This window comes from Kastovskya adunca, from assembly GCF_059505785.1.
Map to the genome: position 1 here is coordinate 113,584 of NZ_JCACLG010000046.1, position 57,671 is coordinate 171,254.

A 57,671-nucleotide genomic window follows, 5' to 3' on the forward strand; every position below is an offset into this window, starting at 1 on the left:
GCTATTGCTTTGATGACATAGCGCCCTTATTGAGCCGGATTAATTCGCAGCAGTGGTTGTCCGTACTCCACGGGTTCGCCGTTCTCTACTAAAACTTCCATCACCTGCCCTGAAATTTCCGCTTCGATTTCGTTCATCAACTTCATTGCTTCAATGATGCAAACCGTTTGACCGTTGCGGATGCGATCGCCTACTTCTACAAACGGCGGCTCATCAGGGGCAGGGGAGCGATAAAAGGTTCCTACCATGGGAGATTTGACTTCCTCCCATTTAGAATCTACGGGAGGCGAGGTCGAGGTGCCTCGAACGGCAGGTTCAGGAATTAGGGAACCCACCGCTGGTATTGCCGCTACAGAGGAAGGCGTCGCCGTGATTTCAGCGGCGGCATTCCCGGCACTCACTGGTGTTGAGCTAGGGGGACTTGGCAGAACGCCCTTGCGGACTGTCAATTCAAAATCAGCACTTTTTAAGGTCAATTCCGCGATGTCAGTTTGAGCGATCGCAGCGAGTAATTCACGCAGTTGGTTAAAGTCTAATGGCACGGGCTTATCAGGGGCTAGGAGCTAGGAGGATTTTGAGTTTTGAGTTATGAGTTTTGAGTTCAGACTAACTATGACTCAAGATCTCACACCCAATACCCCCTACCCAATACGTCTTGTTTAGTCACAAAAGTTTACTCACGACCCAGGTAAGAGTCGCTGCGGGTATCAATTTTAATGCGTTCGCCGATAGAGATAAATAGCGGCACCATCACTTGGGCACCTGTGGAGAGGGTAGCAGGTTTTGTCCCACCTGTAGCCGTATCGCCTTTAACGCCAGGGTCAGTTTCCGTGACTTCTAGCACCACGGTGTTCGGAAGTTCAACTTCCATCACCTGGTCTCCCCAGGTAACAACGTTAACTTCCATCCCTTCTGTGATGTACTTGACGCGATCGCCAATCTGGTCTGTACTGAGGCTCGATTCCTCAAAGGTTTCCATATCCATAAAGATCAACCGATCCAGCTCTTTATAGGTATGCTGCATCGTGCGCTTTTCTAAATTGGCTTGGGGCACCGTTTCCCCAGCTCGGAAGGTTCGTTCGACAACACTTCCCGTCTGCACGTTTTTGAGCTTGGTACGCACAAAGGCTGATCCTTTTCCTGGCTTAACGTGAAGGAATTCCACCACGCGCCATACGTTTCCATCTAACTCAATCGTGACACCGGTGCGAAAGTCGTTACTAGAAATCATGAAATGTCTTTCAAAGGGCAGAACAATCGGCAACTTATTTTACCGCTGTTACGGTTCGTCATTCGTCATTAACGCGCTGAATCTTCGCAATTAATATTTCAGACACCCAACCAACGGTAGGCAAAGTGACGGACAGCTATATGGGAAGATAAATATTGAAGTTTTCAGGCAGTTGAGAGGACTCAACCACCATTGGTGCGAAGCCTTCCAAAGATTATTTATGCGTCATTCAAAAGTTTTTTTGCTCAACGGGTACAAACGATTAATCAAGACCAGCCTTTTAGCCCTGTTGCTAGTTACGCTTTCAGTGGGCTTGAGCGGGGCGTGGTGGGACTTGGGAGGTAGCCAAGATGCCCGTGAAAGCCGATTGCCCGTAGGAAACGCCATCACCGATGGACAAGCCTTATTGCGGTATGCCTTACCGATCAAAAACCAGCCGATCCGGGATGTGCAAGAGAGTTTGGAAGATATTTCCGATAAACTGCGGGGCAAGCGATGGAATCCCATCAACGGGGATATTAGCAAAGCCGCCGTCATTTTGAGAACTCGTGCTGACAAAATTCTCGTTGATATCCCACAAGCCAAGCAACCCCAAGCCGAAGCGCTGATTGCTGAGCTATCTAATGGTCTTGACGATCTTCGCGCCGCCGTTGAAGAAGAAGATAAAGAAAAAACCTTGATTGAGCGTGGTAAACTCCTCAGCCAAGTTGGCGAACTCGAAGAGTTGATGCTCGATGAGTTTCCCTTTGAAGTGCCCTCAGAATATAGCAACTTGCCCCAACTCAAAGGTCGTGCAACGGTAGAGATGACCACCGAGAAGGGTAAAGTTACGATGGTAGTTGATGGCTACAGCGCTCCTGTCACCGCCGGAAACTTCGTCGATTTGGTACAGCGTGGATTTTACGACAACCTAGAGTTTATTCGTGCCGAAGACTTCTATGTCCTGCAAACCGGAGACCCCGCCGGAGCTGAGGAAGGATTTATTGACCCCCAAACGGGTGAATATCGGGCGATTCCCCTAGAAGTGTTAGTTAGAGGTGACTCTAAGCCAATTTATGGCATTACCTTAGAAGAGGCTGGGCGTTACCGAGATCAGCCTGTACTGCCCTTTAGTGCCTACGGTGCTCTAGCCATGGCACGTCCTGGAGATGATGTCAATGGCGGGTCATCTCAGTTCTTCTTCTTCCTGTTTGAACCCGAACTAACTCCAGCCGGACTTAACCTCTTAGATGGGCGCTATACCATCTTTGGTTACGTGGTTGATGGTAAAGAAGTTTTAGGCAAGCTTAAAGAAGGGGACGTTATTGAAGCAATGAAAGTCAAGAAAGGCGCTGAGAACTTGGTCGAGCCACAAGTTGCCTCTAAGGCGTAAATCTCGTCAGGCTGGTGCGATGAAGCAGAAGCCTAAATTATGGGGTTTGGGAATTACCTCACCGTGGACTTCGGCGTCAGCGCGGTTCCTGAGCACTTCGACCCTTCGGCAAACTCAGGGCAACGCAAGACTTCGGCGTGACCCTTCGGCAAGACTTCGGCGTGACCCTTCGGCAAGCTCAGGGCGGAGACGCTCAGTGTTCACTGAGGCTTCTCGAAGTGTCGAACGCTCAGTGTTCCACTTGCCGAAGGGCAGTCGAACACTTTAGTCCGGTGAGGATGTCAAACTATTAGATAGGGATAACTCTAGACTCAGAACTTCTCACACCTCAGGTCAGTTGATTTTCATGCCTATTATTGATGTTCTCCTGGTAATCACCCTGGCAACCCTGGCAGTCTTATGGCTGCGTCGTGGCATCCAAACCCCACAGCAACAAATTGAGAGCGCCTACACTCGGCAACAATTGGAGGAGGCATTTTACCGACTCCTTAAAGAGGAAAATAGCTGCATTTCTCTAATTCAACTGGCAGCCGCCTCCAGAATTGATGTGCAGCAGGCGCGACAGTACCTAGAGCAACAAGTCAAAATGCTGGGTGCCGTCCCGGAAGTGGATGCTGATGGCGATACATTTTACCGATTCCCAAAACTGCATCGCCGCTCTGCTTCTGACAAACTAGCTTAAAAAGTGTGAAGTGTGAAGTATGAAGTATGAAGGGAATAGGAGCTACTTGCTAATTTTCGTAGGATGTGTTAGGCGCAGCCGTAACGCGTCAAACATCCTTCATACTTCCTTACTTAGATGGTCGAACAATTAGTTAAAGAAATTGGCGAACAAGGTCTGTTGGCGCGGTTGCAGCGTTTTTGTCCGGCGGAAATTGTTGGGGATGATGCGGCGGTTATCTCCTACCAGGAACCCGGACAATCGTTAGTTGTAACAACCGATGTGCTGGTGGATGGTGTGCATTTTAGCGATCGCACTACCAGCCCTGAAGATGCCGGGTGGCGAGCCGCTGCTGCCAATTTGTCGGATTTAGCCGCCATGGGAGCCTCCCCTCTCGGCATTACCGTTGGCTTAGGCGTCACGGGTGACACTACAGTCAGTTGGGTTGAGCAAATCTACCAGGGACTCAGTGATTGCGTAAACCATTACAATACCGACATTGTTGGCGGTGATGTTTGCCGCTCTCCAGTCAATACCCTCGCCATTACCGCCTTCGGTCAAGTTTCCCCTCAGCACACCCTCCGCCGCTCTGCGGCTCAACCTGGAGAGGCAATTGTCGTCACAGGTGTTCATGGTGCCTCGCGCTCAGGCTTAGAACTGCTGCTCAATCCCGAACTTGGGCAACATCTTAGCGATACCGAGAGAAGAGAACTGATTCAAGCCCATCAGCGACCTAAACCCCGCCTAGATGTACTCCCAATTCTTTGGAAAGTAATAGAATTTCAACCCTCAATCTCCCCTGCTGGAATGGATAGTAGCGATGGCTTAGCTGATGCCGTTCTCCAAATCTGTCGCGCTAGTGGTGTTGGAGCAGAACTAGATTATAGTTCGCTACCTTTCCCCCCAGCTTTGAAGCAGCTAGTGTCCTCCCAAACAGCATTAGAGTGGGTGTTGTATGGTGGCGAAGACTTTGAACTGGTGCTTTGTCTTCCCCCATTGCTTGCAGAGGCATTAGTCGCCCAGTTAGGCGGAGCTTCTGCTATTGTCGGCACAATTACCACGGGTACAGATGTCCGGCTGCGTGATGCTTCTGGTGTCTATCCCGATGAGATACTGTCCCTGCGCCGGGGATTTCAACATTTTTAAAAGAAAAGCGCCGCATTAACTGTTGTTTACTTCCTCTTTACCTTAGTTGGGTAGACTTTTTAATCATTAATCAATAGTTGCAATATCGTGGCTGATTGATACCTTGAAGCAAATTTTTCACGCTCTTGCCACAGGCAGAGCATTTTTTTTGCCCCTACGCCACGACAGAAAACCTAGAGCATGAATGAAAGGGTATTGAAGCAAGCCCAAGCGTGGGGATTTATTTGTAAAGAGATAGCTCCAAGTGATTGGCAAATTTTACCCCCACAAAGAACGGAACGATGGAGCTTGAAGCTTTTTGATGACAAGTGGTTGTTAATTGTGGGTGAGGTTCCCCAGATTAGTTTGCATCCTTATGAAGCGCTTGAATTTTTAGAGCGACGACGTTTCAGGTAAGCAATAATTTTTAGGACTTACGCACTGTAGAGGTGAAAGCGCGATCGCTTCGTAGGGCCATGGCAGTGCCATTCCCTGAAGAGAGTGAGTCTTGCGTAAGTCCTATTGGTAAATTAGATGTGTGACAGATTTAGGCAATCAAGCATCGAGTCTTAAAGCGCCGGATTATTGCATTCAGCTACTTATCCTCGCTGAGGAGTCTTTCGTTAAACAATCTGGGGGAGATATGACATTAGATGAATTTACACAACTGATAGAAAAACAGGAAAAATGTCCTGAGTCTCTGTCAAAGGCATTGCAGGCATTATGGTACGACAAACAAGGAGATTGGCACAAAGCCCATCAAGTTGTGCAAAATGCCAACGATACTAACAGTGCCTGGGTTCACGCCTACCTGCATCGAAAAGAAGGCGACCTCAGCAATGCTCGTTACTGGTATAAGCGCACTGGACAGCCAGAGTTTGAAGCTGAACTGAACCAGGAATGGGAGCAGATTACTAGACAGTTGCTAAGCAAGAGCTAATACAAAACGTTCTGGCGATCAATTCTGAGGCTTCAGAAACCTGTAGAGACATATAGCATTCCTACAACTTTTAATTCTTGCCTCAGTCTCTAGGCTTACTTCTAAAGATAATCTGCAATTCCTTCAAGAGATAGAGCCTTTAGTTGCAGGAATTTGGCTAAATAATAAATATCAATAAAAAAGTTTGGTTAGATAAAACTATGAATATTCTTGCTTGGATTGTACTAGGACTGATTGCTGGAGCGATCGCCAAAGCGATTTATCCTGGTTCTCAAGGCGGCGGCATTCTAGGAACCATGTTGTTAGGGATTATTGGTGCATTCGTCGGGGGTACCGTGGCAACACTTCTATCAACAGGTCAATTAGCCTTCACTGCAACAACCCTGAGTATACCGGGGATTTTAGTAGCGATTCTTGGAGCGATTCTTGCCATCTTCATCTGGCAATCCTTGACTCATCGCCGTTCCATCTAAGTCATCCCGATAAAAGTCAAATAATCTGAAGAGTCGGGCACTGTGCCCGACTTTTAGACATTTCCCAGAATTTTTTTAGTAGAGAAACAAGTACTTTTTACTCCTGAATTAAAATTTTAAACAAGAAAATTAATTGTAATTAAACTAATTAAGAATGAGGTGGTGAACTTTTGTGTCAGATAGAGCTTTTAAAAATCCGAAGGTTCAGAAAGAGTTGAAACGGTTATGGGGTGGAGGAAATGTGCCACCTCTGACTCCTGAGCAAATTGAGCTATCCCTTAAGCTGTGGCAAAAGATTAAGGTACGTCGGCAGATTGAACCAAACAGGAATCAAGAATAGCTGGACAGAACTTTAGGTAATTTAACTGTTGAAGCCCTCCCTTAGCCCTCCTTTCCATAAAGGAGGGTTTTGCATAAGTCCTGATCATCCTAATATTGGTAATACCAAAAGGGGAAAAAATTGCAGCACCGAGAACTTAGATAAGCTTACTATCGCCCACCCGTAACCAGCGATAACCATAGCCCTCTAGCTCAACACTGTGGCAATTGTCTTCAATTTTCTGATAGTCCTGGTCTTCTAATAAATCAATTAGATGTTGGGCATCAACGTCACTTAGGTCTAGCTCTACCGTACAAGCTTTGCTAGACAAATTGTGTAGAGCCATGACAACGCTACCCTTCCATTCACAACGGTGAGCAAAGACATGCTCGTTGTGCGTCTCAATCACCTGCCAATTTCCCCAACCAAATTCTGGACAGTTTTTGCGGGTGCGAATTGCCCTCTCCATCCAGTTGAGAAACGATTCTGGGTTACGACGTTGCATTTCCACATTCAAATTTCTATACCCATACTCCCCTTCTTTAATTACAGGTCTTACCACTTTGTCAGGGTCTGCGGTTGAGAAACCGGCGTTCTTTTCATCTGACCACTGCATCGGCGTGCGAACGCTGTTACGTTCTGGTAAAGACAAGTCGTCACCCATACCGATTTCTTCCCCATAACGTAGAACTGGGGTACCGGGTAACGTCAACATCACGCTATAAGCTAGTCGGAGACGACGCTCATCTCCGTTGAGTAGGGGCGACATCCGGCGACGGATACCGCGATTGTAAATCCACATCTTCTCCTTATCTGGAGCAAACGCCTTAGCAATTTCATCTCGCTCTGCTTGCGAGAGCTTATCCAACGACAACTCATCATGGTTGCGAACAAAATGCCCCCACTGTCCAGTTTGAGGAATGTCAGGGGGTGCCTTCAGTGCTGCGATAATCGGCTGGGCTTGCTCCCGCGCTAACCCCAAAATTAGATTTTGGTTAGCCAAGAAGTGGAACAGCATATGTAGTTTGTTCCCATCGCCAAAATATTGAGGAACTTTATCTACCGCCACGTTAGCTTCTGCCAGAATAATCGCATCGCCCCGCCGCCAGGAAAGGAAGTTTCGCATTTCCTTGAGGTATTCGTAAGGGTCCTCACTGCTGTCAGTTCCCGTCAACTCAATCAAAAACGGCGCAGCATCAAGCCGGAATCCAGATACTCCCAGCTCCAGCCAAAAGCCCATGACTTTTTCAATTTCTTCTTGGACTGCTGGGTTGGTTATATTTAAGTCTGCTTGGTGTTCGTAGAAGCGGTGATAGTAATACTCTTCAGCTTTCTCGTCGTAAGTCCAAGTTGATTCTTGGACGCCAGGAAAGACAATGCCTTCTTCTGCATTAGCAGGCTTTTTCTTCGACCAAAGATAAAAATCTCGGTACTTGGAGTTTTTGTCCTCCCGTGCGGCTTGAAACCAACGATGCTTAATGGAGGTATGGTTCACTACGAGATCAATGATTACCCGCAGACCCCGTTCTTTAGCTTGGCGCGTAAACTCTACGAAATCTCCCAAGCTTCCCAAACGCTCATCGACGCTGTAGTAATCCATCACGTCGTAGCCATCATCGTGGTTAGGCGATGGGTAAAACGGCTGCAGCCATATACAGGTCACTCCTAGCCCTGCAATGTAATCCAATCGTTGCGTTAACCCCTCAAAGTCGCCAATGCCATCACCATTGCCGTCCATGAAGATTTCAACATCAAGGCAGTAAATGATGGCGTTTTTGTACCACAAATCAAGCATGGGTCTTATTAATTATTGTTTTCAGCAGTTGGTTTTTCGTTGTTCTTAACGAGGGTATCTGAGTTTTTGCCAATTAGCAGATAACCTGATGTTCAACAGAATTTTAGGCAATGGTGCCTGATTTGAGAGGATGGCTACGGGTTAAGAACTTGCGCTTTAGGTTAGTAGAAAAATTTGCCTCGCTAGCTTAATGAAACAGAGTAAAAGTTAAAAAACTTCTACTCTGTTGTTAAATTTCATCCCATGATAGAACTTAGCGAAGAACATTAAGCCGATTATATATTCTCCTTTTTGTTAAATTCTTACGTCCTTCTTAGGGAGGAAAGTTGTTAATTTTTTAAGAGTTCTATCAATGTTCTTTGAGGCTGCACTGATGGCGAACAACTGACCGCTGATGGAATAAACTACTGCGATGCCGGGGCATTCAACATGTTTACTGGGATCACCTGCACGTTTAAATCAATGGGTCTTTCTAGTTTTTGTTCTAAAAAGTCTCGCACTGAAGCGACTTGTTGCTCAGAAATTGAATCCCAGGGGGCTGCTACTTCCATTTCTACAGACAGCTTATCTCCGTTCGGTTGCACTCTCACAGAACGGATGTCTGTCTGGGAAAAGGTGACAGTTTGGCGTCGCACTAGCACTTCAACACTGCGACGAACATTTTCCTTTAGTAAGAGATTTCTCAAGGAAAATCCTAAAGGTAAGCCGAGCAACGACAGTACAACAATGGAGACAGTTAGTCCGCCTTTGGCGCGGGCTGGTGTACCGTAACGCTGGCACAAAAACACTAGCCCGCCACTGAATATGATGCCTGAGAGATTAGTCAGAAAGAGCAGGGTTGCCCCAATCGTGACTTGCTGAGAATTGAACGCTATGCCAATACCAATCACGCTTAGGGGAGGCGCAAGGGCAACAGCGATCGCTACTCCTGGAAGAGCATCAGCAATGCTGCGACGGGTACGGGCAAAGGAACCCGCCGCCCCGGCTGCAACCGCTACTCCCAAATCCATCAACGTTGGGTTTACCCGCGCGATTATTTCTGGACTAAAGCTTCTTAATCCCACCAGTTTCGCGATCGCTACGGCGGTAACAACTGTCACGATGCAGCCAATCAGCAGCGTTAAGCTAGAACGCCTCAGTAGCCGCCGATTTGCCACCACCATGGCGTAGGCAATACCTGTAATTGGGCCAATTAGGGGAGCGATAATCATCGCGCCAATGATCGTTGCTGCACTCCCGGTTAGAAGTCCTAATGTTGAGATCGCGCCCGAAAGCGTTAGCAAGACAAAGAAGTTTAAGGAAGGAACTGAGGCTTTCCAAAGACTGCGATTTAAGCTGGTAATCGTTATTGGTTTGTCCTGCAACCAACGCCAATTCCCACTATCACTGTTCCATACTTCAGTAATTTGCTTCTTACCCCAGACAATTTTTTTCTGGAGGGAATACCACATTGATGCCAACCTGCGAAATTTTTTGACTAATACAGATTAAACAATAGTAATAATCACTCCGAGTCTGCATGTAGATAGACTTATATGAATTAGGAGAGCGATCGCCGATTGGCAATATTGAAGTCAACCCTCTACTCTACCAACGTTAAAGCAGTAAAGTTAAAAAATAGAAAGGCTCCCTACTTACTTAGGGACATTGTTCAAAGAGAAGCATTATGGGAAGCGAAACGATTGTTCTTTTATCGAGCCGAGAAATTGAAAAAATGCGTTGTGCAGGACGTTTAGCGGCTGAACTCCTCCACCACCTTGAAAAAATGGTGCAGCCGGGAATAAGTACCCTAGAGCTAAACGATGAAGCCGAAAGCTGGACGCGATCGCATGGAGCCAAAAGCGCTCCCCTCGGCTATCATGGCTTTCCCAAGTCCATCTGCACTAGCGTTAATGAAGTCGTTTGTCACGGCATCCCCAATGCCAAGCAGGTTCTTAAAGAGGGTGACATCATCAATATTGATGTCACGCCGACTCTTGACGGCTACCACGGCGATACCTCAAAAACATTCTTTGTTGGCACCCCCTCCCCAAGCGCCAAAAAACTTGTGGAAATCACGGAAGAGTGCTTAAGAAGAGGGATTGCCCAAGTCAAGCCAGGGGCACGTATTGGCGATATTGGCGCAGAAATTCAGGAATATGCCGAATCTCAAGGCTTTTCGGTGGTGCGCGACTTTGTTGGACATGGCGTTAGCAATGTTTTCCACACCGCACCCCAAATTCCCCACTACGGAACACGGGGTAAAGGGAAGCGCTTACGTTCCGGCATGGTGTTTACAATTGAGCCGATGATCAATGAAGGCACCTGGGAAGTCGAAGTGCTTGCCGACAAGTGGACAGCGGTTACAAAAGACCGCAAACTTTCTGCCCAGTTTGAGCATACGATCGCTGTCACTGACTCTGGTGTAGAGCTGCTCACCCTCCGGGAAGAAGAAGCTCATTTACAATTTGCCTCGTAGTTAGGGGATGGGGTGCAGGGGTGCGGGGGTGCAGGGGTGCAGGGGAGCGGGGGTGCAGGGGTGCAGGGGAGCGGGGGTGCAGAGGAGATGAGGCGATGAGGCGATGAGGAAAACTGATAACCTCCTTCACCCTTCATACTTCACCCTTCATACTTCATCCTTCCTTCACCCTTTCTTCGTCTAATGTTGAGATTGATGGGTTGAATGGGAATACTAAAACAGTTATTTACATCTCAGTTTTAGGGGATGATTGAATATGTGCTCTCAAGATGCCAATTCTGGCGATCGCGTCAATTATCATCAGTGGACAGGGGCAGAGCATTTTTTTAATCTTTCCCTAGATTTGTTGTGTATAGCTGGTCTAGATAGCTACTTTAAGCGGTTGAACCCAGCCTGGGAAAAGATGCTGGGTTATACCCAGGAGGAACTGTTAGCCAAACCGTTTATTGAGTTTGTTCACCCGGAAGACCGAGACGCCACCCTCCTTGAAGTCCAAAAGCTCGCAGCAGGTCTAGACATAACGTCGTTTGAGAACCGCTACCGCTGCCAAGACGGCTCCTACAAATGGCTGCGGTGGACAGCGGCTCCCTCTCTAGGAGAAAACTTAGTGTATGCCGTAGCGCGAGAGATTACAGAGCCTCAACACAATGAGCAAGTCATTGGCACCAACGTCCTTTGCTTAGAGGAGCAATCCCAACAAGCCAAGCAACAATCGGGAGACACCATTTCAGAAGGGAAGAAATGGCGCAGAAAATTTGATAATCGCTTAAAAAATGACGAATTTTGTAGGGAAATGCCTTCTATTCCCTCAGTATTCCATACAAGCAGAGAAGTTACAAATTTTATTAAAGTTGCTGAAGATATTATTGAGCGCCAGCAAACAGAAACAGCCCTGAAACTGGCAAATGAAACCTTAGAAATACGGGTCGAAGAACGGACTGCCGAACTCAAACAGGCAATCACGCAACTAGAAGCCCAAATGGCGGTTAGCGAAGCCGACCGCAGGGAACGTCAGCGAGCCGAGGCGGCTTTATTCCAGGAACGAGAATTTTTAAAGGCGCTACTCAATAACCTGGAAGATGGCATTGTCGCTTGTGATGCCAAGGGAGATTTAACTCTTTTTAATCGGGCAACACGCGAGTTTCATGGGCTACCGGAACAACCTCTACCACCGTCAGCCTGGGCAGAACACTTTAGCTTATATCTGCCTGATGGCAAGACCCTGATGCAAAGAGAGGACATTCCTTTGTTTCGAGCGTTTGGCGGGGAAATGGTGCGGGAGCTAGAAATGATTATTGCCCCAACCCAGGGGAAGCGGCGTACTCTCTTGGCGAGTGGACAGGCAATTTTTGATGCAGAAGGAAACAAACTAGGTGCCGTGGCTGCTATGCATGATATTACAGACCGAAAACAAGCAGAGGAAGCTCTACGAGAAAGTGAGTCGCGGCTCAATAGCATTTTGAATTCTCTCAAAGATGTGGTCTGGTCTGTCGGCTTGACGGCAACTGGCGGCTTCAAAGTGCTGTATTTGAACCCAGCCACAGAAACGATTTATGGACGACCTTGCCAAGACTTTTTTGACGACGCCGACCTGTGGATTGAGGTAATCCATCCACAAGACCGCGATCGCGTCCTTAAGCATAACCAACAATATCCAGACATCAGTAGCAGTGAAATTGAGTATCGAATTATCCGCTCTGACGGTGAAGTGCGCTGGCTTCAAGACCGCAGTTGGCTGATTTATGACGAGACGGGGCAAGTTCTCCGCCTAGATGGGACTGCCACCGACATTACTGAACGCAAACAAGCCCAGCAAGCGCAGGCAAGACTCACGGCGATTTTGGAACTCACTACCGACTTTGTTGGCACCGCTGATGCCCAAGGAAACTCTCTCTACCTGAACAGAGCGGGGCGCAACATGATCGGAATTGGCGAAGCTGAAGACATCTCAGGTATACACGTTTCTGAATTTTGCGCTGAGAGTGCCAGAGAAAAAATTCTCACTGAAGGCGTGCCGATGGCGATCAAAAATGGAGTCTGGAGTGCAGAGACATCCCTAAAATACCGTAATGATCAAGAGATTCCCGTTTCGCAGGTAATTTTGGCACATACAGGAGAAAACGGAGAGCTAGAGTTTCTTTCAACGATTGTCCGCGATATTACCATTGCCAAGCAAGTAGAAGCAGCCTTGCGTCAAAGCGAAGCTCAGTATCGCCGCATCGTGGAAACGGCAACTGAGGGTATCTGGATGCTCGATGCTAACGGCAACACAACTTTCGTTAACCCGCAAATGGCTCAAATGTTGGGTTATACGGTAGAAGAGATGTTTGGCAAGTCTCTATTTGCCTTTATGGATGAAGAGGGACAAGCGATCGCTCAATACAATTTAGCTAGACGCCAGCAAGGGATTAACGAACAGCACGATTTTAAGTTCTCTCAAAAAGATGGCACAGATTTATGGGCGATCGTTTCTGCTAATCCGATCTTTGACCAAGGGGGACAATATTGTGGCACTTTGGGGATGATTACTAACATTACCGAGCGCAGACAGGCAGAAGAAGCCTTGCGTCAAAGCGAAACTCAGTATCGCCAACTCGCTCAACGCGAGGCATTGCTCAATCGTCTTGCCAGCGAGATTCGCAACTCCTTAGATGTAAACACCATCTTAGAAACAGTTGTTACTGAAGTTCGCAACTTGTTGCAGCTCGACCGCTGCTTGTTTGTTTGGTATCGCTCTATGACTGAGCCAACGACCTGGGAGGCTGTCAAAGAAGCAAAACTTCCTGACTTGCCAAGCTTTATCGGTAGCTTCTCCTCCCAAGATTTAGACCCTTTGGGACAGCGGATAGCAAATCAGTCTATCTTTCGTGCTGATGACCTCAAAATAAGCGCTGACCCGAATTTGTACCAACTCTACGAGCATTATGGCTACACGGCGATGTTAACGCTGCCGATTTGCACAGATTCAGGAGACACAGGGCTACTGATCTGCGGACAACACAGCGAACCCCGCGTTTGGAGTGACAGCGAAATAGAGCTGATAGAAGCAGTGGCTAACCAATTAGCGATCGCGCTAGTGCAAGCTGAACTCTACACCCAATCCCAAGATGCCGTCCAGCAAGCCCAGGAAAAAGCCACGCAGCTCCAGCAAACCCTACGCCAATTGCAACAAACCCAAGCCCAACTGATCCAAACCGAAAAAATGTCTGGTCTTGGTCAGCTTGTGGCGGGAGTTGCCCACGAAATCAACAATCCCGTCAACTTCATCTACGGTAACCTCTCCCACGCGACTACTTACACCGAAGACTTACTCAACCTCGCCGCCCTCTACGCTAAACACTATCCCCACCCTCACCCAGAGATTCAAGACGAAATAGAAGCAGTTGACCTCGATTTCATCAGCGAAGACCTCCCCCGGCTCTTGAAGTCAATGCAAATGGGAAGCGATCGCATTCGTCAAATTGTCCTGAGTCTGCGGAACTTCTCCCGTACAGACGAAGCTGATAAGAAAGACGTGGACATCCATGAAGGGATAGAGAATACCCTACTTATCCTGCATCACCGATTCAAAGCCAAGTCAGACTATCCCGAAATCGAGGTTGTCAAAGAATACAGCACCCTACCACTAGTCGAGTGTTATGTAGGGCAGTTAAACCAAGTGTTTATGAATATTTTGACTAATGCGATCGATGCTTTAGAGTTGTTAGATTTCAGCCGACAAACTCCCGGCAAAAAACCGAAGATTTGGCTTCGCACCAGTATTTCCGATGACCAGTCCCGCGTCCTGATCCGCCTAATAGATAATGGCCCAGGAATGAGTGAAAGCACCAGAACCCGCCTTTTTGACCCCTTCTTTACTACAAAACCCGTCGGGAAGGGAACGGGGCTAGGGTTGTCGATTAGCTATCAAATCGTGGTGGAAAAACATGGTGGAGAGCTAACGTGTGTCTCGGAACCAGGACAAGGTACAGAATTTTGCCTAGAAATCCCCATTTCGCAAGAATAAGTGCCGTAATCCTCAACAATCCCTCCCCAGCTTGAAGTTGAGCGGACGCTGATTCTGTTTGGCATCACTAACCGTGTAATTTTCGTTCCGCTCCAAGGACTTGTTAGACCGTGTATCTATAATTTATTTCTAGCCAGTTAAATTTCTACTTTGACTACTTTCTCTAAACGATTACTTTCACCTCTTGCCTCTTTGAGTAAGTCATTCCAATCGTCTGGAGGATGACCACTTTCAAGCATTTTCTTAAAAACTCGATAAGCGTCTGTGTTACTGTCATAGGCTCGCTTAGAGTTCTCATCGTTAACCCAGGCAAAAACAATTATTTTGCTTTCTTGATGATATCGAAAAAACAGTCGGTACTGCTGAAAAAATTTAGCTCTAAACCAGTGCTTGTAATCATCACCAAGCGTAGTACCTTGGCGATAATTACTACGTGTTGGATCTTGAGAAATATCATCAAATGCCAGCTTTGCTATGGCAGCTAGACGCTTTGTGGCATTTTTTTTCTTGTAGTCTTTAGGATACTTCTGACGCAAATGTTCGACCTGCGTCAGAAGTTCTTCAAACTGGTCAAGGAAGAGAGGATGAGCAAATATATTCCACTCATTAATCACTAGCGGCTGATTTACAGACAAGCTTATTCATCCTCGTCAGACAATGGTGCATCAAGATCAAAATCAACCTCAGCAACCAAGGACTGAACACGGCTTACTAAATCAGAGCTAATCGCTTGTAAGTGCTGAGGATTCTTTTCGATATCTCGTGCAATAAAATTCAGAAACTTCCCAAGTATAGGATCGCTCTCGGTCTTGTCAGCGCGAGAAATCACTACATTGCCGTCAGCCTGGATAGCGTAGCAGATTTTATCACCCTTATTTAAGCCAAGAACCTTCCGAACGGTCTCAGGGACTGTAGTCTGGTAACGAGCGGTAAGAGTAGATTCTGAGCAGGGGGTTGGTCTTACAACCATAGCGACCTCTAAACCTATCAATATAAACATTACTAAGGTAATGCAAATGCATTGTCTTATCAAGAGTGACAGGCTTGGGTTTTGAGCCTAACAAGGCGTTGGAGCCGACCGACGAAAAGTGATGGGTGAGAGCCAAAAAATGTCTGCGGCGGCTCAACTTCACCATTAGGTGACTTAAATTCTTGGTGAAGGCGATTCATCAGCTTTACCTGTTTGCATTTGGTGATCAGGCAGGTGAAAACAGCATCAAGCAAAAACCACGGTGCGATTGTCATAAATCAACACTTGATGGCGCAGATGCAGGCGCACGGCTCTTGCTAAGACGAAGCGTTCCAAGTCCTTACCTTTGCGAATCAAATCGGCGATGCTGTCGCGGTGGCTGACTCGCACCACATCCTGCTCAATAATCGGCCCGGCATCCAGTTCTGGGGTGACGTAGTGAGCCGTTGCGCCAATGATTTTGACGCCTCGTTCGTGGGCTTTGTGATAGGGCTTGGCACCCGCAAAGGCAGGGAGAAAGGAGTGGTGAATGTTGATAATTTGGGGAAACTGGGAGATAAAGTCGGTACTAAGTACTTGCATATACTTAGCGAGAATCACCAAGTCAATGTTGTACTGACGCAGTAGTTCTAGTTGTTTGGCTTCTTGTTCGGCTTTGTTTTCTTTGGTGATGGGAAGGTGGTAAAAATCCGCCCCAAATTGTTCGCCAACGGCTTTTAAATCTGTGTGGTTGCTGATAATCAACGGAATCTCTGCGGAAAATTCCTTCGCCTGCTGTCGCCAAATTAAGTCAAACAAGCAATGATCTTGCCGACTTACCCAGATCGCTATGCGGGGGATTTTGTCGGAGAAGTGGAGCCGCCACTCGGCTTGTAGGGGTTGCGCGATCGCATTAAATGCGGGCCCAATCAATTCGCGGGGCAAGTTAAACCCGCCTAACTGCCACTCGATCCGGGTGAGAAATAGCCCGCTAGCAAAGTCTGTGTGTTGGTCAGCATGGATAATATTGCCGCCATTTGAGTAGATAAAGTTGGCAAACTTTGCGACTAGTCCCCGTTGATCGGGGCAGGAAATTAACAGTGTCGCAGTGGGGACTGTCATGGCTCAACGGTAAGTTTCTGGACTCATAGCCTACCAAATAAGCAGCGCAGTTTCAGCTTGACAGATAGGCTCGCCTCATCTGTAGCCGCCTGTCAAGAGGCTTCGGCATCCACTGAACCGCTAATTTTCACAACAAAGCGACCTAGACCCCGCCACCTACAACGGTAAACCGCATCCCCGGATTGAGCAGTTGGGACTTGACTACTCTTCCCGATTCAACGCCACCATCATGGCTTGCTGACTGATAGACTGATAAACCTCATTCAGGTACTGCCTAATCGCCTGAGAATTAGAGGACGCTAACGGTATCGTCCCCAAAACATCAAGCACCGAACTGCTATCAGGTGGCGGCGCAATCACCACTAGCGAAGATTCTAGCGGCTCGTCGTACTTCCAAAACTGCTCAATATTGAGGGGTGTTGCCGATTGTGTAGGTTCAGGTGCAGACTCTTTCGAGGCTTTCCCGTTGCTTTCCGGTTGTTCTTGAGTGTCACCCGTGCTTCGCAGTTGGCGCAACTCGTCGAGAATTTGCCCCTTAGTCCGTCCCCGCAACTGGAATAATACAAACGGGTCTTCACTAAAGCGATCGCCTAACTCATAATAAACCGCCGCAATATGTTTGCAGGGGTTTTGTGGGTCAGGGCAACTACACCGCGATCGCACATCAGACAGGGTAAAGGGAAATAAACTCAACCCATTAGAAGTAAATACTTCTTCAATATTTTGGGGCATTTCTCCTGCCAACAACTGAGCTGAGTAAATCGCTTGCTCAGACATAGTTTTGACAACAAAATCCCAATCTTCATCCGTAAAAGGAGCGATCGAAATAGAAAGTTTGTAAGGTTCTGGCGCAGTTCCTTGTACTTTTGCCAAAACCTCTGCACCTTGAAACTCAATACTGAGAATATTCCCTTGTTTAGCGTAAATACGCCCCCGTTCTAAGCGCTTTTTAAATCGGTAAGAATTGAGCAAGTCAATCCACCGCTGCACCCACCATTCTTGGCTTTCAATTTCGTAGTTTGTCATTGTTTTTTAGTCCTGAGTCCTGAGTAGGGAGATGAGGGGCTGGGAATTTTAATAAACCACAGAGGCACAGAGGGCGCGGAGGAGGGAAAGAAGAGAAGGAGAGGGAGATGAGGAACCCCTGGAAAAGCGATAATCCCTAACCTTTTACCTTTAACCCCTCATACTTCATCCTTCATCCTTCATACTTCATCCTTTCTTCCTAATCTTCTTCATCAATCACTGCACTGCGGTCGAGTAAGAGTAAGTTTCGCAACTGATTGGTATCCATTTGCGTCAGCCACTGTTCGCCTGCATCTACGGTTTGTTCGGCTAGTTGTTTCTTGCTTTCGATAATGTCGTTGATGCGTTCTTCTAGAGTGCCTGTACAGACAAATTTGTGTACCTGCACATTGCGGGTTTGACCAATCCGAAAGGCACGATCTGTTGCTTGATTTTCCACGGCTGGGTTCCACCAACGATCGACGTGGAAAACATGGTTTGCCCGTGTTAGGTTCAGTCCTGTTCCCCCTGCTTTTAGGGAGAGAATTAAGATGCGCGGACTTTGCGGATCATTCTGGAAGCGGTCGATCATCTCCTCCCGTTGCGATTTGCGAGTTGCGCCGTATAAAAAGAGCACGTCCTCGCCTAAACGCTTTTCTAGATGGGGTTGCAGCAGTTTGCCCCACTCCGCAAATTGGGTAAAGATTAAGGCATGATCGTCTTGGGCGATCGCCTCTTCTAACATCTCCTCCAATCGCTGCAATTTACCCGATTGGCGACTATCGAGCATGTCTTTCTCGCCTTTGGCTTTGGGCTTTTTAGCATTCAACAGGGCAGGATGGTTGCAAACTTGCTTTAAGCGCAGCAACAAAGTCAAAATCAGACCGTGACGCTGGATGCCTTCGGCTTCTTCAATCTTTGTCAGCGAATCATCCACTAGCTGTTGATACAGTGCCGCTTGTTCGGCGGCGAGTCCGCAGAAGACGGTCATCTCCTGCTTTTCTGGCAAATCTTGGATAATGTCTTTGTCTGTTTTTAGGCGACGGAGGATGAAGGGTTGCACAAGCGATCGCAAAGTCTGCAACGAATCCGTATCGCCATACTTCTCAATTGGCATCGCAAACCGCCGCTGGAAGAATTGCCGATTGCCCAAATATCCCGGATTGAGAAAGTCCAAAATCGACCACAATTCTGACAAGCGATTTTCTATCGGCGTCCCTGTCAAAGCAATCCGAAACCCTGCTTGGAGTTGCCGCACCGCCTGGGACTGCTTGGCACTAGGGTTTTTGATATTCTGTGCCTCATCCAGTACCATCCCTGCCCAAGAAACCCCCTCTAGGCTTTTAATATCTCGATACACCAGCGGGTAACTAGTAATGACCAGATGCTTATCCTTAACAGCTTTGGCAAATTCCTTCCCCTTGGGGCGCTTGTCTCCGTGGTGGACAATCGTCTTCAAAGAGGGGCCAAATTTCTTAACTTCTCGTTCCCAGTTTCCTAATACAGAAGTCGGGCAAACGAGCAACGTTGACCCCTCCAAAGTCTCTTGCTCCTTTTGATGGAGCAAAAAGGCGATTAGCTGAATGGTATTGTGACAAAGGATATTATTGGCGACAAAGTTGTGATGTTCGTTCACTTCCAAGTCATACACCCATCCCTCATACTCGATCTCCTCAATCTCCTGAATTGGGCAGTAGAAGACTTCTTGATCAAGCAGGCACTGTAAGTTTTGTCGTGTTACATTTAGCTGCTGTTTGTCGAGCTGGGCATAGCGCTCTAAAGTCTGAAGCGTCCACTTAGAAGGCTTTTGCAGGCGATACTCTTGTTCGGCTACACCGCTCAAGACGCCCTCAACACCAACTAGCACTTTTTCTAGACTGAGGCGAGAAAACTGCTGAGAACCATTAATATAGACGGTGTTGTGCATCCCAAAATGGCGGATTGGCAACTTAGTTGTCTCGACGGCTTGGGCAACTATTTCAGAGGCGGGGATGCCTTCTACATTGGTGTTACTTAGCCGTTGGCAGATCGCTTCTAGTTTCTGCTGTTTGGCAGGAATGCCAAATCCAATTTTTTGCAGAAAGCGTCTGGCACTATTTCCGCCGAGGGTGCCGATGTAGTAGGTGCGGAGGATACCACTGCCATTTGTTGCCCGTTTTTGTTGTGGTGAAATTCGCAGCCAAATTCCGAAGCGTCGCAGGAGTACCGAAAGTTGTTGAATCAGCAGCGGTGAGGCGGTGCTAATTTCCACAGTCCGCATCCTGGAGTTGACTGAGCCTTCAGCGTCAAAGTAGTTCCGCAAGAAGATACGCAGGCTTTCCAGATTTGCCTGCATGATCAAAGGCGGAAAGGCTTTATCGCGCGATCGCTTACCCCAGTTGTACCCTTTCGCTTCCAAAAAGCGCCGATAAGCTTGGCTATTGACTCGCAAGGCGGCAACTCGGTTAGGAAAGTTACACAGACGCGGTTGATTAATGTTGAGGTCATAGCGCTGAGCAATTCGCACTAAAGTCTGGTGCAAGTCTTCTAAGCAGTTTGTGTCTTTCTGGTATATCTTCAACGCACCTACAGACTGCTCGTTTCCCTCGGCAATTTGCCAAGCCAGAAACTTGACCAAATCGGGATCTTCTGGTTTTCCTTCCCAGAGCATTTTGCCAGGGACACAGACGCGATCGCCCACTTTTAAGTTATTTGTCCAACCGTTAGTTGTTAGCAGCTTGTGACGCTGGGTAATGGTAATCGTGCTACCGTCTTGCAGGGTTACTTTTCGCAACTTCTCGCAGACTTGCTGTCGATACAGCCGCCGGATGGGAGCTTGCACAATTTTTCCAGTTTCTTCATCAATGGAATTGACCAGTAATTGCTCAGTCGGCGTTGTCCAGAACCCTTCGCCATCAAACTCTTGTTCGTTGGCATGAGTCTCCCAAATTTCTGCCGCCGTCTGTACTACACCGTTGACAGGAATCAGGGAATCTGCACTCAGGCATTTTCCGAGTCCCATATCGTCCGCGAGGCAAGCTCCCAAGCCCCAACGTTCCAGGAAGGTGAGCCAACTGACGCCTCGTGCTTGGTAAGGTCTTAACGTACCGTGGAAGCTTTCCGGGGCTTCAATCGGCTCAATCGAGCGATTACCTGTCAAATTGGTAATCAGCTCCTGCAATGCCCCAGAGGCTTCAAACTTAACAACCGGGAGCTTTTCGAGGGTCGTTGTGTCACCCGTACTCAGACGCAACGCATCCTCGACAGAAAGCTTCATGTTGTCCTGAGCTGCCGTAAATAAGGATTGTGCGGCACGGACATCAGCAGGTTGCAGGGCAAACCACTCACCGTTAACCTCTACTAGAGGCGATCGCAACGACATCAATCGGTCAAATTCTTTCTTTGAGATCGTTTGATCGCCAATGGCTAAGTCCCAATTGAACTTCAGCAGGCTTTGCAGCCCTAATCGTTCATTTTTCTTTGTTGAAGCGACTTCGGCTTTAATGCTGATTCCCAAGCGTTTTTCCCCGGTTCCCAAGGCTAAACCGGGAGGTAACACAACGCCTAAACCACTGTCCTGTAAGCGCCAAGCACTGCTTTTGATAAACTCATACACCTCAATCGGCATGAGTTGGCAGGAGGTAGGGCAAGGTTTGTGCAGACTGGGTTCTATGGGGGGATAAAGGCGACAAGCCAAGCCCAACCCTTTGAGTAATGTTTCTTGGGGTTGCTTAATCCTGCGGTCTTGAAGCGAGAGTTGCTCGACGGGATGCTGCCAAATAGTTTCGGCATCGACTAAAACTTCCGGTGCATCAGTTGCTTGTAGACAATATTTCAATAGCCAGTTTTCCTCTCCTGAGGCTGGGGGATGGAGAGAAAAGCAGGTACGAAACAAATTCTGCCCGATTCCTCGATATTCTCCTCGATCGAGAGCGGCGGGAGTGACTAAGTAGTCTTGTACAGGGGATGTCCAGGTATGCAGTGCCGTTGACAGGCGTTCTACTGTCCCTGGTTCAACTTCTTCAATGGTGTTGGTGTCCTGGGACAGCGCTTGCAACCATTTTTGGACATAGGTTTCTGCGGTGGCTAAAGGATGAGCCTCAACCCAATTCCGAATTTGCGCGTCAAGAGCGCTGCTAAGGAAGCGTAGCAGCAGTTCTTGAGGTTCTATCCATTGCCAGGTTGGCGAAGATTGGGGACTGGCGACGGGTAATTCTCCCCCCTGCTCCCCCGCTCCCCTGCTCCCCCGCTCCCCCGCTCCCCCGCTCCCCCGCTCCCCTGCTCCCCTTTCCCCATAAGTACGACAAGCGGCGGGCATAGTGCGGGTGAATTTTTCCAGCCTGGCTCGATCGATGGCGCTGTCGAGGAGAGGTTGCCAAGTGGCAATAACTGTACCGTCGGGCTGTTGATCGATGCCGGGTAGAAATTTGCGTCGGGAGAGTAAATCGAGACTCCAACGGCTAACTTGTGACCAAAAGCGCAGCTCACTGCCGATATGGGCATTGGCAGCTTGGAAAGTGCCTAGGGGTAATGCCTGGAGAAATTTCACGGCACTTAGAGGGTCAAGACAAAACCCTTCAACTTGCCAGGGTTGCAGCGTCAGTGAGATATCTGTGCTGTCCTTTGGTATTTGGGATGACAGCAGTGGGGGTGAGGAGTGGTTTTTTGAGGAGGGGGTTGGTAGGGCGATGATCTGCGATCGCCATTGCCACTCTGATTGCTTCAAACGCATACTGACAGGCAGGTTACTCGTTAACTCTGCTTGACTCATTCCATAGGGATGGGCGTTGACTGCGTTTGATGCAGTGGTTTTTCCGGTTGAGGCTGTGCTGCGCCAGGTTTCTCCCCAAATAAATAAATAACCACCACTTGACTGAGGAATCCAACTACCGTTTAATGCCATGCGAACAGTTCTGATTTTGCTGAATTACAAATTTAAAATTTAGAAATCATGAGCTTTTGCCCACAACATGCATGATGAAAATGTTGAATCTAACGACCGACTCTGAACCTCAAACTCGTTTCGAGCTTAGAGTCACAACTGATTGAGCAAAATTACTCTCCAAATGCTTTAAAAACTCCAAAAAATTGCTATTTCTAGGAAACCTGCCAGGGCAATGCTACTTACTCTCCAGCTCAAAGCATCCATAGGACAGAAATGCTACGATTGCCACAGAGAAAGAAACATGATAGAGAAGGAACAAGGACTGCATGCAAGAGATAGATAAGTCAATATCCTTTGACGGACGGGATATTCGGCTGAAAGTGGGTTTGCTTGCCCCACAAGCTGGTGGTTCCGTCCTGATTCAGTCGGGAGAGACTGCAGTTTTAGTGACAGCAACGCGCTCTGGAGGCAGAGAAGGCATAGATTTTCTTCCTTTATTAGTAGACTATGAAGAAAGACTCTACGCAGCCGGTCGCATTCCGGGTGGTTTTCTACGACGTGAAGGTCGTCCTCCCGAAAAAGTAACCCTCACCAGCCGTCTGATTGACCGTCCCTTGCGTCCCCTGTTTCCGAGTTGGCTGCGGGATGATATTCAAATCGTAGCAACTACGATGTCAATGGATGAACAAGTGCCGCCTGATGTCTTGGCGGTAACGGGAGCTTCGATTGCCGTATTGCAAGCGCAAATTCCCTTCTATGGCCCGATGGCAGCCGTGCGTGTTGGTTTGGTAGGGGATGATTTCATTATTAACCCGACTTTCAAAGAGATTGAGGCGGGAGACTTAGATTTGATCGTCGCGGGTTCTCCTGATGGCGTGATCATGGTAGAGGCGGGGGCAAACCAGTTACCCGAACAGGACATCATTGAAGCGATCGACTTTGGCTATGAAGCGGTACGCGCCTTGATCGAAGCTCAACGCGACTTGATGACGCAGTTGGGGATTGAGTTGGTACGTGAAGAACCCCCCGTCGTCGATTCGACGCTGGAAGACTTTATTCGCGATCGCGCCACTACCCAAATCAAGCAAGTCCTAACTCACTTTGACCAAGATAAACACGAGCGCGATGCTGCCTTAGACGAGATTAAGGAAAAAGAGATCATCGCCCCCATCGAAGCCCTCCCAGAAGATGACCCCCTCCGCGTTGCCTCCACAAACAGCAAAGCGATAGGCAATACCTTCAAAGCCCTCACCAAAGAACTGATGCGCCGTCAAATCACAGAAGATGGCGTCCGGGTCGATGGTCGAAAACTAGACGAAGTGCGTCCCGTATCTTGCCGCGTCGGTCTACTACCGTCACGAGTCCATGGTAGCGGCTTGTTTAATCGGGGACTGACCCAGGTTTTATCCACCGCCACGCTGGGAACACCGGGAGACGCTCAGGATCTAGATGACTTGCATCCGGAAGAAGAAAAGCGGTATCTGCATCACTACAACTTCCCTCCCTACTCTGTGGGAGAAACCCGACCGATGCGATCGCCCGGTCGTCGAGAAATTGGTCACGGTGCTTTAGCCGAACGCGCCATCATCCCGGTTTTACCACCGAAAGAAACCTTCCCTTACGTTTTACGAGTCGTGTCGGAAGTGTTATCTTCTAACGGTTCTACGTCTATGGGTTCCGTTTGTGGTTCTACCCTTGCCTTAATGGATGCGGGTGTGCCGATTATTAAGCCAGTCAGCGGCGCGGCGATGGGCTTAATCAAAGAAAAAGACGAAATCCGCATCCTCACCGATATTCAGGGCATCGAAGACTTCTTGGGTGACATGGACTTCAAAGTCGCGGGAACCGACACGGGAATCACGGCATTGCAGATGGACATGAAAATCACGGGTCTATCGATGGAGACAATTGCCGAAGCGATTCAGAAAGCCCGACCTGCCCGACTGCATATCTTAGATAAAATGCTAGCGGTAATTGACAAACCCCGTCCGGAGATGTCTAACTACGCCCCACGCCTGCTGACGATCAAGATCGATCCCGAACAAATTGGGATGGTGATTGGCCCTGGCGGTAAAACCATCAAAGGCATTACTGAACAAACAGGTGCCAAAGTGGACATTGAAGACGATGGAACCGTCACTGTCTCCGCTATAGAAGGAGAAAAGGCGAAAAAGGCCATCCAAATCATTCAGGGTATGACCCGCAAACTGCATGAAGGCGATGTCTATTCGGGTCGCGTCACGCGGATTATTCCCATTGGGGCGTTTGTAGAAGTGCTGCCAGGGAAAGAAGGGATGATCCACATCTCCCAACTGGCTGACTACCGCGTTGGCAAAGTGGAAGATGAAGTCGCAGTCGGTGATGAAGTCGTTGTAAAAGTACGCGAAATCGACAATAAAGGTCGCCTCAACCTCACCCGATTGGGTATTCACCCCGATGAAGCCGCCGCCGCGCGCGCCGCAGCAGCCGTTTAAGGCGTAGGTAGCAAGAGTAAACAAAAAAAGGTAGAACGTAACAAGGAAAAGTTTTTTGGCTTTTCCAGAGAACATGCCTTTTTTATCCCCTCTTCCCCAATGAAATACCGCTTACTCCTTGCTTTTCTAGTACTAGTGTTGGTGTCGTTTGTTGCGGTATTGACCTTGGGGAGTCCGCCACCACCACAGTTGGCAACGGTGGCGGATACAACAGAAAATACCAATAGCTTGCGATCGCTCGCCCAAAAGCAGGGAATCGCCATCGGGGCGGCGGTGGCATTTAAGCCGTTACAGAATGACCCGACCTACGCCAAAGTGCTGGCACGGGAGTTTAATCTCTTGGTGCCAGAAAATGAAATGAAGTTTTCCCAGGTACATCCGAAACGCGATCGCTACAACTTTAGCAAATCCGATGCCCTGGTAGAATTTGCCAAAACTAATCACCTGAAAGTCCGGGGACATCCCTTGGTGTGGCATTATGCCCTGCCTTCCTGGCTGGATGACGGCAACTTTACCCGCGACGAACTGCTGACCATCCTGAAAACTCACGTCCAAACCTTAGTCAGCCGCTACCGAGAGCAAACTGTCGCTTGGGATGTGGTAAATGAAGCCCTTAACCGCGATGGTTCCTTTCGGGACACCCTTTGGCTCCGGCATATTGGCCCGGAATATCTTGACCTAGCCTTTCGATGGGCACACGAAGCCGACCCAGACGCCCGCTTATTCTACAGCGACTACGGCGGTGAAGAATTGGGGCAAAAATCCGATGCCATCTATAAGCTAGTTGAAGGAATGCTACAGCGAGGAGTGCCGATTCATGGCGTTGGCATGCAAATGCACAAAGGCTTAAGCTACGTCCCTGAACTAGAACCCCTAACGAAAAACATCAAACGTCTAGGAGAACTCGGCTTAGAGGTACAGTTCACAGAGCTAGATGTGCAAATCGCTGATGGTAGCGGTAGCCGCCAAGAGAGGCTAGAGAAGCAAGCTGATATTTACAAAGGTCTACTTGATGTGTGCCTATCGCTGAAAAACTGTACCGCCTTTATTACCTGGGGCTTTACAGACCGTCACTCCTGGGTAGGGGATTTAACCGGACAAGTAGAAGCCCCTCTCCTATTTGACGCCACTTATCGCCCCAAACCCGCTTACGAAGCGTTAATTGAATCACTGGAAACAGAGACTCAGGAGTAGAGATGGGGAGCGGGGGTGCGGGGGTGCAGGGGTGCGGGGGTGCAGGGGTGCAGGGGTGCGGGGGTGCAGGGGTGCAGGAGAAAACCTCTTACCTCTTACCTTTCATACTTCACCCTTCATACTTCATACTTTCTCCCCGACTCACCGACTCAGGACTTTGTTTTATCACCACTGAGGAGCCTGTGATAGCAGGACAGTTGCAGCGTCTGCTGGCAAGGGTTTTGAGAAGAAATAACCCTGACCATACTCGCACTGCAAGTCCCGGATAACTTGCATCTGGGTAGAGGTTTCTACACCTTCAGCGATAACATTCATGCCCAGGTTGTGACCAAGTTTGATGATGGTGCGTACAATCTCGCCGTTTTCACTGGTGTCTTCCATCCGACTGACGAAAGAGCGGTCTACTTTGAGCATATCGATGGGGAACCGATGAAGATAACTTAACGAGGAGTAACCTGTACCAAAATCATCAATTCCCAGTTGAATCCCCAAGGCTTTTAGACGCACTAGCTGGGTGATGGTGGACTCCACTTCGTCCATCATCATACTTTCAGTAATTTCTAACTTTAAGCTGTGACTATTTAACTGAGTGGTTTCTAGAACTTGTTCAATTTGTTCAACAAGGTCAGGATTAGTCAGTTGTCCACTAGAAAGATTGACACTGATCATCAAGGGGGGAGTGCTGGGAAACAATTCGTGCCAAAGATGCATCTGGCGACAAGCTGTTTGCAGAATCCACAGCCCTAGGGGATCGATTAGCCCTGTTTCTTCTGCCACTGAGATAAAATCAAGCGGGCAAATGTAACCGTGTTGGGGATGCAGCCAGCGCACAAGCGCTTCAAATCCGGCGATTTTGCTGGTTGCTGTTGAAATAATCGGCTGGTAGTGCAGCAGAAATTCTTTCCGTTCAAGGGCTTGCCGCAAATCTGTCTCTAACTGCAAGCGCTTGACTACAGCCGTCCGCATTCCCGTAGCGAAAATTTCGTGGCGGGCTTTGCCAAGGGATTTGGCTCGATACATGGCGGTGTGGGCATCCCGGAGCAAGTCCTCTGGATGATGCTCGTAGCCTGTTTGATTAAAGGCAATGCCCGTGCTGACGGTTGTAAAGATTTCCTGTCCATTTAGGTGGAAGGGTAATTGCAGCGCTTTGTGCAAGGAGTCTGCCACAGAGGTGGCTTCACTCACGTCATCCAATTGCTCTAACAAAATAGCAAACTCGTCTCCTCCCACTCGTGCCACTTGATCGCCTGCTCGTAAACAGGTTTTCAAGCGGCTGATGGTTGCGATCAGGAGTTGATCGCCTATTTGATGCCCAAAGCTTTCATTAATGACTTTAAATCGGTCTAAACCCAAAAAGAGAATCGCCAGGAGATCTGACTGGCGGTGTTTTGTGCGGGCGATCGCTTTCTGGAGATGCCGAACAAACAACACTCGGTTGGGTAACGCCGTTAAAGGATCGTGAGAGACACTATGTAGCACCTTGTAAGCCAGCGTTGCACTACCCGTGACAATAAACGCCAGAGCGGGCAGCACGACCGGAACCCAACCCGCTTGGGTAAAAATGAGGAAACTCACCCCAAAGAGTCCCCCAAGCATCACAACACCTACTAGTCCAGAAACCAGAGGATGCCGCAGTCGCCATGCCAGTATTCCGCCAGCAAAAGACCACGTCCACAGCCATAGCGCTTCTGTCCCTTCATTCCAAAACCAAAACAGCTTTTGCTCATCTAGCGCCGCGCTGAGGATCTGACTGATCATCTGGGCGTGAACAATTACCCCCGGCATGAGCGGCTGACCCTGTTGACTAGCACTGTAGGGAGTCAAGAAAGAATCTTTCGCGCTGGGTGCCGTTGTGCCAATCAAGACGATTTTGTCTTTTACCCAGTCGGGGTTGATTTGTCCCTGCAAAACTTGGGTGAGTGTTACCTGCTGTGCTACCCGCTCTGGCGAATGGTAGTTGAGCAAAACTTGGTAGCCTTGGTCATCAATGTTTTGATAGCCTCCAGAACGGGCTTGCAAGGCGGCAAACCTAGCGTTGCCTAAGCATAGGCCGTTAGAGCGAACGTTGAGCGCCATATCGCGATCGCTTAGATAACTCAGACTTACCCGGAGAGAGAATGAGTAGAAGCGTTCATTTCCCAAGGCAGCAAACATTAGATTGCGACGAAGTACCCCATCAGGATCGATGACAAAGTCGGTGAAGCCAATGCGCTCGGTTGGAACTGTGGGAGGTGGCGGTACTCCACCCTTTTCGTCGCCCAGCGCATTAATAGCAATGACGTTAGGGGCTTGGAGTTGCTCAAGCAGTGCTGCCTGACCCTCTCCTTGGGGAAGGTCACGATGTAGGTCAAGTCCGATGACTTTGGGGTCATATTGTTGCAGTTTTTGTATGAGTTGCGCCACAACCCGATCGGAAAGGGGCCACTCTTTGATGGACTGGATGTCTGATTCTGCGATCGCAACCACTAAAATGCGAGGGTCGGGCGGGGCATCTTTTTGTAGCCGCACCATTTGATCGAAGGCTGCAAGTTCTAAGGGTTGCAGACTAGCGCTTAGTTTGACTCCCAGCAGTAAGCCCGTTATCAATAAACTAATCGGGAGCGGAGCTTCTTTGCAACTCAAGATGCCTTGCAAAACCCATGAGGGGAGACGCTTTCGGCGGTTTGCAAAGCGACCATCGCGGTCTTTTTTTTGTCCTAACAGCAGCAAGCGGATTTTCTGAGGAAGTTTAACAATCACAGCACCTGGTAGCTGACTGATAAGGAGGATCTACGTAGCAATTTTAGATAAATTGCTACAAACTAACACTTTTTAACAGTATTAGCCCAAAATCTGTAGAGAAGATTGACAGCTTTTCGTAGAGCATAAGTCCCATTGCTTTTGTTTCAATGGTAAATTCACAGCCTCAGGATAGATAGGCTAGACCTATGGTTACTGGCTCACGAATCGCCTGTTTAGGCACTGTAGATGCTCCAAAAGCAATTCGGGCGTTACGGTTTAACTACCCTATTGATTGGATGATGAGGATGCACACCTAGTCCGGCTGAAATTTCCGCTTCACTACCAAGGTCTGTCTGAACCCTTGAGCAAGTGTTACAGGAAATAGTAGTGGCAATCAACTTTAAGGAAGCGATCGCTTCCCTACAACTTAACCTACAACAAGCAGTTTAAGACAGCTCTCTTTCTTGCCTGGATAATAGGAAGACAGGATTTAACAAGTATTTAACCGGGATTGCTCAAGCACAGGCAGGATTCTTCCGTGAGAGGGACTGTTGGTTAATGGAGAGCGCCATCCTACGAGGTGCAGGGGATGGTGCGATCGCTTCCGGCAAAAATTGTCGTCTCTAAAAGCTCTAGTCCATTAATTTATCTATTCTGCATCCGTCTTTAGGATTATATTTTAAAAAACCCCAAAAGCTTTATCCTTTCAACAAAAAGCACTTGTTAATTCCTCAGTAAATGCCTACAAAGTACTACTATCTTGACTTTTTCATTAAGTAAAAACTCAATAATTCTACGGAGGACGAAAAATAAGTAGTTACATGTATTTTCCTTTTCTGGCTTGTGGTTTACGATGATGACTGCTACTAACTGTTCAATCAAATATGTCGCTATAGCTACAAGATTTGCTGAGTAACAGGAACTAAATTGAGTTGAAGAAAATAAGTAACTAAGATTACTCAATTTAGCTCCAATTTAATTGAACGGGTCTACTATTTCTCAGGGTGCCAGTCGATGAAATTCCGTAAAGCTCTTTCTGCCATGGGTTTGGCTTTGCTGCTCAATGCAGTTTCTACCAGCCTTCCCAGCTTAGTTTCAGCAGGGGAATCCCAAAATGAGGCTCCCAAGCAAGGAATACCAGGACGGCGTGTTAGTGGAGGAACTAGGATGGTGAGTCCTGAGCTGGGGAAAAAGTATGAAGGGTGAAGGGTGAAGGATGAAGGATGAAGGGTAAGAAGTTCTCCCCTGCACCCCCGCTCCCCTGCTCCCCTGCACCCCCGCTCCCCCGCTCCCCGGCTCTAGGCGATCGCGTTTTCATCGGAAGACAAAAGCCATTGCTGAAGTCTGGCGATGAACGACAGTGTTTGTTGGTACGCCGCCGTATTGCCCTGTTGCTCAAAGTGTCCGGATGCTGTCTTGAAATCTGATAGTGCTGCCTGCTGAAGTCCTAGTTGGTGGTGGATAATGCCCCGATTAACATAGGCTTCAGCATGGTTTGGTTCAAGTTGCAATGCTAAAGTGAAATCTCGGATTGCGCCCTGTAAATTGCCGCTGTGGTGACAGGCACAGGCACGGTTGTAGAAAGCACGATGGTTGTTATGGTCTAGCCGAATGGCTCGCTCGAAGTCAGCGATCGCTCCTGGTATATTTTCCAACATCAGTCGAGCCAAACCTCGGTCATTGTAAACCTCTAGCAGGAGCGAGGTATCAGACGGGTGATGCTGACGTAATGCCTGGTTATAGTCAGCGATCGCTCCTGGATAGTCTTTCAGTTCAAAACGCGCCAATCCTTGATTGTAATAAGCACGAAAATCAGTACGATGTCGGGCGATCGCCTCAGTATAATCCGCGATCGCAGCTTGGTAATTTCCCAGACGGTAGTAGGCGAGTCCTTGATTGAGGTAGGCTTCTGTGTTGTCAGGATTTAGTCGCAAGGCTTGGGTACAATCTGTCGCAGCGGCTGTGTAATCACCCCACTGAACACGCGCCAAACACCGATTGCTATAGGCTGCCGCCAAATTAGGGTCGCGTTCAATCGCTTTAGTAAAATCCTCTATAGCTCCTAAATAATCATTACCTTGCAGCTTTTCTACGCCAGAATTAAAAATTTCTGAGGCGATCGCCATGGGAGTAGCTACGGTTATAGCTTGAGCAGGTGCTGTCAGTGGTAAGACAACAAGCACCAATGCTATACCCAAGCCAAACAAGATGCGGTACAAGTGGCTCATAAATCTATTAATAGTAGGGTTGAGCGATAGATTCGCTTCAGGGAGCAAAAAAGTGTAGAAGTTCATTCCTGCTCCACCCATCAAAGGCGGCAAAATTGCTCCACTCTTGTCGAGAGAACTTAGTGCCAGCCTTTCTCTGCTTGCTCTAAAACATAAGCGGCAACATCTTCAATTTGCTGCTCGTTTAGACGGCGGCGGAAGGCAGGCATAGAATTTTTACCATTCTTTACCTGATTTGTAATTGCCTCCAGTGAGTTCATCCCGTACTTTTCCAGGGCGGCTTTCTTCAAAGTTTTGCTGGCTACGACGATGTTGCGACCACCAAGATGGCAGGCGGCACAGTTAGCCCCGAAAATACTACCTCCCTTGACTGTGTTAGCCGCGAAAGCGGGTTGAGAGAGGACAACGGTGAACAAGGCGATCGCGACCCAGACAATCGATACAATTTTTTTCAACTGAGTTCTCCTGAAAATAGCTACCCAGAGTTAGGGTAGCGCCCCATATTATCGAGGGAAAAAGTTCTCCGCGTCAAAATAAATTGTCAGACGTTGTCAAGGGCGATCGCCTACGTAGCTGGCTAATTGAGCCAAAAAGGGAGAAGCCGAACCATCAAGGGCCAAATTGCCCCTCCCCAGCCAAGATTTGATTTAACTCCAGCCTTTCTCTGCTTGTTCTAAAACATAGGCAGCGACATCTTCAATTTGATTGGCGCTGAGACGTCCCTTAAAAGCTGGCATGGTATTTTTGCCGTTCGTTACCTGTTGGACAATTGCTTCCATGGAGTCCATGCCATACTTCTCTAGGGCATCCTTCTGGAGAGTTTTGCTTGCCATGACGACATTGCGTCCCCCGGTATGACAGGCAGCACAGTTAGCACCAAAAATTTTTGCTCCACCAGCGGGATCAGCCGCGAGGGCAGGGTGTGTTGTCAAGCTGAAGAAGGCGATCGCTAAACTTAGTACCGACAGTAGCGTTTTTAAAAGCATTTTCCTCTCACAACCAGTAAGCATTAAGATCGTTATTCATTGTGAAGTGAGCTACAGTCGGCGTCAAAAGACAAGCTGTCGTACTTCGCTCAAGATCATTTCTCTAACTCACTAACCCGGACAAATGGCACCTCTTCCTCCTCACCGTCCTCAAAAACTTTCTCTTGGCCCTTTGGAGACCGAGGTTTTGCACATTGTCTGGGAACTTGGTTCGGCAACAGTCAAGGATGTGCACGAACGAATTTTGAGCGATCCAGAGCGGGAGTTGGCTTATACCTCCGTCACTACGGTGCTGCGCCGTCTTACGAAAAAAGGCTGGTTAATGTGCGAAAAAACAGAGCGTGCTTTTTGCTGGCAACCTTTAGTTTCACGCCAGGAAGCACAGCTTCTAAACGCCCACGCTCGACTCAATCAATTTCTGGCTGTCAGCAATCCTGATATTGTCGCCGCTTTTGCCGATAGCCTGGATGCTGCCAGTGTCGAGCAAATTGAAGCGATCGCGCAACGCCTGCAAGCCCTGCGTCGAGCAACAGAGGAGGACTCGTAATGCATCTAGTGATGATTCTGCTGGCTGTGGCGCTATCTTACGGGCTGAGATGGAGCTGGATAGAACCCAGTGGAACTTGGGCAGAACGCTGGCAGCGATCGCTGTTGTTATTTGCCTTACCTCCCCTGATGCTGCTGATGACGGCGCTGGCGGTGCTGTGTATGGGGCCTCAAGGACGAATGCTGGGGCTACATACGGATTGGTTTAGCTATTGGCTGGTGCTGGGAGGTGTCGGAGTAGCTCTTGGTTTTTGCTTGAAGTTAGCAGTGGAAGGTTGGCGATCGCTACAACAAATTCGCACCTATCCTCAAATCAATCTACAGGCGACCTCCGCACGTCTGTTGGACAAGCCAATTTTATTCAGCGCTCAAGTCGGTTTCTGGCAGCCAGAACTAGTTGTCAGCCAGGGATTATTACAAACTTTGAACCCAAACCATCTCAACGCAGTCTTAACCCATGAGCAAGGTCATGCCTACTACCGGGATACTTTTTGGTTTTTCTGGCTGGGTTGGCTACGTCGCCTGAGCTTCTGGTTACCCAATACAGAAGCCCTGTGGCAGGAACTCCTTGTTTTACGGGAACTCCGGGCAGATCGTTGGGCAGCAGAACGAGTCGATCCGCTGCTACTGGCAGAATCCTTGTTGATTGTCGTCAGTACCTCGATTGCCGCACCGGAAAGCATCTGTGCTGCCTTTAGTCAGCCAGCGCCGCGTAATCGCTTGCAGGAGCGGATCGATGCCCTTTTAGAGGCACCACCGTCAATTCAGTCCAATTCCTGGATTTGGAGTTGGGGAATTTTATCCCTGTTACCGCTAATGGCAATTCCGCTTCATAATTAGTTACAAAAGCGCTGATTATTTTTAGAGAATAGCTTGACCAAATAGCTTGACAAATTAGAGATTTTATGAGTTTACAGACTTAGCACTTCTCTGTCGGATTAAGCACATTGGTAAAAAATTGAACGCCAAAACGCTCCCTTGTGACAGGAACATCTATTTTGCGAACACGCCCTAATAAAGCCTCAGCAAAACAGCACCTGGCTGTTCAACACCGTTACTCCTTGAGTTTGTCTCCCTGGCGATCGCCGTTGAGTTTGGGCATCCAGTTTTTAGTAGCAGGCTCCCTCCTCGCCTTATCTGGCTGTGGGTTGCTCAGTGAAACTGAAGCTGGCGCTCAACCGCGTACCCCTGGTGCAGAAAGAGGAGGAGGCACAACCCCTGTAGAAGTTGCCGTTGCCCGCCCTGGCACCCTAGGCGAACCCCTGAACTATGTCGGCACCACCCAACCCATTCGGGAAGTAGCGGTGCGATCCCAAATAGAAGGGCGGTTACTCGCTCTGCAAGTGGGAGTGGGCGATCGCGTTAGTCAGGGGCAAATCATCGCTCGGTTAGACGATTCCTTACTGCTGACTACTGTTAATCAAGCAGAGTCAGAACTTGCCACCCTGACGTCAGAAGTTGCCCGCGCTCAGACGCAGGTAAACAATGCGAAAGCGCAAGCGGCAAGGGCACAGGCAGAACTACAACAGGCACAAGTGGATGCTGAACGATTGCGATCGCTTGCTGCCTCCGGAGCAATATCCCGACAACAAGCCGAACTCGCTCAAACCGCCGCCGTGACTGCCCAACAAAACCTAAATGCGGCAAATTCCCAAATCGCCACCGAACAGCAAGCCGTCGCCGCCGCTCAAGGTCGAGTCGCTGCCCAACGCGCCACTCTTGCTCAGGCAAAAGAACGCCAGTCTTACGCCCTCCTGGCTTCCCCCCTTAACGGCGTCGTGCTACAGAAAACGAGCGAACCGGGCAATCTCATCCAGCCGGGCGGGGAAATTATCAAAATCGGTGACTTTAGCCGCGTCAAAGTAGTCGTTCCCGTTTCGGAGTTAGGGGTTGGCGAGCTTCAAGTCGGGCAGTCTGTGCAGGTCAGCTTAGATGCTTTGAAAGATGAAGAATTTTCCGGACAAGTGACTCGCATCTCCCCCGTTGCGGACAATACCACCCGTCAGTTACCCGTAGAAGTCACCATTGCTAACCCTAATGCTCGTATTGGTAGTGGCTTATTAGCACGGGTGAGCTTTGGAGGGAGCAAGACAGCGCGGGTTGTGGTGCCGCAGTCGGCATTGCAAGAAGGCAGGGGGCAAGGGAGCCGGGAAGCTGAGACAGAGGCTTCTCAACAACAGACTCCCTCCTCGTCAACTGTGTTTGTGGTTACAGGGAACGGACAAGAGGCAAAAGTTGAGGCTCGTTCGGTGCAAGTTGGCACTCGTACCAATAACAAGGTGGAAATCCTGGAGGGATTGCAACCCGGGGAGCGTTTTGTTGCCCAGAGTGGCAAACCGCTTAAAGATGGCGAATCTGTGCGCTTGAGCGTTCTGTCAGAAGAATCATGAGAAATAAGGGTAGGGAATAACTGCTAACCCCGGTAAATCCGCCCTTTGTTAGGACTCGGTGGCAACCCAATAATTGAACAAACATGAGCAACGGACAACGGACACCCGCAGGATTTAGCCTCAGCGCCACGGCAATTTACCGTCACATTGGCACGCTGATGCTAACGCTGGCAACCCTGGTACTTGGGGTATTTTTCCTGACGCAGATTCAGGTCGATTTGTTGCCATCCATTACTTATCCTCGGATTGGGGTGCGGGCAGATGTGCCCGGAGTCTCGCCGGAGGTAGCGGTGGAAGAAGTCACCAAACCCTTAGAAGCCGCCTTAAGCACGACAGAAGGCGTGGTGCAGGTGTATTCCCAAACCCGTGAGGGACGAGTGAGTGTAGATTTGTTCTTCCAACCGGGGGGCAATATTGACCAAGCACTAAATGATGCGACAGCCGCCTTGAACCAGGCGCGGGGTCGCCTCCCAGATACAGTGGAGCAACCGACGCTGTTTAAAGCTGACCCTTCACAGTCACCCATTTACGAATTGGCATTGCGATCGCCTTCTTTAGAAGAAGTCGATTTGCGAGTGTTTGCCGAGGAAGAACTCGTCCGCGAACTAGGAGTCGTTTCTGGCGTGGCATCAGTAGATGTTTCTGGTGGCGTCAGCGAAGAAGTGCGAGTGCAAATTGACTCAAATCGCCTCCAATCATTAGGTATTGGCTTAACAGAGGTATTGAATGCCCTCAGAGAACGCAATCAGGATGTAGCGGGAGGACGCTTGGAAGGTGATGAGGCAGAACCCTTAACCCGTACCGTGGGACGCTTCCAAAGTTCTGAAGAAATTCGCAATATCTCTTTTGAGGTGAGTAATGCTAGCTCCGAGGAGTCGGCTCTCAATCAAAGATCCTTAGTCTACTTGCGTGACTTTGCCGAAGTCATCGACGGTTCAGAAGAACAACGGGTTTACGTTTTCCTCAATGGCGAACAAGCCATTAAACTGAGTATTCAAAAACAGGCGGATGCTAACACAATTGCCGTCGTAGATGGGGTGAAAAAACGGATTGCCGAACTGCGACAGTCCGGTTTAATTCCGGAAGATTTAGAGCTGGTTGCCACGCAAGACGAATCCGTTTTTATTCGCAACTCGATCTCTAATGTGACAACGTCTGGCTTAATCGGTGCGGCTTTAGCCGCGATCGCTGTGCTGTTATTTCTGGGTTCTCTCAGGCAAACGGTAATTATCGTTTTCGCAATTCCCCTAGCCACGCTGACAGCAATTATCTTGATGAAGTTGTTTGGATTATCCCTGAACGTTTTTAGCCTGGGCGGTTTAGCGCTGGGTGTGGGGATCGTCGTAGATAACGGGATTGTCATGTTAGAGAATATCTCCACAGGAATGGGGATGACTCCCGACGGAGGAAAAGAGCCACGCCGCAGTTCCGAGTTCTTTATCCAGCAAGCCGCATCTAGCAGCCGCGAAGTGGAATCAGCCCTGGTGGCTTCCACGAGTACAAACTTAGTCGCCGTGCTGCCATTTTTGCTGATTGGTGGCTTCATCTCACTGCTATTTAATGAATTAATTTTGACGATTAGCTTTTCTGTTGCTGCTTCTTTGGTGGTAGCGCTAACTGTCGTGCCGATGATGACTTCCCGCTTGTTGGGGATACGTCGTTCTAGTGGGGTAAAAAATTCTTGGCTATTACAGCAGTTTAATCGCCGTTTTGAGGCAGCAACCCATGGTTACAGGCGCTTTTTGCAGATGGTGCTGCGTTATCGAATTGTCGTCATTGCGATCGCCTTTTTAGTCTTAGGCGGCGGTAGTTTTTTCCTCGTCAATCAAATTCCCCAAGAAATCCTGCCCCGCATCGATACTGGACAAGCGAGACTGTTTGCCTCCCTTCCTCCCGGTACCAGCCTAGAAAACAATCGCAAAGTGATGACAATGGTGGATGACATCCTCCTGTCTCAACCAGAAACCGACTACGTCTTTACCACGTCCGGCGGCTTTCTTTTTGGCAGCAACACCATCGCAAATCCTTTGCGGGGTTCCAGCACGATTTCCCTGAAACCGGGTAGCGATGTTGAGGCGTTTGTTGCCCGCGTCACGCCGCAGTTTGACAAGCTGAACTTAGTCGGCTCTCGCCTCCGTCTCAGTCCGGGTGAAGTACGGGGGATTATTTTAACTAACTCACCCATACGGGGTGCAGAAGTTGATGTTATTCTGCAAGGACCAGATACGGAACAACTTAACCAGGCAGGGCAGCAAGTGCTGCAAGCCTTAGACGAGCAAGTCACCCTGGCGCAGTTTCGTCCGGATGCTGACGACCAACAGCCGGAAGTGCAGATTCGCCCCGACTGGGAGCGGGTGGCGCAGTTTGGTCTCACGACACAGGACATAGGCAATACCATCCAGACGGCAATTGAGGGGTCGGTTCCCACACAACTGCAACGGGAAGAGCGTTTGGTAGATGTGCGCGTGCAACTGGAGCGAGGAGCCTTGCAACGGGCGGCTCAGTTAATGCAATTACCCTTATTTGGCAATCAAGTCCGTCTGGGAGATGTGGCAACCATTGAGGAAGGGGCTGCACCGGGTGAGATTCAGCGGATTAATCAGCGCCAAGTGTTTATCATTGCCGGAAATCTGACAGAAGGAGCCGTTTTGAGCGATGCGATCGCTCAAACCGAATCAGTGATTTCCCAACTCGACTTACCGGAAGGTGTCAGCGTCATCCCGAGTTCCGCTAGCGAAACCAATCAGCAACTGCAAGACTCGCTAAAAACTCTCGGCGGGCTTGCCGCTTTCCTCGTGTTTGTCGTGATGGCGGTGCAGTACAACTCGCTCATCGATCCCTTGGTGATTATGCTCACCGTTCCCCTCGCCCTAGCTGGCGGAATAATGGGACTATTTATCACCCAAACCGCCATCGGCGCAACTGTGCTAGTCGGTGCCGTTCTCCTCGTGGGGATTGTCGTCAACAACGCCATCATCCTGGTGGAGTTGGCAAACCAAATCCACGCTTCAGAAGGTATCGACCGCAAAAGTGCCATTCTCAAAGCCGCCCCCCAACGCCTGCGACCGATTTTGATGACTACCATCACCACAGTTTTAGGATTATTCCCCCTAGCACTGGGAATTGGCGAAGGTTCAGAGTTTCTGCAACCCTTGGGCGTGGTTGTCTTTTCCGGTTTATCCCTAGCCACTCTATTGACACTATTCATCATTCCCTGCTTCTACACCCTTCTCCACGACTGGTTTAGTGGCAAACCACCCCGCAAACCTACAAGAAAAGTTGTACAGATCGATACGCTGGATATTGTGTCTAGCAAGACCTGAGCAAGAGAAGGAACGCGATCGCCTCCTCAAGCTCCCCCCATCAAGATAGAAGGAACAGATCGCCCCACTTTTGCTTCTATGAATGTACTCTTCATCTGTTGCGGTTTTTCACGTCTGTAGCTCAATACCAGTCCACGCCTGCAACCGATTGTTAAAATCCAGTAAGTTTCCCAGAACGCTTTATGGTTAACACCGTCTTCAACCCCCATCAGCGGCTAGCTCACTTCTCCGTACCTAGCCAGTTCATTGCCAAAGGTCTTTTACTAGCAATGCTGGGGACGCTGGGAGCCTCACTTGGCGTTGCACAATTGGCTCCCCCTGCGGCGGCTCAAGAACAATCGGCTGCCGAGAACGCGGTGCAGAGGCAACTTTTAGGGCAGTGGCAAGCCAAAGACCCGACATCGGAGGAAGTCTTTACCTTTATCTTTGCCCCTGACAATAAACTGTTTGTAGTGTTACCTGCGCCTGAGGGGACTTCAGTGGCGCTTCAGGTAGAGTACGCCATCGATACCACCACCCAACCGATGCAACTAGATATCCAGCTCAGCCCTGAGCAAGTGGCGGCGACAATTTTTGAATTTACGGCTGATGGTAAGTTGCGTTTGCCTTTAGAGGGATTGGAACCGGGACAGCCTAGACAAACGGCGTTTAAACCCAACACGACACAATTTACAAAAACCTCTGAGGCAACAACCGTACCAGAAGACATCGAAGTGATCGAACTAGAAGCGGAAATTGCGAAAACGCGATCGCCCGAAGGTGAAGCCAAAAACTATATGTATGCTCTGACGATGGTGCAGCAGGCGCACTATGTGGAACAGGGAAATTTTGCCAATGCCATTGAAGATGTGAGCATTGGGCTGAGGACAGAAACGGAGTCCTATCTCTACCAGATTGTGCCTCAACGAGACAACAAGAAAAGTGTGATGGTAACGGCAACGGCTAAGGATGCCACACTACCTAGCTACACTGGGGCTGTATTTGTCACTCAAGTAAACGGGAAAGAAACAACCGTTGCCCAGGTTTGCCAAACCGAGCAGCCCTCAACTTCGCCGCCTGTAATGCCTCAGGCTCCTACCAGGGGTTCTGTAGAGGTTCAGTGTCCTGTGGGTTCCAAAGCATTACAGCTACAGTGAGGTTAACAAGCGGGCTGAAACGGAAGTGAAAGTAGCGATCGCTGACAGCCAATCATAACAAAATGTCCAGATTAACCCATCGTTAAGGGAAGAGATTGCTACAATCTCAATTAATTTTCGTTCTTGATTGCCATGACTGATCATGTTCTTGACGTTCGCAACCTGCAAGTAGAATTCCTCACTGACGCAAGACGGGTTTTGGCAGTCAACGGCATTAACTTTACGTTGAAGCGCGGTCAAACCCTGGGAATCGTTGGCGAATCGGGTTCAGGAAAATCCGTCACTTCCTTGGCAGTTATGGGGTTAGTTCCTACCCCCGGTAGAGTAACTGACGGCGAAGTTATCTTTCACGATCTTGCCCAAGATGGCAGCCCCCTAGAACCCGTGGATCTCGTAAGGCTCACTCCGGAGCAAAAGCGCCTTTACCGGGGCGGTCAAATCTCGATGATTTTCCAGGAACCAATGAGTTCCCTTAACCCGGTCTATACCTGTGGGTTTCAGCTTACCGAAGCGATTCGCCAACACCAGAACGTTTCCCAAGCAGAAGCACGGCGACAAGCGATCGCCCGTCTTCAGGAAGTTAAACTCTTACCTAGCGATGAAGAGCTGCGCCAACGCTACCTAGAAAACCTCCAACAGCTAGATCTCGGTCAATCTTTACCGGGAGAAAAGGAAGTTAATCATCACATTAATCAGCAAAAACTGGCAATCCTGGAACGCTATCCCCACGAACTTTCCGGCGGTCAGTTGCAACGGGTAATGATTGCCATGGCGATCTCCTGTAACCCGGATGTGTTGATTGCGGATGAACCTACAACCGCCTTGGATGTTACGGTGCAAGCCACTATTCTCGATTTGTTGCGGGAGCTGCGCGACATCCGGGGGATGTCGATGATTTTCATTACCCACGATTTGGGTGTGATTGCAGAAATTGCCGACACTGTGGCAGTGATGTATAACGGCAAAATTGTCGAAAGCGGTGATGTTTGGCAGATTTTTTCCGATCCTCAGCATCCCTACACGAAAGGGTTACTCGCTTGTCGCCCGCGCCTCGACCAGACTCTGCCATACCTACCGACTGTGTCAGATTTCATGGAAGTTGTGACGGCAGAAAATGGGGAACAAGCTATTAAAGAAAAATCCCCTGACGTATTACCCAAAGTTACAGATGAGGGCTTAGAAATAAGGGAAAAGGTAACTGATAAACCCTCTAATGTTGTAAAAACTTCTTCCCCTTTGATCGCCGTCCGCAACCTGCAAGTCGGCTTTCCTGTCCAGGGCGTTTTTGGCGCAACTCAACGTTACATCATGGCGGTTGATGGGGTTTCCTTTGAGGTTTATTCTGGGGAAACTTTGGGATTAGTCGGGGAGTCGGGCTGCGGGAAATCTACCCTGGCGCGGACTTTGCTGCGGCTAATTCAGCCCATCAGTGGCGAGATTCAGTTTGAAAATCAAGATGTGACTCGTCTCAAGGGGAATCGCCTGCGACAGTTGCGACGGGAGATGCAAATTGTCTTCCAAAATCCCTATAGCTCCCTCGATCCTCGGATGAAGATTGGAGAGGCGATCGCCGAACCGATGTTAATTCATCGTGTGGGAGGTAATCAAAAAGTCAGACGCGATCGCGTTGCTTATTTACTAGAGCGTGTTGGTTTAAACCCCAACTGGATAAATCGCTATCCTCACGAGTTTTCCGGCGGTCAACGTCAACGGGTATGCATTGCCAGGGCTTTAGCCTTGAACCCGAAGTTTATCATCTGCGATGAATCTGTTTCTGCATTAGATGTATCTGTGCAGGCGCAGGTACTCAATTTGCTCAAAGAAGTACAAGCCGAATTTAATTTGACTTACATCTTTATTTCCCACGATTTGAGCGTGGTGAAATTTATGAGCGATCGCATTATGGTGATGAACAAAGGACGGATTGAAGAAATTGGTCTGGCGGAAAATATCTACCGCGAACCGGAAAAGGAATACACCCGTCAACTGATCGCCTCGATTCCCACAGGGAGTTTGGAACGCATCCAAGAGCAACAAGCGGGACGGGGTATTGCGCCATTATCTGCAGTCAGAGATCCCTGGGCTGTGAATTAAGGTTGCGACAGGTTAGCTAAGGTGGGAGCAGATGTGGCTATGATTGTGATTTTTTTAGAACTAACTTCTGCTCTAAATCTTGCCTTCAAACCGCTGGTGCCAGATGATGTTAGCCAAGACGACAACAGCTAGAGTGATGCCTCCTCCAACCCAAGCCAGCAGGGGATTGTAACCACCACGGCTGAGGTTCTCCATCCAGAGATGGGTGAGATCGGAGGACACTAACCGATCGGCGAGGAAGGGAGAGAGATAGATCAAAGCTGCACCAATAAGCAGCCAGCCCACCATAGAGGCGAGCAGAAAGATGGTTTTGGCGGTAGATTGGCTACCCATGAGCGATCGCGGTAAAGAACTAAGGTTGAGATTAGCATGGGCGATGCGTTACGGCAGAATAAAGGCAATCTGTGGCAGGGGGCGATCGCCAATTTCATAGGCTACGATTGCACGAGTAAGCTTTGATTGAACTATGAAGAAGCCGGAACATCCCCTCACGGGAGAAGCACTAATTAAGGAAGTCTGTCGGCGGATTCGGGTTGCCCGTAGTTACTGGGATGCTCATAATAATGCGGCTTGTCGGGGAGAACGCGATCGCGCTTTAGCCCTTTACAATACTCTGACGAAAGAACAAAAAGACAAGATTCCGCAGCAGTTGCGGGTGTGGCTTCGCTACCGCAGTGAAAAATACTTTGGAGAACACCGAACGCCGCCCAAGTCGAAACGAAAGTCGAAGTAGTAATTTTCTTTTACGGGGTTTGGATAGGGCGATCGCACCCTTAATCAGGTCTTGCCGTCGTTCCAAGCCTCTTTTCGATTGACATAGTGAAAGCTTATAAAGTTAAGTCAATGTATAATAAATTTTGAGTAATCAAAGGCTGAAATAGCTTGCACAGAGCCTACCAACATAGCACCTGATGCCTGCATACACACTTCCTCAATGTCCAGAACTATTATTGAGAGTAGCAGGCTCGGATTCCGATAATGCACGATATAAGGCTTTGAAGAATGTTGTTGAACTTGTTAACGCAGGCTATCTAAAAATTCAACTGCCTGAAGGCTTTAGTACATGGCAACTCATTGAAATTAAAGAGCAAGATTTAATGGCTGAAGATGAAAATAAAATCATTGAAGCTGTAAAAGTTCTTAATAAGCTTTCTGTTTCAAGGCAGAGAATGCAGGAACTCAATGAACAAGCTTTGCAAGCTCGAAGACATATAGATGTTCTCTTCACCGAGAAAATTTTAGCGAAAGAAGATTTTAAGAATATTGAGGAAGGTCTTAAGATTATCAGGGATTTTGCTCAAGTTAGTTTGCGATATAAGGAAGCATCAACTAAAGCAGAAGAAGCTCGTTCTATACTTGACGAAGCATTGAATATATATGAAGAGTAATTTTTCAAAAAAAGAGTAGAATGAAGCTAAAATATTTTTCTCAATCTTATAACATTCCAACAGCAGAGGATGAGGACTGGTTCGATCCCCAAATGTCTTCGGATACACTTTTATTTATAGATCCTTTCCTTGTTTTTGAAAGTGATATTCCTTTATTCAGCAATGCCAAAGAAAAGTTTTTTACTTTCTTTAACTCAGCTTTTGAATTAGCTCATGAGGCTGTGAACTCACGTACAGCCTATAACAAATTAAAAGCAGTACTTAAGTTTCCAGAGGTGAAAGAATTATGCTTAGGGTTCTCTGAGCGAGGAACTGCTGGATCGGGTTCTGGAGGTGGTTACTCTAAAGGTTTTGCTGATGCATTATTGAAACTGGCTTCTGCTGGTTATACAGGGCTAGATCACTTTGAAGAAATAGAAATTTTTACATTAGGTATTGGTAAGGATAGAATTAGCGATGCTACAGCAAATATTATTAAGCCTGAATTAATTGAATATACTCAACAAGTATGTAATATATTCAAGATTCCTACGATATCTCATGTAATTGAAAATGCTGGATTTGACTATGAATACAAGCGTTGGGACAAAGGTCGAGTTTATACCCTACCAGGAAATCCTTTTTTCAATAGAGGAGAAAGGGCTGTAATCCTTGTACCCAAAGCTTTTCTTTGTGCAACTCATGCAATTGGAGCTGATGGCTTCAAGAATTATGTCCAAGACAACAAGAATGAAGAACTAAGAGCAGATTTAAACTACGAAATTGAAAAAGAATTTAAAAAAATTAATAAGTCACATATTGTTGATTTAGCAGAAAGACATCCGAAGTGGGTTCGCGAGTATGTAGATTATGTTGAGAATGATGCAGATATAAAACCGTACGATCTTGAAGTTGACCGTGAGAACTTATATAGAAATGAAAAAAGAGCTTATTCTTTTATTATTTCTCATCCAATTGAAGTATCTGTTTCAAACAATGAAGAATTCGTTCAGTGGATCGAACTTTTAATTGATAGATTTAGATTGTTTATTGAAGAGCAAGATGGAAATAAGCTTCTATGGAATATAGTCAAAAAACCATGTAGCCAGATAGTTGACTGTCAACCTTGTAAGGAGTCTACTGCTCGAAGCGTTTTAGTTGAGATAATTTTAGGTTATTGCTCTATCAACAAAGTCAATATATCTAAAGAATCAGATTTAGGCAAAAAAATTGTTGAATTTAGCTTTTCGTCAGGATACAAAAACCAAGCTTTGATTGAGTTAAAGCTTGCTAAAAATAGCAAAAACATTACTCAGGATGATTTGGGCAAGCTTCCAGCACATATAGAATCATATAAAACCAATTATCGTTATTTTCTAGTTATTCCGTATACAAGAAAAGAACTTGAGTGCATAAACAAAGCTCTTACTAAAATTGAAGCTATAAGCTTTGGAGAACTCGCGTTTAAATTTTTTGTTGTTGATGCGACTTTAGATCAACCAAATATTTCTTTTGCACCCTCAGAATCTAAGCAAATGTCAAATGATCGTCTTCGTGCAGTTGAAAAGAATCTAGAACTTCTTCGCAAGCAGATAGAAGGTAGGGAAGAGGCTAAAAGTATAGCTCCCTTCGAGGAAAAAACTCGTATCGAATTAGGAATTCAGAAGCTACGTGAGGAGATGCGTCCTTTTGAGGAAGAATACTGGCGGCTTCTAGCGGTACGCTCAACCCAGGTGGAAATTGCTGAACCAGAAGCAGAACTCGTAGTTGCAGAACTCGTAGAGCAAGTGGGGCAACTGCAAAATAGCAGCCAGTATCCTAATGGAGTACTTCAGCTTTTGCAGAAGATTTACATTGAAGTGAGTAAACCGGGTACACCTGCTGCCGCAAAGCTAAAGGGCGCAGTGTCAATGTTTCCACCATTTGTGAGCTTAGGCTACGAAGCAGAAATTGACATTGAAAGCTTTTTTCGTACCCATATGCCGACCTTTACTCAGTGGTACAAGAATTTAGCGAAAAAGTGATAAGTTAGGCAATGCTCTGCATCACAGCCTTATCCCCAAAAAGAAGTGAGGCAAACGCCCTAAAAATTCCTGTTGCCATTCCAGAGTTCGAGTTGGGTTGTTGCTTGGCAGCGCACTATCGAACATACAGCCATCTCTTCAAGGGAGATAGAATGCAAGCGATCGCGCACCGACACCGAGCGACCATTCAAATACATCACACAAACATTCGTGTCGAGCAGGTAACGCATTCTCTAGTCAAACGCTCCAGCAAGGTCATCATCAAGGCTCTCTGAAATTCCTGAATCATCAAGGACAATAGGATCATCAGCACAGATGCCATAGAACCGTTCTAGCGATCGCCCCGTTACTTTTGGTGATGAAACAGGCTGATAAATGACCATCACTTCCACCTCTCGTTCTGTTAGTCCAACAGGAATATCGAGATGGAGAATGCCATCTTGCCCAACACGCTGCCGTACCTTAATACTTTCCATCGTCGCTACCTCTGTACTTACAAACTGATTTCCTCACCCAATTCTTGCAAAATTCCCTGCAATTCGGTGATGGCTGCTTCCAATTTACCGATCGCCTCCTGTGCAAGGATGGCGGGTTCAGCAACCATAATCCTATTAAAAATTGCACTTTTGACGCAATTTTGTGCAAAATCAAAAATCACTTTAATCTAATCATGAAAAACTTATTAATCAACTCTTCTCTTAACATTTATCACTATTCAGAAAAACTACTGGTTATATTAATTGCATCGCTGCTCCGGAATGGGGACACTTTCCGGGGAAGCATAACTGTGCACTCTGGTTTTTCTCTTAGTCACTAAAAATTATGAACAACAGATTTTCCAAAGCCCTAGGTTTCGGTCTCTTTTCCCTCCTGCTCTTGATAACCAGTTGTTCTGAGGCTACCAATACTGAACAGCCAGCCTCTACCACGGTTGAATCTGAGCAAGCTGTTATTCAACAAGAGCCATCTGCATCGAGCCAGAGCCTTGCCCCCGGAGACTATTGCTTTAAAATTGCTGAAGAGACTATCACTGGCTCCACTCGATTAAGCATTGCCTCAGACAATCGCGTCACTGGAACCGGTGAAGCAGTGATTCGCAATGAGAAGGAAGGCTACTTCACTTCTTATCAGCAAGTGCTTAAAGGTACATTATCTGGCGAGCAATTGAAGCTAGATGTGACCACGGATATCGAAAACGATACTCAAAGCTCCCAGGAAACCTGGAAGTTAACTGAAAATACCTTAGATACGGATAGAAATATATATCAAAAAGTTGACTGTTCTGCTTTAAATTCTGATCAAAGCAATGGTGACCGTCGCCTGAGTTTTGCTTCTGGTAGTAATTCTGCGGTTGTTGAAAATGCGGTTGTGCGTGGCGATAGAGATACCTATCTGCTAAATGCTAGAGCCAATCAAAAAATGGCTCTCAACATTACGTCTGTTGAGAATAATGCTGTGTTTGATGTCGTTGCTCCCAATGGTGAGACGCTCAAGCAAGAAGCAACCAACTCAAGCCTTGTCTTGCCCGCAACTGGGGATTATTCGGTGGTTGTCGGTGGCACTCGTGGCAACGCTACTTACAAACTGCAAGTCGAGATCAACTAATGCCATAGAATGTGCTGCCCAAAACATCAGTTTGGGAGTGCTGGCTGCTACAGTGCGATCGCCACTTCTGGGAGAGGAGCGCGATCGCCAACAAGACTATCCTCAAAACACCTTTGCCTGACATTCAGTAGTGAATTTTGCCAGATCTGTTCTTCTTCTCGCCCTAGTCGAAAAGGGTTGGGGAGGCTCTAACGACTAACTACCATGGTGAAGCGCTCCTCCCGCCGCATCCCTAAAACTGCAAGTGTTGTCTTAACATCCCTGATAGTGGTCTTTGCTCTATCAATCAGCCAAGCTCTCATGCCATCTCCGCCGCTACTGCTGACCGAACCCTTTCTCCAACTCCCAACTGAGACATCTGTAAAAGTTGTTTGGTTTACCGAGTTTGCAGGTTTTCGCCATCTTGTCACCTACGGTTCAAAACTGAACCAAAAAGCGATCGCCACAACAACCCAACTCACCCGCACCCAAGAAGACCAAAACTCCAAAGTCGGAGAACAAACAGAAACAGGGCAGATTTACCAACAACCCATAAAGCGCCACATCTGGCGTCATGAAGCTGAGGTGACAGGTTTAATACCAGGAGATCGGATTTCCTATCGCGTCACTAGCCTTCGGGAAGATAACCAGAGTGTGAATAGCGAAGTCTTCACCCTGGCTGCTACTCCACCACCCGGAACGCCGCTAAAAATCCTCCTCACCTCCGATTACCAACTGATGCCCATGACAGCGGCGAATCTTCAGAAGGTTGTGGAAACAGTCGGTCAGGTGGATGCTGTTTTTCATGCCGGAGATTTAGTTAATGTACCCGATCGCGCCTCTGAGTGGTTTGATGACAATCGCGGTGGGGCGTTCTTTCCCGTCATTCAAGGACGTGCCAATTACGAACTGAAAAAAAATGGCGTCAAGACTCTTTACAAAGGCGGTGAGTTAATTCAACACGCTCCTTTATTTCCAACCATCGGCAATCATGAAGTAATGGGGCGAGTTTCCAGTTCAAATAGTCTCAGCGACCAGTTGAATGATGCCTATCCTCGTCATGCTGCTGAGGCACTTTACACAAAAAATGCCCAGCAATTGAACCCTACGAACGACGCCACAGTGCGTGAAGCGTGGCTGAAAGATAACTCCTTCAACACTGATACCTACAACGAAATTTTTACTCTGCCGCAGAAGGACCAGGGGAATGAGAATTACTATGCTGTGACCTTTGGGGATGTGCGCTTGGTTGTGCTGTATGTCACCAATATCTGGCGGAATCCTAGCCTTGAGGCTAATGCTAGAGGCAGATACAAAGAGTCAGAGCAAGACCTGAATAACCCCGCACAGTGGGGCTACGGACAGCACATCTTTGAACCCATCGCTAAAGGTAGCCCTCAGTACACTTGGCTGGAACAGGAACTCAATAGCCCAGAGTTTCAGCAGGCAAAGTACAAAATCGTCATGCTGCACCATCCGCCCCATACCCTAGGTGATAACATCGTGCCTGCCTACACCGATCCGGTGCAGAAAATTGAGCGGGACGAAGATGGAGAAATTAGAGCGATTCGTTACGAGTACCCGCAGGACAAAGATTATATTTCTCAGGATTTGCTACCCCTGCTGGAATCGGCACAGGTGCAGTTGGTATTTTTTGGACACTCTCATCTCTGGAATCGCTTCTTGAGTCCGAAGGGAATGCACTTTTTGGAAACCTCTAATGTGGGTAACAGTTACGGTGCTTTTTTGGGCGATAAAGAGCGTCCTGTACCAACAGGCTACAGCGAGAGATACGTGGCAACAGGCGATCCAAATGGGCTAGAGGCGATCGCGCCCAGTATCGCTCCCCTAGTCGGAGAAGATAACCAGCCGCTACCCTATATCGCCAGTAATGACATTACCGCCTTCAGTATTTTGGATACGGGGGCGGGAACGGTGACTAGCTACTATTTCGATACGCAAAAACCCAAATCAGAGGTGGTGAAGTTTGATCAGTTTAAGCTGACGACACCGCTTGAGTAGCAGGCTAGGTGCCGTTACAGAGTCTCTGGATCGATGCCTAGCGATCGCCATCTTTCCGCATTCAAAGTTTTCTAGAAACAAAAAGTAATACTTGCCAATTTGTCAAGCCAGTCGCATCTCCTGCTCAAGAGGGATGCGATTTTTTAATAGGGAATAAGCTCACAAAAAACTGTAAAGTTATGTTTCAACCCTTTTAAAAATATATAGAAACCTCCCGAACATTAATGCAAGACTTAACCTAGAACGTTATAGGAAGGAACATTTAAAGGAAACCTATGGATAACCAAAAACCACGATATCGCCTCGCCTGCACCCTTTCTTTTGGCGACATCTATGGTCAAATCATCATTTGGTTAATTGTTATTTTCATTTCACTTGCCTCAGCACTGGCACTATGGAGTGCCGAGCGCCAAATCTACGCGTTACTGACAGTAGGGCTAATTCTAGTATTGTCTTTGCCTTTTCTGCTTTTTGCCTTCGTCACCACACTGCTCAATCACATTGAGCTGTCGCCGATGAAGGAAATCGAAACGACAGAAACTGTCCGTGGCAACACGCCCAATCAAAACCCAACACAAGCACAAGCAGCAAGTTGAGGCAGGGAGTAGGGGCGCAGGGGCGCAGGGGCGCAGGGGAGAACCAACAACCTCTTTCATACTTCACCCTAGCCTTCGGCAACGGCTTCGCCGAACATACTTCACCCTTCACCCTTCACCCTTCACCCTTCACCCTTCACACTTCATACTTTCTCCCCTACTCAGGACTCAGCACTCAGGACTCAGGACTTAGTATCCCCTTCACCCCAATCGCCAAGATGAAGAACTTCCCTCCCTTTTGGGAGGGAAGTTTTTCTTTGCGTCACGATAGTAGGAGAGAGGAATTGCAGAACTCACACAAAGATGCTAGAACACGATGTGATCATTGTCGGCGGCGGTTTAGCTGGATGCCGTGCCGCCTTAGAGATTAAACGCACCGATCCCAGTTTGGATGTCGCTTTAATTGCTAAAACTCATCCAATTCGCTCCCACTCCGTTGCGGCGCAGGGCGGGATGGCGGCGACGCTAAAAAATGTCGATGCGGACGATAGTTGGGAAGCCCATGCTTTTGATACTGTCAAAGGTTCAGATTACCTGGCGGATCAGGATGCGGTAGAAATCCTCACCCGTGAAGCGCCTGATGTAGTAATTGACCTAGAACATCTGGGAGTTTTGTTCTCCCGCTTGCCAGATGGGCGCATCGCTCAACGGGCATTTGGCGGGCATTCCCACCGCCGTACCTGCTACGCCGCTGATAAGACAGGTCACGCGATTTTGCACGAGTTGGTGAATAACCTGCGGCGTAATGGCGTACAACTCTACGATGAGTGGTACGTAATGCAGTTGATTTTGGAGGATGGTCAGGCAAAGGGCATCTTGATGTACCACATCCTCGACGGGCATTTGGAGGTGGTACGAGCCAAAGCGGTGATGTTTGCCACGGGGGGCTATGGCAGGGTCTTTAATACGACCTCGAATGACTTTGCCTCAACGGGGGATGGTTTGGCGATGTCAGCGATCGCTGGCGTGCCTTTGGAGGATATGGAGTTTGTGCAGTTTCACCCCACAGGGTTGTATCCAGTCGGCGTGCTGATTTCTGAAGCCGTGCGGGGGGAAGGAGCGTATCTAATTAACTCCGAGGGCGATCGCTTTATGGCAAACTACGCGCCCAACAAAATGGAACTAGCTCCCCGCGATATTACCTCACGGGCAATTGGGCGAGAAATCCGTGCCGGACGGGGCATTCATCCCGATGGTAGTGCGGGCGGCTCCTATATTTACCTCGACCTGCGTCACATGGGACGAGAAAAGATTATGAGCCGCATTCCCTTCTGTTGGGAAGAAGCCCACCGCTTACTGGGGATTGACGCCGTGCATCAACCAATGCCAGTGCGACCGACTGCCCATTATTCAATGGGGGGAATTCCTGTAAATACAGAGGGTCAGGTGCAAAGTGGTGCAGATGGTTTGGTGGAGGGATTCTTTGCCGCAGGTGAGTCTGCCTGTGTCTCAGTTCACGGTGCTAATCGACTGGGAAGTAATTCTCTGCTGGAATGCGTAGTGTATGGCAAAAGAACCGGGGGGGCGATCGCGCAGTACGTCCAAAACCGTAAATTACCAGAAATTAACGCAGCACCCTACCTAAAAGCTGCCCAAGAGCAAATCCAAGCGCTCCTCGACCAACCCGGCACCTCCCGCATCGGAAAGCTTCGTCAAACCTTCCAGGACTGCATGACTGAGCATTGCGGTGTTTTCCGCTCTGAATCAGTAATGAGTGAAGGTTTGCAAAAATTACAGCAGCTTCAAGCCCAATACGGGCAAATTTACCTTGATGATCAGGGGAGTTGCTGGAATACCGAAATTATCGAAGCCCTAGAACTGCGAAATTTGATAATTGTTGGGGAAATCATCCTCACCTCCGCCCTCAAGCGTCAAGAAAGCCGGGGTGCCCACTACCGAGAAGATTTTCCCGAACGAGACGACACCAACTTCCTCAAGCACACGATGGCATTCTATTCCCCCGCAGGCATTGACCTGGCTTACCCTGCCGTCAATTTGAGCTTGTTTGAACCAAAAGAGCGGAAGTATTGAAGAAAGTCCTGAGTCGGTGAGTCCTGAGTCGGTGAGTCCTGAGTCCTGAGTCGGTGAGTCCTGAGTCCTGAGCAGAGGCACAGGGGCAGGAGATTTTAATGAACCACACCAGGCACAGAGGGCACGGAGGTAAAAGAAGGAGAGGGAGATGAGGGGATGAGGTGTAGGGGTGATAAAGTGTACGGGCACAGGCTTCCCTTGCCCCTACCGACTTACCGACTCACCAACTCTCTTCATACTTCATCCTTCATACTTCATCCTTCATACTTCATCCTTCATACTTCATCCTTAACTTCCGCCTACTGGGGTTTCTGAGACATCGGGCGAGACACCAGGGGTAGTAGCGCTGGCGGTCGCTTGGGTGGCGAGTTGTTTGATTTGGTCTTTGTATTGGGCAGGAGCAAGGGAAATGGCAGTGGTAAATAGGGATTTAGCTTCTGCCTCTCTTCCCTGTTGTTGCAGCACCATTGCTTTTGCTAATACGGGGCGAAAGTCCTGTTTATTGCTGTTGATCGACTCGTCGTAAATAGTGACCGCCTCGGTATAGCGCTGCTCGTTGGCATAGACCTGACCGAGGAGCAGTTGTACAGAGGTGACATCAATGTTGTTTTCCGGCTGCACGCTGTTGATTTGCGTTCCTGCCTTCAAGGTGTCTTGGAGTAAGCCAATCGCTGCTTCTGGGCGGTCTTCTTGCAACAGCAAACTGACTAATCCTTGTAACGCCTTCAGGTTTCCAGGTTTTGTGGACAAAATGGTGCGGTACGTTGTAGCGGCTCCTTCGCGATCGCCTGCTTGTTGTTTTGCCTGAGCCAGCAAGACGCCGTAATCCGTTTGTTCAGGATTAAGCTTTGCCAGCCTTTCTAACGGCTCAATCGCTCCTGGGATATCTCCTAGTTGTAACCGTGCCTCCAACAGCCCTCGCAGCGCTGTGGAGTTATCTGGCTCTCGCTGAACAACCAACTGATAGCCTCTGGCCTGCTCTTCCAGTTCAGCTTTCTTAGCTGTTGTCAGGCTGGGTGATGCTGTGGGTGTAGCTCCGACTGTAGGCTGGCTTTCACTGAAAACATTTCCTAACAAGGGAACCATCGAAATCCCGACGAATGCCAGCACTGCCAGCACTATTACCACACTGATCCACGGACTGCGCTTTTGAGACACTGAACTTGTTTGAACTCTTATGACATTATTAACCCACGCGTCGATTTTTTCTCCCGTCCCAACAGCAACACTTCACAATCTCCATTGCCGTATTGCTGATTCACCCGGAATTACAGGTATTTTTACTTAAATATTTTCTAAGCTATACGGATTTACCTTGTTGAGCGCTGCATTTTGTACAATGAGCAGACTAACACCCTGTCTTCTCTACAATCCGCCTGTCTAAATTTGGTTAAATTAAAGCTAAAAACTTTAAAAACAGCCAAACAGTGGGATGGTAGTGAAGAAAATGACGTTTTACCGCGTCGGTCTGACCCCCACCAGGGGAAAGTGTCTCCGCCGCTAGGAGGTTATATGAGTCCTTCTGTGAACCGGTCTTCCGAGTCACCAGAATCTTTTGGCACAACGCCACCAAATTCCCCTGATCTGCAAAGCCAAGAGCCAACGATGTCATCGGACGATGCGAATAAAACCAATGAGTCAACCCCTATGACTGACTCCCCTGAGGCAGCATCCTCAGCTATCCAACGTCAGCAGCCCATTCCCCCGCCCAGTGAACCGAGACAATACCGCGCCATAGGACTAGTTCAGGGTCAATACATGCCTTCTGCCGAACAAATGACTAGAGGCACTCTCTTGTCAAGCGAGGGGACATTGATTGATGCTGTATTGCTAGGTCGGGTGATGAGTTTGGTGAAAAATCACCTGGACTTAAGCCAGAACCACCTGTGGGTGGTTTATCCTCGCACCCGGCAATTAGAGGAGGGCTTGCATGTTCAAATTGTTGGTGTTTGGGAACCTGAAAAACTCGGCAGTCCCGAATCAGACACAGGTGTTTGGGAACCTGAAAAACTCGGCAGTCCCGAATCAGACACAGAAGACTCAGGAGCAGTGGTCTTGGGAAAATCTGAAACTGACTCTGCCTCCACTACTATGCAAGATGGCTATTTTTCCATTCGTGGTGAAGTGATTTATTACTCCCAAGAAGAAGAACAGCTCGTCATCAAAATTCAGCAGGCTCCTCGCAGAGAATCGGAAAAAACTAAGTTCTTCAAGCTAAACCTTAAAGGAAATCTCGGCGATCGCGCTGTCGGTCATTTTTGGGATTTGCAGGTACAGTTGCAAAAAGACGTGTTGGTTGTTCAACAAGCAACAGATATCGGTCTTGTTCCCGTGAAAAAACGAGGCAAAAGACCGCCCTTCGGCAATCGTCCTCGGAGCGGAAACCGACCCTCTTCTACCCCTCGCCCGGTTCGCAAAGATGCCCCAACAGCCGGAACTCCGCCTCAACGTCGGGAAGTTCCCAAACCGATTAAGCGCAAAGATCCGCCGAGTGACGGGCAAGATAGTTGACGAAAAGATTTGAGTTCTGAGTTTTAAGTTTTGAATCCTCAAGACGTTTCAACTCAGAACTCAACAGGGGAGAATTCTTTTGATGGGGTGAAGGATGAAGAGAGTCGGTGAGTCGGTGAGTCGGTGAGTCGGGGAGAAAGGATGAAGTATGAAGGGTGAAGTATGAAGGGTGAAGTATGAAGGGTGAAGTATGAAGGGTGAAGTATGAAGTATGAAGGGTGAAGTATGAAGTATGAAGTGTGGGTGTAGTTATCCCCTGCTCCCCTGCTCCCGTTCGGCTGAGCGTTCGACTGCCCTTCGGCAGGCTCAGGAACCGCGCTCACGCCGAAGTCTCACGTCGAAGCCTGCTCCCCTGCTCCCCCGCACCCTTATCTCCCCATAGCGTCACAGCTTAGTGCAGATTAGCGTCCCAGATGCCAATGTAAATGCGATCGCTACTGTTCCGTTCTACCACCCCTTTCAAGCCACTTGTCTGAAAGGAGTATTGCTTCGTCTGGCGTTGATGCACCCGTTCGACTCCCTCCTCAATCTCCCTAGAAGCACCACCGCCGAGCATTCCATTCACTACCTGTACCATTACCTCCGGTTCTACCGATGACGCGAAAGCGGCTTCACTCTGGCGCAGTCTACCAGTATTTCTGTCAAACAGATATCCGAAAGATACCCGATCCGGGACATAGTTTTCGTAAAGTACCGCCCTGGTATTCCACAACCCTCCGCTAACCTTTGTGGGATTACCCAAGGTTCCTCTGATTTGACTTTCCGGCGTTCCCACGGGAAATCCCGTCAGGCTGGCGACAGGCGGGGGCGCTTCCTGATTCTCTGGCGGTGCTGGGGCGGGAGACTCAGGAAGTGCCGGGGATGGTGTTATCGCTTCTGTAGGCGAGGACTCTACTATCGGTGCCGGGGATGGTGCCACAACGGGGGGAGGAGTTTCTCGGATAGGGTTTGGGGAGGGGCGAACGGCAGGGGGTGCTGAGGTGGTGGGAGGTTGTTGCGTAACGGGTTCCTCTGGGGCGGTGGGGATTTCCTGCGTAATCGGTTCTTCAACGGTAGGTTGACGTTGGTTTTGGATAGCCGCAACTGCCAACCCCGCCCCTAGTAAAACAGCGGCAACGATTAAACCGATCACCTGGGTATTTTGCCCTCCTGGTTGCTTTACCACAGGCGCAGGGTTAACAGGGGAAGTGTAAGGTAAGCCAGGGGTAGGAGGGGCGGGGTATCGGGCGGGAGAAACGGCTACAGTTTGGGCAATTGAGGGGGCTTGAGTAGAGCGCAGGGCGTTGAGCATGTCTGTTGCCGAGGCGAAGCGATCGCGCGGATAAAATCGAATCGCCCGATCGATTACAGAGGCTAGGTTTGAGTGGACATTGGCAGCCTCTTGACGCCACAAAGTCTCCCCAGTTTGAGGATCGGATTCCAACTGCTGCGGCGTTTTCCCCGTCAGCAAAAATACCGCTGTTAACCCCAAGCTATATAAATCGCTAGCAAAGGTGGGGCGTCCCGAAGCTTGCTCGCTCGACATATACCCCGGCGTGCCAATTACCAAGGAATGCATTGCGTTTCCCGGCGTATTTACCACCGTCGTTACCACCTCTTTCACCGCACCAAAATCAATTAGCACGGGCAAGTTATCCCGTTTGCGGATGATCACGTTATCCGGCTTAATATCCCGGTGGATCGTGCGCTGGTTGTGGATATACTCCAGCACAGGCAATAACTTCACGAGGATATCCTTCACCTCCGCTTCGCTAAACTTGCCTTGTTGTTCTACCTGTTGCGTCAGGGTATTGCCTTCAATCCATTCCTGCACAAGATGGAATTGCCCGCCCTCAGAAAAATAGGCATACAAGCGGGGAATCTGAGAGTGCCCTTCGCCCAACTCTTCCAAGACGGCAGCTTCTCGCTGGAAGCGTTCTTGCGTCTGCTGATGCGCTAAAGGATCGTGAGTGACGGGTTTAAGCTGCTTAATCACGCATTGGCGTCTTGACGGCATGTAGCTGTCTTCTGCCAAAAATGTATTGCCAAATCCTCCCGCACCGAGCGCTCGAATGATGCGATAGCGATTGTTTAAGAGCGTTGGCGTCATGAATTACCCCAAACTTTGCGGATTTGCGATCGGTAGATAGATTGATACCAATTCTCTTTAATTTTATTGATTTGTGAAGGCGAGATCCTCGACTTCTTTAAGTTGGGAATCTAAGCCACTAGCGATCGCATCTCTTTAATCACGCGATCGCATACACACATTTTAGTTACCTTGTCAATACTTAAGTCTGAGTCAGGTTTATTTTCATTTTGCTCAAGGACGGCGATAGAGCTGCACAATCTGTTCATTAGTTAGCAAGCGATCGCCTTGATAAACGCGCAACTCATCATTATTAGAAAAATCGCTAGCACGGAAGTCTGGCACGTCGTAAAGATAGTTGCCGTTGTAGAAGCCGTCGCCTTTCCAGGGAACGGTTATGCTGTTACCCATTTTCTTACCGCGTCCAATGTAGTACCGAGGATTATTATTCTCCCCACAGACAGCGAAGTTGAAGTTTGCGGTTTCTCCGAACAGATACACAGCGCTGCTATCTGGGCAAGAAATCATCACATTTTCTGCCGGGAGAGCCGCCTCCATGTAACTGGGGAGAACTTGATCTAAGCGGGAAGTACTCGCAGCGGAGGGATTTTCAGAGACGACATCCACCCTGACGGCGTAGTCAGAACCCTTTGCTGAGGAAACTTCTACAACGTAATCCCCGGAACTGGGGAGAGAACCTTCCCACTGGGGAGAGGCTGTACCAAGGATTTGTCCATTGGGGGCAATTACCGCGACATCAACATTGCCTTGCTCAACTTGGGCAGTAAACCATTGTCCTCTGCCAGAGTTAATTAGGTAGCGTTGAGTTTGGTTAGGCGCTGCGTAGGCGCGTAGTGTTGCGCCTGTTTCGCCGTTGGCAAATCTCACCCGTCTCATGATATTGCTCGATTGGGCAGGTTCCGTTGATTCAGGTGGCGCAGGATTGACGATCGGACGAGACGGTTCGGACTGGGGATTGGTGGCGATGGAATCTGCAGGAAGAGGAGATTCGACAGATTGCTGAGATTGGGGTTGGGGCGATCGCGTTAGCATCAAACCCATCAAAATAGAGCCACCAATCAACCCGCCCGCGATCGCACTAGCTAAAAGAATCATTTTGCTCCCATTCCCACTCTCCTGAGTCGCTACAGGTGTTTGCGTCGTGGGGAGAGTTTGAGTCGGTTGAGAGGGTGGGGAAGGTTGAAGGGGTTGTACAGGATTAGCGATAGTTGGCGGCAAATTTGAGGAGGGAGAAGGCATCACCTGTACCGTGGGGGGTACTGTACTCGCTACCGTCTCTACCCCCGCCATACCTGCACTATTTAAGGCAGCCAGCATTTCGCCTGCGGTAGAGTAGCGATCGCGGGGATGTCCTTGAATCGATTTATCCAGCACCGCCGCAAAATGCGGATCGAGATTAGGCACATGGTGACGCCACAAAATATCCCCATTGAAGGAATCCACCTCCAACTGCGGCGGTAGCTTTCCAGTCAGCAAATAAACCGCCGTTAGCCCCAAACTATACAAATCGCTACAGTACATCGGACGCCCTGCCGACTGTTCGGAGGGCATAAACCCCGGCGTCCCAATTACAATCGACTGAGTAGCATTACCTCCCGATGTCACCACCGTCCCCATCGTTTCCTTCACCGCACCGAAGTCAATCAGCACCGGAACCTCTCCCTTCCCGACAATAGGATAGGGCGAAGATTGGGAAGCCGTACGCAAAATAATATTATCCGGCTTGATATCCCGGTGAACCATGCGCTGACTGTGGACATAATCCAGCACAGGTAACAAACTGACCAGGATGTCTCGGACTTCTGCTTCCGGTAAACGTCCTCGTTCTTGCACGCGCAGGGTGAGAGTTTCTCCTTCCACCCACTCCTGCACTAAATAAAATTGCCCCTCTACTTCAAAGTAAGCATACAGCCGGGGAATTTGGGGATGAGCTTCCCCCAGTCGTTCTAGGATGGCGGCTTCCCGTTGAAACCGCTCTTTTACCATTTGCTGAATCTGGGGATTATTGCTGACTGGCTTTAGCTGCTTGAGGACG

45 protein-coding genes (1 of these 45 running past the window's edge) are annotated in these 57,671 nt (G+C 48.6%); 25 read left to right on the forward strand and 20 right to left on the reverse strand.

Features of this window, described 5'->3' with window-relative positions; genetic code table 11:
- Window positions 1-26: 26 nt before the first annotated feature.
- Both accB and efp read right to left on the reverse strand, forming a co-directional pair.
- Entirely contained in the window at window positions 27-542 is a 516-nt protein-coding gene (gene accB, locus AC5JR3_RS17510; protein ID WP_495847832.1) for an acetyl-CoA carboxylase biotin carboxyl carrier protein, read from the reverse strand.
- Between the two features lie 131 nt (window positions 543-673).
- Complete coding sequence (gene efp, locus AC5JR3_RS17515) at window positions 674-1,231, reverse strand: elongation factor P (protein WP_495847833.1); 558 nt, start codon at window positions 1,229-1,231, stop codon at window positions 674-676.
- Between the two features lie 220 nt (window positions 1,232-1,451).
- Here efp and AC5JR3_RS17520 point away from each other — a divergent pair, with 220 nt between their 5' ends.
- From AC5JR3_RS17520 to AC5JR3_RS17545, 6 genes are all read left to right on the forward strand, one after another.
- Window positions 1,452-2,603, forward strand: coding sequence for a peptidylprolyl isomerase (locus tag AC5JR3_RS17520; RefSeq protein ID WP_495847834.1), 1,152 nt, complete (start codon window positions 1,452-1,454; stop codon window positions 2,601-2,603).
- A gap of 346 nt (window positions 2,604-2,949) precedes the next feature.
- Window positions 2,950-3,285, forward strand: a complete 336-nt coding sequence (locus AC5JR3_RS17525) for a hypothetical protein (protein ID WP_495847835.1) — start codon at window positions 2,950-2,952, stop codon at window positions 3,283-3,285.
- Window positions 3,286-3,402: 117 nt separating this feature from the next.
- Window positions 3,403-4,410 (forward strand): thiamine-phosphate kinase, encoded by a 1,008-nt coding sequence (thiL, locus tag AC5JR3_RS17530; protein ID WP_495847836.1) that lies wholly within the window; start codon window positions 3,403-3,405, stop codon window positions 4,408-4,410.
- Between the two features lie 622 nt (window positions 4,411-5,032).
- Window positions 5,033-5,329 carry a hypothetical protein gene (locus tag AC5JR3_RS17535; protein WP_495847923.1) on the forward strand — a complete coding sequence of 99 codons (297 nt, stop codon included), beginning with the start codon at window positions 5,033-5,035 and terminating at the stop codon, window positions 5,327-5,329.
- 200 nt (window positions 5,330-5,529) lie between these two features.
- On the forward strand, window positions 5,530-5,802 hold the full coding sequence (locus AC5JR3_RS17540; RefSeq protein WP_495847837.1) for a GlsB/YeaQ/YmgE family stress response membrane protein: 273 nt from the start codon (window positions 5,530-5,532) through the stop codon (window positions 5,800-5,802).
- 172 nt (window positions 5,803-5,974) lie between these two features.
- Window positions 5,975-6,142 carry a hypothetical protein gene (locus AC5JR3_RS17545; RefSeq protein ID WP_495847838.1) on the forward strand — a complete coding sequence of 56 codons (168 nt, stop codon included), beginning with the start codon at window positions 5,975-5,977 and terminating at the stop codon, window positions 6,140-6,142.
- A 136-nt stretch (window positions 6,143-6,278) separates the two neighbouring features.
- Here the strand turns inward: AC5JR3_RS17545 and AC5JR3_RS17550 are convergent, their stop codons facing one another.
- Complete coding sequence (locus AC5JR3_RS17550) at window positions 6,279-7,916, reverse strand: alpha-amylase family protein (protein WP_495847839.1); 1,638 nt, start codon at window positions 7,914-7,916, stop codon at window positions 6,279-6,281.
- A gap of 404 nt (window positions 7,917-8,320) precedes the next feature.
- Entirely contained in the window at window positions 8,321-9,367 is a 1,047-nt protein-coding gene (locus AC5JR3_RS17555) for a DUF389 domain-containing protein (RefSeq protein WP_495847840.1), read from the reverse strand.
- 215 nt (window positions 9,368-9,582) lie between these two features.
- On the opposite strand from AC5JR3_RS17555, the gene map reads away from it, so the two are divergent.
- Together map and AC5JR3_RS17565 are read left to right on the forward strand one after the other, a co-directional pair.
- Window positions 9,583-10,374: a type I methionyl aminopeptidase gene (gene map / locus AC5JR3_RS17560; RefSeq protein WP_495847841.1), complete on the forward strand. Its 792-nt coding sequence runs from the start codon at window positions 9,583-9,585 to the stop codon at window positions 10,372-10,374.
- 256 nt (window positions 10,375-10,630) lie between these two features.
- A complete protein-coding gene (locus tag AC5JR3_RS17565) occupies window positions 10,631-14,380 on the forward strand; it encodes a PAS domain S-box protein (protein WP_495847842.1) in 3,750 nt (1,249 codons plus the stop codon).
- A gap of 137 nt (window positions 14,381-14,517) precedes the next feature.
- Here the strand turns inward: AC5JR3_RS17565 and AC5JR3_RS17570 are convergent, their stop codons facing one another.
- The 6 genes from AC5JR3_RS17570 to AC5JR3_RS17595 form a co-directional block, all read right to left on the reverse strand.
- Window positions 14,518-15,015: a type II toxin-antitoxin system YhaV family toxin gene (locus AC5JR3_RS17570; RefSeq protein ID WP_495847843.1), complete on the reverse strand. Its 498-nt coding sequence runs from the start codon at window positions 15,013-15,015 to the stop codon at window positions 14,518-14,520.
- 2 nt (window positions 15,016-15,017) lie between these two features.
- Window positions 15,018-15,350: a type II toxin-antitoxin system PrlF family antitoxin gene (locus tag AC5JR3_RS17575; protein ID WP_495847844.1), complete on the reverse strand. Its 333-nt coding sequence runs from the start codon at window positions 15,348-15,350 to the stop codon at window positions 15,018-15,020.
- A gap of 59 nt (window positions 15,351-15,409) precedes the next feature.
- Complete coding sequence (locus AC5JR3_RS17580) at window positions 15,410-15,625, reverse strand: hypothetical protein (RefSeq protein ID WP_495847845.1); 216 nt, start codon at window positions 15,623-15,625, stop codon at window positions 15,410-15,412.
- Window positions 15,597-16,451, reverse strand: coding sequence for a formyltetrahydrofolate deformylase (purU, locus tag AC5JR3_RS17585; RefSeq protein ID WP_495847846.1), 855 nt, complete (start codon window positions 16,449-16,451; stop codon window positions 15,597-15,599). Before purU ends, AC5JR3_RS17580 begins: the two co-directional genes overlap by 29 nt.
- A gap of 201 nt (window positions 16,452-16,652) precedes the next feature.
- Window positions 16,653-17,477, reverse strand: coding sequence for an SWIM zinc finger family protein (locus AC5JR3_RS17590; RefSeq protein WP_495847847.1), 825 nt, complete (start codon window positions 17,475-17,477; stop codon window positions 16,653-16,655).
- Between the two features lie 199 nt (window positions 17,478-17,676).
- A complete protein-coding gene (locus AC5JR3_RS17595; RefSeq protein ID WP_495847848.1) occupies window positions 17,677-22,338 on the reverse strand; it encodes a sll1366 family intein-prone helicase in 4,662 nt (1,553 codons plus the stop codon).
- Window positions 22,339-22,646: 308 nt separating this feature from the next.
- On the opposite strand from AC5JR3_RS17595, the gene AC5JR3_RS17600 reads away from it, so the two are divergent.
- Both AC5JR3_RS17600 and AC5JR3_RS17605 read left to right on the forward strand, forming a co-directional pair.
- Window positions 22,647-24,794, forward strand: coding sequence for a polyribonucleotide nucleotidyltransferase (locus AC5JR3_RS17600; RefSeq protein WP_495847849.1), 2,148 nt, complete (start codon window positions 22,647-22,649; stop codon window positions 24,792-24,794).
- A 99-nt stretch (window positions 24,795-24,893) separates the two neighbouring features.
- A complete protein-coding gene (locus AC5JR3_RS17605) occupies window positions 24,894-25,988 on the forward strand; it encodes an endo-1,4-beta-xylanase (protein ID WP_495847850.1) in 1,095 nt (364 codons plus the stop codon).
- Window positions 25,989-26,153: 165 nt separating this feature from the next.
- On the opposite strand, the gene AC5JR3_RS17610 is transcribed toward AC5JR3_RS17605, so the two are convergent.
- Window positions 26,154-28,727 carry an EAL domain-containing protein gene (locus AC5JR3_RS17610; RefSeq protein WP_495847851.1) on the reverse strand — a complete coding sequence of 858 codons (2,574 nt, stop codon included), beginning with the start codon at window positions 28,725-28,727 and terminating at the stop codon, window positions 26,154-26,156.
- A gap of 996 nt (window positions 28,728-29,723) precedes the next feature.
- On the opposite strand from AC5JR3_RS17610, the gene AC5JR3_RS17615 reads away from it, so the two are divergent.
- The gene (locus tag AC5JR3_RS17615; protein ID WP_495847852.1) at window positions 29,724-29,915 is read left to right on the forward strand and encodes a hypothetical protein; all 192 of its coding nucleotides are present in this window, start codon (window positions 29,724-29,726) and stop codon (window positions 29,913-29,915) included.
- 92 nt (window positions 29,916-30,007) lie between these two features.
- Here the strand turns inward: AC5JR3_RS17615 and AC5JR3_RS17620 are convergent, their stop codons facing one another.
- The 3 genes from AC5JR3_RS17620 to petJ (AC5JR3_RS17630) all read right to left on the reverse strand — a co-directional run bounded on the left by AC5JR3_RS17620 (window position 30,008) and on the right by petJ (AC5JR3_RS17630) (window position 31,923).
- Window positions 30,008-30,937: a tetratricopeptide repeat protein gene (locus AC5JR3_RS17620; protein ID WP_495847853.1), complete on the reverse strand. Its 930-nt coding sequence runs from the start codon at window positions 30,935-30,937 to the stop codon at window positions 30,008-30,010.
- Window positions 30,938-31,056: 119 nt separating this feature from the next.
- Entirely contained in the window at window positions 31,057-31,392 is a 336-nt protein-coding gene (petJ, locus tag AC5JR3_RS17625; RefSeq protein WP_495847854.1) for a cytochrome c6 PetJ, read from the reverse strand.
- 192 nt (window positions 31,393-31,584) lie between these two features.
- A complete protein-coding gene (petJ, locus tag AC5JR3_RS17630) occupies window positions 31,585-31,923 on the reverse strand; it encodes a cytochrome c6 PetJ (RefSeq protein ID WP_495847855.1) in 339 nt (112 codons plus the stop codon).
- 124 nt (window positions 31,924-32,047) lie between these two features.
- On the opposite strand from petJ (AC5JR3_RS17630), the gene AC5JR3_RS17635 reads away from it, so the two are divergent.
- From AC5JR3_RS17635 to AC5JR3_RS17660, 6 genes are all read left to right on the forward strand, one after another.
- On the forward strand, window positions 32,048-32,470 hold the full coding sequence (locus AC5JR3_RS17635; protein WP_495847856.1) for a BlaI/MecI/CopY family transcriptional regulator: 423 nt from the start codon (window positions 32,048-32,050) through the stop codon (window positions 32,468-32,470).
- Window positions 32,470-33,309 carry a M56 family metallopeptidase gene (locus tag AC5JR3_RS17640; protein WP_495847857.1) on the forward strand — a complete coding sequence of 280 codons (840 nt, stop codon included), beginning with the start codon at window positions 32,470-32,472 and terminating at the stop codon, window positions 33,307-33,309. The genes AC5JR3_RS17635 and AC5JR3_RS17640 overlap by 1 nt, the downstream gene beginning before the upstream one ends.
- A 140-nt stretch (window positions 33,310-33,449) precedes the next feature.
- Window positions 33,450-34,859 (forward strand): efflux RND transporter periplasmic adaptor subunit, encoded by a 1,410-nt coding sequence (locus AC5JR3_RS17645; protein ID WP_495847858.1) that lies wholly within the window; start codon window positions 33,450-33,452, stop codon window positions 34,857-34,859.
- An 83-nt stretch (window positions 34,860-34,942) separates the two neighbouring features.
- A complete protein-coding gene (locus AC5JR3_RS17650) occupies window positions 34,943-38,182 on the forward strand; it encodes an efflux RND transporter permease subunit (protein ID WP_495847859.1) in 3,240 nt (1,079 codons plus the stop codon).
- Between the two features lie 182 nt (window positions 38,183-38,364).
- Window positions 38,365-39,318, forward strand: a complete 954-nt coding sequence (locus tag AC5JR3_RS17655) for a type IV pilin-like G/H family protein (RefSeq protein WP_495847860.1) — start codon at window positions 38,365-38,367, stop codon at window positions 39,316-39,318.
- A 132-nt stretch (window positions 39,319-39,450) separates the two neighbouring features.
- Complete coding sequence (locus AC5JR3_RS17660; RefSeq protein ID WP_495847861.1) at window positions 39,451-41,412, forward strand: ABC transporter ATP-binding protein; 1,962 nt, start codon at window positions 39,451-39,453, stop codon at window positions 41,410-41,412.
- 72 nt (window positions 41,413-41,484) lie between these two features.
- Here AC5JR3_RS17660 and AC5JR3_RS17665 read toward each other — a convergent pair whose 3' ends face one another.
- Entirely contained in the window at window positions 41,485-41,745 is a 261-nt protein-coding gene (locus AC5JR3_RS17665; RefSeq protein WP_495847862.1) for a hypothetical protein, read from the reverse strand.
- 133 nt (window positions 41,746-41,878) lie between these two features.
- Here AC5JR3_RS17665 and AC5JR3_RS17670 point away from each other — a divergent pair, with 133 nt between their 5' ends.
- The 3 genes from AC5JR3_RS17670 to AC5JR3_RS17680 all read left to right on the forward strand — a co-directional run bounded on the left by AC5JR3_RS17670 (window position 41,879) and on the right by AC5JR3_RS17680 (window position 44,803).
- Window positions 41,879-42,145, forward strand: coding sequence for a Precorrin-3B methylase (locus AC5JR3_RS17670; RefSeq protein ID WP_495847863.1), 267 nt, complete (start codon window positions 41,879-41,881; stop codon window positions 42,143-42,145).
- Window positions 42,146-42,323: 178 nt separating this feature from the next.
- Window positions 42,324-42,800 (forward strand): hypothetical protein, encoded by a 477-nt coding sequence (locus tag AC5JR3_RS17675; RefSeq protein ID WP_495847864.1) that lies wholly within the window; start codon window positions 42,324-42,326, stop codon window positions 42,798-42,800.
- A 20-nt stretch (window positions 42,801-42,820) separates the two neighbouring features.
- Window positions 42,821-44,803, forward strand: coding sequence for a DUF8370 family protein (locus tag AC5JR3_RS17680; RefSeq protein WP_495847865.1), 1,983 nt, complete (start codon window positions 42,821-42,823; stop codon window positions 44,801-44,803).
- A 59-nt stretch (window positions 44,804-44,862) separates the two neighbouring features.
- On the opposite strand, the gene AC5JR3_RS17685 is transcribed toward AC5JR3_RS17680, so the two are convergent.
- Complete coding sequence (locus tag AC5JR3_RS17685; RefSeq protein ID WP_495847866.1) at window positions 44,863-45,033, reverse strand: hypothetical protein; 171 nt, start codon at window positions 45,031-45,033, stop codon at window positions 44,863-44,865.
- A 3-nt stretch (window positions 45,034-45,036) separates the two neighbouring features.
- Window positions 45,037-45,279 (reverse strand): hypothetical protein, encoded by a 243-nt coding sequence (locus AC5JR3_RS17690; protein WP_495847867.1) that lies wholly within the window; start codon window positions 45,277-45,279, stop codon window positions 45,037-45,039.
- A gap of 346 nt (window positions 45,280-45,625) precedes the next feature.
- On the opposite strand from AC5JR3_RS17690, the gene AC5JR3_RS17695 reads away from it, so the two are divergent.
- From AC5JR3_RS17695 to AC5JR3_RS17710, 4 genes are all read left to right on the forward strand, one after another.
- Window positions 45,626-46,408, forward strand: a complete 783-nt coding sequence (locus tag AC5JR3_RS17695; RefSeq protein WP_495847868.1) for a hypothetical protein — start codon at window positions 45,626-45,628, stop codon at window positions 46,406-46,408.
- Window positions 46,409-46,612: 204 nt separating this feature from the next.
- Window positions 46,613-48,409, forward strand: a complete 1,797-nt coding sequence (locus AC5JR3_RS17700; RefSeq protein WP_495847869.1) for a purple acid phosphatase family protein — start codon at window positions 46,613-46,615, stop codon at window positions 48,407-48,409.
- 275 nt (window positions 48,410-48,684) lie between these two features.
- Window positions 48,685-49,005: a hypothetical protein gene (locus AC5JR3_RS17705; protein WP_495847870.1), complete on the forward strand. Its 321-nt coding sequence runs from the start codon at window positions 48,685-48,687 to the stop codon at window positions 49,003-49,005.
- 303 nt (window positions 49,006-49,308) lie between these two features.
- Complete coding sequence (locus tag AC5JR3_RS17710) at window positions 49,309-51,036, forward strand: succinate dehydrogenase/fumarate reductase flavoprotein subunit (protein WP_495847871.1); 1,728 nt, start codon at window positions 49,309-49,311, stop codon at window positions 51,034-51,036.
- Window positions 51,037-51,324: 288 nt separating this feature from the next.
- Here AC5JR3_RS17710 and AC5JR3_RS17715 read toward each other — a convergent pair whose 3' ends face one another.
- Window positions 51,325-52,194: a tetratricopeptide repeat protein gene (locus AC5JR3_RS17715; protein WP_495847872.1), complete on the reverse strand. Its 870-nt coding sequence runs from the start codon at window positions 52,192-52,194 to the stop codon at window positions 51,325-51,327.
- Window positions 52,195-52,560: 366 nt separating this feature from the next.
- On the opposite strand from AC5JR3_RS17715, the gene patR reads away from it, so the two are divergent.
- Window positions 52,561-53,547, forward strand: coding sequence for a heterocyst master regulator PatR (patR, locus tag AC5JR3_RS17720; RefSeq protein WP_495847873.1), 987 nt, complete (start codon window positions 52,561-52,563; stop codon window positions 53,545-53,547).
- A 391-nt stretch (window positions 53,548-53,938) separates the two neighbouring features.
- On the opposite strand, the gene AC5JR3_RS17725 is transcribed toward patR, so the two are convergent.
- Both AC5JR3_RS17725 and AC5JR3_RS17730 read right to left on the reverse strand, forming a co-directional pair.
- Window positions 53,939-55,636, reverse strand: a complete 1,698-nt coding sequence (locus AC5JR3_RS17725) for a protein kinase domain-containing protein (protein WP_495847874.1) — start codon at window positions 55,634-55,636, stop codon at window positions 53,939-53,941.
- 213 nt (window positions 55,637-55,849) lie between these two features.
- Window positions 55,850-57,671 carry the 3' portion of a protein kinase domain-containing protein gene (locus tag AC5JR3_RS17730; protein ID WP_495847875.1) on the reverse strand. The gene runs 113 nt beyond the window's last position, so the window shows 1,822 of its 1,935 coding nt (coding positions 114-1,935); its start codon lies beyond the right edge, outside the window; it ends in the stop codon at window positions 55,850-55,852.

Coding starts and splice junctions, on each gene's coding strand:
- efp (WP_495847833.1), bottom strand. CDS start 1,231: ATGATTTCTAGTAACGACTTTCGCACCGGTGTCACGATTGAGTTAGAT.
- AC5JR3_RS17520 (WP_495847834.1), top strand. CDS start 1,452: ATGCGTCATTCAAAAGTTTTTTTGCTCAACGGGTACAAACGATTAATC.
- AC5JR3_RS17525 (WP_495847835.1), top strand. CDS start 2,950: ATGCCTATTATTGATGTTCTCCTGGTAATCACCCTGGCAACCCTGGCA.
- thiL (WP_495847836.1), top strand. CDS start 3,403: ATGGTCGAACAATTAGTTAAAGAAATTGGCGAACAAGGTCTGTTGGCG.
- AC5JR3_RS17535 (WP_495847923.1), top strand. CDS start 5,033: ATGACATTAGATGAATTTACACAACTGATAGAAAAACAGGAAAAATGT.
- AC5JR3_RS17540 (WP_495847837.1), top strand. CDS start 5,530: ATGAATATTCTTGCTTGGATTGTACTAGGACTGATTGCTGGAGCGATC.
- AC5JR3_RS17550 (WP_495847839.1), bottom strand. CDS start 7,916: ATGCTTGATTTGTGGTACAAAAACGCCATCATTTACTGCCTTGATGTT.
- AC5JR3_RS17555 (WP_495847840.1), bottom strand. CDS start 9,367: ATGTGGTATTCCCTCCAGAAAAAAATTGTCTGGGGTAAGAAGCAAATT.
- map (WP_495847841.1), top strand. CDS start 9,583: ATGGGAAGCGAAACGATTGTTCTTTTATCGAGCCGAGAAATTGAAAAA.
- AC5JR3_RS17565 (WP_495847842.1), top strand. CDS start 10,631: ATGTGCTCTCAAGATGCCAATTCTGGCGATCGCGTCAATTATCATCAG.
- AC5JR3_RS17575 (WP_495847844.1), bottom strand. CDS start 15,350: ATGGTTGTAAGACCAACCCCCTGCTCAGAATCTACTCTTACCGCTCGT.
- AC5JR3_RS17580 (WP_495847845.1), bottom strand. CDS start 15,625: ATGACAATCGCACCGTGGTTTTTGCTTGATGCTGTTTTCACCTGCCTG.
- purU (WP_495847846.1), bottom strand. CDS start 16,451: ATGACAGTCCCCACTGCGACACTGTTAATTTCCTGCCCCGATCAACGG.
- AC5JR3_RS17590 (WP_495847847.1), bottom strand. CDS start 17,477: ATGACAAACTACGAAATTGAAAGCCAAGAATGGTGGGTGCAGCGGTGG.
- AC5JR3_RS17595 (WP_495847848.1), bottom strand. CDS start 22,338: ATGGCATTAAACGGTAGTTGGATTCCTCAGTCAAGTGGTGGTTATTTA.
- AC5JR3_RS17600 (WP_495847849.1), top strand. CDS start 22,647: ATGCAAGAGATAGATAAGTCAATATCCTTTGACGGACGGGATATTCGG.
- AC5JR3_RS17605 (WP_495847850.1), top strand. CDS start 24,894: ATGAAATACCGCTTACTCCTTGCTTTTCTAGTACTAGTGTTGGTGTCG.
- AC5JR3_RS17615 (WP_495847852.1), top strand. CDS start 29,724: ATGAAATTCCGTAAAGCTCTTTCTGCCATGGGTTTGGCTTTGCTGCTC.
- AC5JR3_RS17620 (WP_495847853.1), bottom strand. CDS start 30,937: ATGAGCCACTTGTACCGCATCTTGTTTGGCTTGGGTATAGCATTGGTG.
- petJ (WP_495847855.1), bottom strand. CDS start 31,923: ATGCTTTTAAAAACGCTACTGTCGGTACTAAGTTTAGCGATCGCCTTC.
- AC5JR3_RS17635 (WP_495847856.1), top strand. CDS start 32,048: ATGGCACCTCTTCCTCCTCACCGTCCTCAAAAACTTTCTCTTGGCCCT.
- AC5JR3_RS17640 (WP_495847857.1), top strand. CDS start 32,470: ATGCATCTAGTGATGATTCTGCTGGCTGTGGCGCTATCTTACGGGCTG.
- AC5JR3_RS17650 (WP_495847859.1), top strand. CDS start 34,943: ATGAGCAACGGACAACGGACACCCGCAGGATTTAGCCTCAGCGCCACG.
- AC5JR3_RS17655 (WP_495847860.1), top strand. CDS start 38,365: ATGGTTAACACCGTCTTCAACCCCCATCAGCGGCTAGCTCACTTCTCC.
- AC5JR3_RS17660 (WP_495847861.1), top strand. CDS start 39,451: ATGACTGATCATGTTCTTGACGTTCGCAACCTGCAAGTAGAATTCCTC.
- AC5JR3_RS17665 (WP_495847862.1), bottom strand. CDS start 41,745: ATGGGTAGCCAATCTACCGCCAAAACCATCTTTCTGCTCGCCTCTATG.
- AC5JR3_RS17670 (WP_495847863.1), top strand. CDS start 41,879: ATGAAGAAGCCGGAACATCCCCTCACGGGAGAAGCACTAATTAAGGAA.
- AC5JR3_RS17675 (WP_495847864.1), top strand. CDS start 42,324: ATGCCTGCATACACACTTCCTCAATGTCCAGAACTATTATTGAGAGTA.
- AC5JR3_RS17680 (WP_495847865.1), top strand. CDS start 42,821: ATGAAGCTAAAATATTTTTCTCAATCTTATAACATTCCAACAGCAGAG.
- AC5JR3_RS17685 (WP_495847866.1), bottom strand. CDS start 45,033: ATGCGTTACCTGCTCGACACGAATGTTTGTGTGATGTATTTGAATGGT.
- AC5JR3_RS17690 (WP_495847867.1), bottom strand. CDS start 45,279: ATGGAAAGTATTAAGGTACGGCAGCGTGTTGGGCAAGATGGCATTCTC.
- AC5JR3_RS17695 (WP_495847868.1), top strand. CDS start 45,626: ATGAACAACAGATTTTCCAAAGCCCTAGGTTTCGGTCTCTTTTCCCTC.
- AC5JR3_RS17700 (WP_495847869.1), top strand. CDS start 46,613: ATGGTGAAGCGCTCCTCCCGCCGCATCCCTAAAACTGCAAGTGTTGTC.
- AC5JR3_RS17705 (WP_495847870.1), top strand. CDS start 48,685: ATGGATAACCAAAAACCACGATATCGCCTCGCCTGCACCCTTTCTTTT.
- AC5JR3_RS17710 (WP_495847871.1), top strand. CDS start 49,309: ATGCTAGAACACGATGTGATCATTGTCGGCGGCGGTTTAGCTGGATGC.
- AC5JR3_RS17725 (WP_495847874.1), bottom strand. CDS start 55,636: ATGACGCCAACGCTCTTAAACAATCGCTATCGCATCATTCGAGCGCTC.